The organism is Lysinibacillus sp. CTST325 (assembly GCF_054665055.1).
The window spans coordinates 115,343-173,013 of the sequence record NZ_BAAFHO010000003.1 but is presented as its reverse complement, the minus strand read 5'-3'; the positions used below and the strand labels follow the sequence as shown (position 1 = coordinate 173,013).

General features: G+C 35.8%; 55 protein-coding genes and 4 pseudogenes (2 of these 59 running past the window's edge). 42 read left to right on the top strand and 17 right to left on the bottom strand.

What is annotated here, in order from left to right:
• A protein-coding gene (gene rpsT, locus ACYQ73_RS10605; protein WP_049667760.1) for a 30S ribosomal protein S20 crosses the window boundary here: on the bottom strand, positions 1–111 show its start. 138 nt of this gene lie to the left of the window's left edge; 111 of the gene's 249 nt are visible here — the first part of the coding sequence; its start codon is at positions 109–111; its stop codon lies off the left edge, out of view.
• Positions 112–273: 162 nt separating this feature from the next.
• Between rpsT and gpr the strand changes: the two genes are divergently transcribed.
• The 8 genes from gpr to lepA all read left to right on the top strand — a co-directional run bounded on the left by gpr (position 274) and on the right by lepA (position 9,837).
• Complete coding sequence (gpr, locus tag ACYQ73_RS10600) at positions 274–1,290, top strand: GPR endopeptidase (RefSeq protein ID WP_460012469.1); 1,017 nt, start codon at positions 274–276, stop codon at positions 1,288–1,290.
• Between the two features lie 52 nt (positions 1,291–1,342).
• Positions 1,343–2,257: a stage II sporulation protein P gene (gene spoIIP / locus ACYQ73_RS10595; RefSeq protein ID WP_460012468.1), complete on the top strand. Its 915-nt coding sequence runs from the start codon at positions 1,343–1,345 to the stop codon at positions 2,255–2,257.
• 330 nt (positions 2,258–2,587) lie between these two features.
• Positions 2,588–2,821, top strand: a complete 234-nt coding sequence (locus ACYQ73_RS10590) for a hypothetical protein (RefSeq protein ID WP_460012467.1) — start codon at positions 2,588–2,590, stop codon at positions 2,819–2,821.
• A 157-nt stretch (positions 2,822–2,978) separates the two neighbouring features.
• The gene (locus ACYQ73_RS10585) at positions 2,979–4,874 is read left to right on the top strand and encodes an acyltransferase family protein (protein ID WP_460012466.1); all 1,896 of its coding nucleotides are present in this window, start codon (positions 2,979–2,981) and stop codon (positions 4,872–4,874) included.
• A gap of 545 nt (positions 4,875–5,419) precedes the next feature.
• Positions 5,420–6,598, top strand: coding sequence for a formamidase (fmdA, locus tag ACYQ73_RS10580; protein WP_460012465.1), 1,179 nt, complete (start codon positions 5,420–5,422; stop codon positions 6,596–6,598).
• Positions 6,599–6,618: 20 nt separating this feature from the next.
• Positions 6,619–6,888, top strand: coding sequence for an FmdB family zinc ribbon protein (locus ACYQ73_RS10575; protein WP_460012464.1), 270 nt, complete (start codon positions 6,619–6,621; stop codon positions 6,886–6,888).
• 453 nt (positions 6,889–7,341) lie between these two features.
• Positions 7,342–7,680: a hypothetical protein gene (locus ACYQ73_RS10570; RefSeq protein WP_415731196.1), complete on the top strand. Its 339-nt coding sequence runs from the start codon at positions 7,342–7,344 to the stop codon at positions 7,678–7,680.
• A gap of 330 nt (positions 7,681–8,010) precedes the next feature.
• Entirely contained in the window at positions 8,011–9,837 is a 1,827-nt protein-coding gene (gene lepA, locus ACYQ73_RS10565; RefSeq protein WP_460012463.1) for a translation elongation factor 4, read from the top strand.
• A gap of 96 nt (positions 9,838–9,933) precedes the next feature.
• Here lepA and ACYQ73_RS10560 read toward each other — a convergent pair.
• A pseudogene (locus tag ACYQ73_RS10560) lies at positions 9,934–10,224 on the bottom strand (tyrosine-type recombinase/integrase); the annotation flags it as partial.
• Positions 10,225–10,386: 162 nt separating this feature from the next.
• Between ACYQ73_RS10560 and ACYQ73_RS10555 the strand changes: the two are divergent.
• Together ACYQ73_RS10555 and ACYQ73_RS10550 are read left to right on the top strand one after the other, a co-directional pair.
• A pseudogene (locus tag ACYQ73_RS10555) lies at positions 10,387–10,440 on the top strand (hypothetical protein); the annotation flags it as partial.
• A 27-nt stretch (positions 10,441–10,467) separates the two neighbouring features.
• A complete protein-coding gene (locus tag ACYQ73_RS10550; protein WP_460012462.1) occupies positions 10,468–11,049 on the top strand; it encodes a peptidoglycan recognition protein family protein in 582 nt (193 codons plus the stop codon).
• A gap of 165 nt (positions 11,050–11,214) precedes the next feature.
• On the opposite strand, the gene ACYQ73_RS10545 is transcribed toward ACYQ73_RS10550, so the two are convergent.
• Positions 11,215–11,817 carry a hypothetical protein gene (locus ACYQ73_RS10545; protein WP_460012461.1) on the bottom strand — a complete coding sequence of 201 codons (603 nt, stop codon included), beginning with the start codon at positions 11,815–11,817 and terminating at the stop codon, positions 11,215–11,217.
• A gap of 81 nt (positions 11,818–11,898) precedes the next feature.
• On the opposite strand from ACYQ73_RS10545, the gene ACYQ73_RS10540 reads away from it, so the two are divergent.
• Both ACYQ73_RS10540 and ACYQ73_RS10535 read left to right on the top strand, forming a co-directional pair.
• Positions 11,899–12,171: a hypothetical protein gene (locus ACYQ73_RS10540; RefSeq protein WP_460012460.1), complete on the top strand. Its 273-nt coding sequence runs from the start codon at positions 11,899–11,901 to the stop codon at positions 12,169–12,171.
• 199 nt (positions 12,172–12,370) lie between these two features.
• Positions 12,371–12,655, top strand: coding sequence for a helix-turn-helix domain-containing protein (locus ACYQ73_RS10535; RefSeq protein WP_460012459.1), 285 nt, complete (start codon positions 12,371–12,373; stop codon positions 12,653–12,655).
• A gap of 193 nt (positions 12,656–12,848) precedes the next feature.
• Here the strand turns inward: ACYQ73_RS10535 and ACYQ73_RS10530 are convergent, their stop codons facing one another.
• A complete protein-coding gene (locus tag ACYQ73_RS10530) occupies positions 12,849–14,033 on the bottom strand; it encodes a hypothetical protein (RefSeq protein WP_460012458.1) in 1,185 nt (394 codons plus the stop codon).
• Positions 14,034–14,154: 121 nt separating this feature from the next.
• Between ACYQ73_RS10530 and ACYQ73_RS10525 the strand changes: the two genes are divergently transcribed.
• Entirely contained in the window at positions 14,155–14,439 is a 285-nt protein-coding gene (locus ACYQ73_RS10525) for a hypothetical protein (RefSeq protein WP_460012457.1), read from the top strand.
• Positions 14,440–14,530: 91 nt separating this feature from the next.
• Here the strand turns inward: ACYQ73_RS10525 and ACYQ73_RS10520 are convergent, their stop codons facing one another.
• Entirely contained in the window at positions 14,531–15,127 is a 597-nt protein-coding gene (locus ACYQ73_RS10520) for an exosporium glycoprotein BclB-related protein (protein WP_460012456.1), read from the bottom strand.
• Positions 15,128–15,323: 196 nt separating this feature from the next.
• Positions 15,324–15,941, bottom strand: coding sequence for a hypothetical protein (locus ACYQ73_RS10515; protein ID WP_460012455.1), 618 nt, complete (start codon positions 15,939–15,941; stop codon positions 15,324–15,326).
• Positions 15,942–16,867: 926 nt separating this feature from the next.
• On the opposite strand from ACYQ73_RS10515, the gene ACYQ73_RS10510 reads away from it, so the two are divergent.
• Positions 16,868–17,644 (top strand): CsxC family protein, encoded by a 777-nt coding sequence (locus ACYQ73_RS10510; RefSeq protein WP_460012454.1) that lies wholly within the window; start codon positions 16,868–16,870, stop codon positions 17,642–17,644.
• A gap of 1,428 nt (positions 17,645–19,072) precedes the next feature.
• Here ACYQ73_RS10510 and ACYQ73_RS10505 read toward each other — a convergent pair.
• The gene (locus ACYQ73_RS10505) at positions 19,073–19,978 is read right to left on the bottom strand and encodes a LysR family transcriptional regulator (protein WP_460012453.1); all 906 of its coding nucleotides are present in this window, start codon (positions 19,976–19,978) and stop codon (positions 19,073–19,075) included.
• Between the two features lie 131 nt (positions 19,979–20,109).
• Between ACYQ73_RS10505 and hpaI the strand changes: the two genes are divergently transcribed.
• The 17 genes from hpaI to ACYQ73_RS10420 all read left to right on the top strand — a co-directional run bounded on the left by hpaI (position 20,110) and on the right by ACYQ73_RS10420 (position 38,702).
• On the top strand, positions 20,110–21,036 hold the full coding sequence (gene hpaI, locus ACYQ73_RS10500) for a 2,4-dihydroxyhept-2-ene-1,7-dioic acid aldolase (protein WP_460012452.1): 927 nt from the start codon (positions 20,110–20,112) through the stop codon (positions 21,034–21,036).
• Between the two features lie 69 nt (positions 21,037–21,105).
• Positions 21,106–22,623, top strand: a complete 1,518-nt coding sequence (gene hpaE / locus ACYQ73_RS10495) for a 5-carboxymethyl-2-hydroxymuconate semialdehyde dehydrogenase (protein ID WP_460012451.1) — start codon at positions 21,106–21,108, stop codon at positions 22,621–22,623.
• A 27-nt stretch (positions 22,624–22,650) separates the two neighbouring features.
• Positions 22,651–24,123: a 4-hydroxyphenylacetate 3-monooxygenase, oxygenase component gene (gene hpaB, locus ACYQ73_RS10490; RefSeq protein ID WP_460012450.1), complete on the top strand. Its 1,473-nt coding sequence runs from the start codon at positions 22,651–22,653 to the stop codon at positions 24,121–24,123.
• A gap of 26 nt (positions 24,124–24,149) precedes the next feature.
• Complete coding sequence (gene hpaD, locus ACYQ73_RS10485; RefSeq protein ID WP_460012449.1) at positions 24,150–25,133, top strand: 3,4-dihydroxyphenylacetate 2,3-dioxygenase; 984 nt, start codon at positions 24,150–24,152, stop codon at positions 25,131–25,133.
• A 23-nt stretch (positions 25,134–25,156) separates the two neighbouring features.
• Positions 25,157–25,630: a flavin reductase family protein gene (locus tag ACYQ73_RS10480; protein ID WP_460012448.1), complete on the top strand. Its 474-nt coding sequence runs from the start codon at positions 25,157–25,159 to the stop codon at positions 25,628–25,630.
• A gap of 21 nt (positions 25,631–25,651) precedes the next feature.
• A complete protein-coding gene (locus ACYQ73_RS10475) occupies positions 25,652–26,548 on the top strand; it encodes a cytidyltransferase (RefSeq protein ID WP_460012447.1) in 897 nt (298 codons plus the stop codon).
• A gap of 33 nt (positions 26,549–26,581) precedes the next feature.
• Positions 26,582–28,024, top strand: coding sequence for an aldehyde dehydrogenase family protein (locus ACYQ73_RS10470; RefSeq protein ID WP_460012446.1), 1,443 nt, complete (start codon positions 26,582–26,584; stop codon positions 28,022–28,024).
• Between the two features lie 63 nt (positions 28,025–28,087).
• A complete protein-coding gene (locus ACYQ73_RS10465; protein ID WP_460012445.1) occupies positions 28,088–28,441 on the top strand; it encodes a DUF485 domain-containing protein in 354 nt (117 codons plus the stop codon).
• A 4-nt stretch (positions 28,442–28,445) separates the two neighbouring features.
• Positions 28,446–30,002, top strand: a complete 1,557-nt coding sequence (locus ACYQ73_RS10460; RefSeq protein ID WP_460012444.1) for a solute symporter family protein — start codon at positions 28,446–28,448, stop codon at positions 30,000–30,002.
• Between the two features lie 65 nt (positions 30,003–30,067).
• Positions 30,068–30,826 (top strand): fumarylacetoacetate hydrolase family protein, encoded by a 759-nt coding sequence (locus ACYQ73_RS10455; RefSeq protein WP_460012443.1) that lies wholly within the window; start codon positions 30,068–30,070, stop codon positions 30,824–30,826.
• A gap of 34 nt (positions 30,827–30,860) precedes the next feature.
• Positions 30,861–31,649 (top strand): fumarylacetoacetate hydrolase family protein, encoded by a 789-nt coding sequence (locus tag ACYQ73_RS10450; RefSeq protein ID WP_460012442.1) that lies wholly within the window; start codon positions 30,861–30,863, stop codon positions 31,647–31,649.
• A gap of 13 nt (positions 31,650–31,662) precedes the next feature.
• On the top strand, positions 31,663–32,049 hold the full coding sequence (locus ACYQ73_RS10445; RefSeq protein WP_460012441.1) for a 5-carboxymethyl-2-hydroxymuconate Delta-isomerase: 387 nt from the start codon (positions 31,663–31,665) through the stop codon (positions 32,047–32,049).
• Between the two features lie 180 nt (positions 32,050–32,229).
• Positions 32,230–33,723, top strand: coding sequence for an aldehyde dehydrogenase family protein (locus ACYQ73_RS10440; RefSeq protein WP_460012440.1), 1,494 nt, complete (start codon positions 32,230–32,232; stop codon positions 33,721–33,723).
• Between the two features lie 666 nt (positions 33,724–34,389).
• A complete protein-coding gene (locus ACYQ73_RS10435; protein ID WP_460012439.1) occupies positions 34,390–35,208 on the top strand; it encodes a helix-turn-helix domain-containing protein in 819 nt (272 codons plus the stop codon).
• Positions 35,209–35,659: 451 nt separating this feature from the next.
• A complete protein-coding gene (locus ACYQ73_RS10430; protein ID WP_460012438.1) occupies positions 35,660–37,051 on the top strand; it encodes an APC family permease in 1,392 nt (463 codons plus the stop codon).
• Positions 37,052–37,083: 32 nt separating this feature from the next.
• Complete coding sequence (locus ACYQ73_RS10425) at positions 37,084–37,254, top strand: hypothetical protein (protein WP_460012437.1); 171 nt, start codon at positions 37,084–37,086, stop codon at positions 37,252–37,254.
• Positions 37,255–37,322: 68 nt separating this feature from the next.
• On the top strand, positions 37,323–38,702 hold the full coding sequence (locus ACYQ73_RS10420) for an aminotransferase family protein (RefSeq protein WP_460012436.1): 1,380 nt from the start codon (positions 37,323–37,325) through the stop codon (positions 38,700–38,702).
• Positions 38,703–39,044: 342 nt separating this feature from the next.
• On the opposite strand, the gene ACYQ73_RS10415 is transcribed toward ACYQ73_RS10420, so the two are convergent.
• Positions 39,045–39,194 carry a YjcZ family sporulation protein gene (locus ACYQ73_RS10415; protein WP_370079481.1) on the bottom strand — a complete coding sequence of 50 codons (150 nt, stop codon included), beginning with the start codon at positions 39,192–39,194 and terminating at the stop codon, positions 39,045–39,047.
• A gap of 417 nt (positions 39,195–39,611) precedes the next feature.
• Positions 39,612–40,256, bottom strand: a complete 645-nt coding sequence (locus ACYQ73_RS10410; RefSeq protein ID WP_460012435.1) for an exosporium glycoprotein BclB-related protein — start codon at positions 40,254–40,256, stop codon at positions 39,612–39,614.
• A 636-nt stretch (positions 40,257–40,892) separates the two neighbouring features.
• Here ACYQ73_RS10410 and ACYQ73_RS10405 point away from each other — a divergent pair.
• Positions 40,893–41,078 (top strand): transposase, encoded by a 186-nt coding sequence (locus ACYQ73_RS10405; RefSeq protein ID WP_460012653.1) that lies wholly within the window; start codon positions 40,893–40,895, stop codon positions 41,076–41,078.
• 214 nt (positions 41,079–41,292) lie between these two features.
• Here ACYQ73_RS10405 and ACYQ73_RS10400 read toward each other — a convergent pair whose 3' ends face one another.
• Together ACYQ73_RS10400 and ACYQ73_RS10395 are read right to left on the bottom strand one after the other, a co-directional pair.
• Complete coding sequence (locus ACYQ73_RS10400; protein WP_460012434.1) at positions 41,293–41,823, bottom strand: SpoIIIAH-like family protein; 531 nt, start codon at positions 41,821–41,823, stop codon at positions 41,293–41,295.
• Positions 41,824–42,137: 314 nt separating this feature from the next.
• Complete coding sequence (locus ACYQ73_RS10395; RefSeq protein ID WP_460012433.1) at positions 42,138–43,172, bottom strand: YdcF family protein; 1,035 nt, start codon at positions 43,170–43,172, stop codon at positions 42,138–42,140.
• Between the two features lie 676 nt (positions 43,173–43,848).
• Here ACYQ73_RS10395 and ACYQ73_RS10390 point away from each other — a divergent pair.
• Together ACYQ73_RS10390 and ACYQ73_RS10385 are read left to right on the top strand one after the other, a co-directional pair.
• Positions 43,849–44,004, top strand: a complete 156-nt coding sequence (locus ACYQ73_RS10390) for a GNAT family N-acetyltransferase (protein WP_460012432.1) — start codon at positions 43,849–43,851, stop codon at positions 44,002–44,004.
• A gap of 205 nt (positions 44,005–44,209) precedes the next feature.
• Positions 44,210–44,589 (top strand): annotated as a pseudogene (locus ACYQ73_RS10385) (GNAT family N-acetyltransferase); the annotation flags it as partial.
• 143 nt (positions 44,590–44,732) lie between these two features.
• On the opposite strand, the gene ACYQ73_RS10380 reads toward ACYQ73_RS10385, so the two are convergent.
• Together ACYQ73_RS10380 and ACYQ73_RS10375 are read right to left on the bottom strand one after the other, a co-directional pair.
• A complete protein-coding gene (locus ACYQ73_RS10380) occupies positions 44,733–45,158 on the bottom strand; it encodes a GNAT family N-acetyltransferase (RefSeq protein WP_460012431.1) in 426 nt (141 codons plus the stop codon).
• 308 nt (positions 45,159–45,466) lie between these two features.
• Positions 45,467–46,336 carry a cation diffusion facilitator family transporter gene (locus ACYQ73_RS10375; protein WP_460012430.1) on the bottom strand — a complete coding sequence of 290 codons (870 nt, stop codon included), beginning with the start codon at positions 46,334–46,336 and terminating at the stop codon, positions 45,467–45,469.
• A gap of 435 nt (positions 46,337–46,771) precedes the next feature.
• Between ACYQ73_RS10375 and ACYQ73_RS10370 the strand changes: the two genes are divergently transcribed.
• Positions 46,772–47,524 (top strand): GNAT family N-acetyltransferase, encoded by a 753-nt coding sequence (locus tag ACYQ73_RS10370; RefSeq protein WP_460012652.1) that lies wholly within the window; start codon positions 46,772–46,774, stop codon positions 47,522–47,524.
• 9 nt (positions 47,525–47,533) lie between these two features.
• Here the strand turns inward: ACYQ73_RS10370 and ACYQ73_RS10365 are convergent, their stop codons facing one another.
• On the bottom strand, positions 47,534–47,695 hold the full coding sequence (locus ACYQ73_RS10365) for a hypothetical protein (RefSeq protein ID WP_460012429.1): 162 nt from the start codon (positions 47,693–47,695) through the stop codon (positions 47,534–47,536).
• Between the two features lie 106 nt (positions 47,696–47,801).
• On the opposite strand from ACYQ73_RS10365, the pseudogene ACYQ73_RS10360 reads away from it, so the two are divergent.
• Together ACYQ73_RS10360 and ACYQ73_RS10355 are read left to right on the top strand one after the other, a co-directional pair.
• A pseudogene (locus ACYQ73_RS10360) lies at positions 47,802–48,129 on the top strand (cupin domain-containing protein).
• Positions 48,130–48,176: 47 nt separating this feature from the next.
• Positions 48,177–49,169: a zinc-dependent alcohol dehydrogenase family protein gene (locus ACYQ73_RS10355; protein WP_460012428.1), complete on the top strand. Its 993-nt coding sequence runs from the start codon at positions 48,177–48,179 to the stop codon at positions 49,167–49,169.
• A 213-nt stretch (positions 49,170–49,382) separates the two neighbouring features.
• Here the strand turns inward: ACYQ73_RS10355 and ACYQ73_RS10350 are convergent, their stop codons facing one another.
• Positions 49,383–50,378 carry a PLP-dependent cysteine synthase family protein gene (locus ACYQ73_RS10350; RefSeq protein ID WP_460012427.1) on the bottom strand — a complete coding sequence of 332 codons (996 nt, stop codon included), beginning with the start codon at positions 50,376–50,378 and terminating at the stop codon, positions 49,383–49,385.
• Positions 50,379–50,833: 455 nt separating this feature from the next.
• Between ACYQ73_RS10350 and ACYQ73_RS10345 the strand changes: the two genes are divergently transcribed.
• From ACYQ73_RS10345 to ACYQ73_RS10325, 5 genes are all read left to right on the top strand, one after another.
• Positions 50,834–51,592 carry a formate/nitrite transporter family protein gene (locus tag ACYQ73_RS10345; protein WP_460012426.1) on the top strand — a complete coding sequence of 253 codons (759 nt, stop codon included), beginning with the start codon at positions 50,834–50,836 and terminating at the stop codon, positions 51,590–51,592.
• Between the two features lie 277 nt (positions 51,593–51,869).
• Positions 51,870–52,205: a hypothetical protein gene (locus ACYQ73_RS10340; protein WP_460012425.1), complete on the top strand. Its 336-nt coding sequence runs from the start codon at positions 51,870–51,872 to the stop codon at positions 52,203–52,205.
• Between the two features lie 226 nt (positions 52,206–52,431).
• Entirely contained in the window at positions 52,432–52,857 is a 426-nt protein-coding gene (locus tag ACYQ73_RS10335) for a GatB/YqeY domain-containing protein (RefSeq protein WP_460012424.1), read from the top strand.
• A gap of 148 nt (positions 52,858–53,005) precedes the next feature.
• A complete protein-coding gene (locus ACYQ73_RS10330) occupies positions 53,006–53,596 on the top strand; it encodes a TetR/AcrR family transcriptional regulator (protein WP_460012423.1) in 591 nt (196 codons plus the stop codon).
• Positions 53,597–53,662: 66 nt separating this feature from the next.
• The gene (locus ACYQ73_RS10325; RefSeq protein WP_460012422.1) at positions 53,663–54,610 is read left to right on the top strand and encodes an SDR family NAD(P)-dependent oxidoreductase; all 948 of its coding nucleotides are present in this window, start codon (positions 53,663–53,665) and stop codon (positions 54,608–54,610) included.
• Between the two features lie 83 nt (positions 54,611–54,693).
• On the opposite strand, the gene ACYQ73_RS10320 is transcribed toward ACYQ73_RS10325, so the two are convergent.
• A complete protein-coding gene (locus ACYQ73_RS10320; protein WP_460012421.1) occupies positions 54,694–56,400 on the bottom strand; it encodes a methyl-accepting chemotaxis protein in 1,707 nt (568 codons plus the stop codon).
• Positions 56,369–57,671: the 3' portion of a pyridoxal phosphate-dependent decarboxylase family protein gene (locus tag ACYQ73_RS10315; protein ID WP_460012420.1), read on the bottom strand. 347 nt of this gene lie beyond the right edge of the window; the window shows 1,303 of its 1,650 coding nt (coding positions 348–1,650); the start codon falls outside the window, past its right edge; its stop codon occupies positions 56,369–56,371. The genes ACYQ73_RS10320 and ACYQ73_RS10315 overlap by 32 nt, the downstream gene beginning before the upstream one ends.

Sequence of the window (57,671 nt, the reverse complement as noted above, 5' to 3'; positions counted from 1 at the left end):
GTTCTCAGCTTTTTTCACTGTAGTACGCATTGCAGATTTAGCTTGAGTGTTAGCAGCGTTAGCTTTTTCGTTAACTTTTACGCGTTTAATCGCAGATTTAATGTTTGGCATATGTTTCACCTCCTAAAATAGGTACGAGATGATATCTTCTCATTGATTTCTTGTGTCAATACAACAAAAATCATTTTAACAAACGCTTGGACAAATTGCAATAGATAAATGCAAAGAATATTTACTTGACAGTTTGAACAAACTACAGTTGAGGTGAACTGTATGCAAAATTTTAATTGGCAACGTACGGATTTGATTGATGAGTCTGAAGAGGTTGTTTTACATCAAACGAAAGAGCAAAAAGATACACTTAAAGAGTCGAGTGGTATTCAAATTGAAGATATCAATGCTGGTCGGGTAAAAATCACTGATGTGCTCGTTGATGCAGAAGGTGAGAAGCAAATTGGAAAGAAGAAAGGGAAGTACATTACTCTTTCTGTGCCTACTTTGACGTTAGAAGATCAGGACGGGTTTGAACAGCTTGAGAAAGAATTGCTTGCAAATTTTAAAAAAATGCATGAATCCATGTCATGGAAAGAAGATGACAAAATTTTAATTATTGGTTTAGGGAATCGGACAATTACACCAGATGCTATAGGACCGTATCTTATTGATCATTTGCATAGTTTAGATGTAATAGATGAAAAATTCGTCATGTATGCGCCTGGTGTAACGGGACAAACAGGATACGAGACTGGTGAATTTGTAGCGGCGTTGGCAGAGCGTCTTAAACCTAAATTAATTATTGTTGTAGACGCACTTGCAACGAGAGCTAGTAATCGCTTATGTAAAACAATTCAATTAACGGATACAGGGATACATCCTGGATCAGGTGTAGGAAATCAGCGTAAGGAAATTTCATATGAGATGCTTGGTATTCCTGTTACCGCAATTGGTATCCCAACAGTAGTTGATGCACCTGTATTAATTGCGGATGCTGTAGAGGTAATGCTACGTTCTATTGCTGCACGGGTGGCAGAGCGGAGTAAACCTTCATCAAAACTGTCATTGTCGTCTTGGCAACCAGATATAAATAAAGAACTAGATATGTCTTTAGTACAGCCGATTTTTGGTGAATGGGCTACATGGTCTAAAGAAGAGCGGCAGCAATTATTTGCAGAGACTTTCGCAGGCTCGCATACACAGCTGATGGTCACGCCAAAGGAAGCCGATTATTGGGTAGATAAGTATGCAAGACTCGTGTCATCTATGCTTATGAAATGGGCAAATAATCTATAATTTTTTTCGTTCTAAAAGACACATCCCCTCCATACTTTAAGGGGAGGAGGGTGTGACTTTGCTAAAAAAACTACAGTGGTCATTTGGTTTATTATTGTTCTTCTTCGTATTACCTGTCATTGCTGGGCAACTTCCGTTCAACAAGCAAGCATCGACTCCGATTAAAGAACCAGAGGATAAACAAGTCGTGTATGCCGCTACTAATTATGCTGAACAAAGTGCACTGGAGCAGACAAAAGAGGAAACAAAAGATCAAACAAAAGAGGAAACACAAAATCAAACAAAAGATCAACCTCAAGATCAACCACAAAATCAACCACAAGATCAAACAAAAAACCCATTTAAAGTATTGTTGTTATTTACGCATTCACAGGAATCATATCAACCAATGGTGAAAGCGGCTAGCGGGAAAGCAGCCGTTTATGATGAAAAAACAAATATTTATCAATTAAAAGATACTATTTCTAAGCATTTTAGCAAGAATGGTATACAAACCGACGTTTTAGATGTTGATGTTATGAAGGAACTAAAACTTAAGGGGAAAACTTTTCCCTATTCTTACAGCTTTGTACGTCCTTATTTAGCAAAACGTCTACAAGAGCAAACCTACGATTTAGTTATTGATTTGCATCGAGATTCTGCCAAGAGAGATGCGACAACTTTAACATATAACAACGAGTCCTATGCACGGATTGCGATTGTTATTGGTGCAGAGCATAAGAATTATAGATGGAATACTGCTTATGCAGAAAGTCTATCTGCTGCTATGAATGAAATCGTGCCAAAGGTTTCTAGAGGTGTTATATCAAAAAGTGGGGACAATGTAGATGGGCGTTATAATCAAGATTTAACAAAAGAAATGATATTAATCGAACTAGGTGGAATTGACAATACAGAAGAAGAATTGAATCGTACAATTGCGGTAATAGGAAAAGCTATATCAAAATCCTTCAATACAGGAAAATGAGAATAAAAAAATAATTTTAATTTGGAATTGGCGAAAAGCTGGACTTTTTTTAGTCTTCTTTTTGCCAATTTTTTGTTGAGAATGTAGCACTTAATAATTTTTTGGACAAAGTATGAAAATTGAATGATTGTTAGCAAAAATACCAGGAATTTTTTTTAGAAAAAATAGTTGTTAAGCCTTTTCATTATTCATTTCTTGCCTTATAATTTTCGAGTCAGCACATAAAGATTTGACGATGAGTTGTAAAAGTTTTGAAACGGCATATGCAATAGGCGAAATACGCTTTTAAAGCATCTACCATTATGGAGATGCTTTTTTGATGGATAAAATATGAATAAGATTAACTTTGATTTTAAAAAAATGAAGGAAAACATACATAAGAGAAGTTATTTCCAAGTTGTTTATGTGATCAAAAGAATATTAAATCTCTATCAGCAAGTATTTTTTGTAGCGAAAGCAAAACGTCAGCGGCAAATGTTTTCTGCGCGAAAGCGAAGCGACAGCAGCAAATGTTTTCTGCGCGAAAGTGAAGCGGCAGCATTAATTATGCCGATGCATAATTGATAAATATCATTTTATGTAAACTTTTTTTTATACTCATCCGTCATTTATATAAGTGAATGCACCGAATCATTAGTTAGAAGGGGACGATATTGGCTTAATACTAAAATTCACACTATAAAAAGGTTTGTAGATTATCGGAAGAAGAGGAAGGAATATTATGTCAGGCAAGACAGTCAATCATCGTTATATCCCTGGATTAGATGGGATTCGAGCTTTAGCAGTATTAGCTGTGATAGCTTATCATTTTAACTCCAAATGGGCCAGTGGAGGGTTCCTAGGAGTTGATATCTTTTTTGTTTTATCGGGTTACTTAATAACCTCTACTATTTTACCTTTAAAAGGAAATCAATTAAAAGTAGGGTTACGAGAATTTTGGATTGGGCGATTCCGACGCCTACTACCTGCTGCGTACGTAATGATTATTACTTCATTCGCTTGGGCTACCTTATTTCATAAGGAACTTCTTCATACATTGCGTGGAGATGCAATATCCTCTATTTTTTATTCAAGTAATTGGTGGTTCATTTTTCATAAGCTCTCTTATTTTGATAGTTTTGGATCCCCTTCACCAATAAAAAATTTATGGTCTTTAGCAATTGAGGAACAATTTTATCTTATTTGGCCAATTCTGTTAATGCTAGGGCTTTATCTTGTAAAAAAACAGAGTAAATTTGCCATATTTATCTTTATCGGTGCGTTATGTTCAGCTTTGTTAATGGGCTTACTGTATGAGCCAGGAGCTGATCCAAGTCGTATATATTACGGGACAGATACACGTTCCTTTGAATTACTTATAGGCTGCTGGCTAGCTCTCGTTTGGCCGATGAAAAGACTATCTTCTCAAAAACTATCTACTGACCATATCAATAAACTAAATGCTATAAGTTTGGTCGCTTTTAGTATTTTTATATTAAGTATTATTTTTGTAGATGAATATCAAACTTTCTTATATAGAGGAGGCATGTTCCTATTTTGTTTGAATGCAGCTATATTAATAGCGTGTGTTTGTCATCCAATTAGCATGTTAGGAAAATTACTTTCTTTGAAGCCTCTACGTTGGATCGGTTCAAGATCATATGGAATCTATCTATGGCATTATCCGATTATGGTGTTGGGTACTCCAGTCCACGAAATAGGTAATCCTGCATACTGGCGGGTTGCTTTACAGCTAGTTCTTATTTTGATTATTGCAGAATTATCTTATCGTTTTGTTGAAATGCCAATAAGAAAAGAAGGATTCCGCTCCTATTATCGACAATATCTTGTAGTTAATAAAGATAAATGGGGCAGCTTTTCGTTTACTAGAAAAATTTCTACAGTGCTAGTTCCACTATTCCTTCTAGTCTTTTTTACTGGAATGACAGGCGTTGTAGGAGACGAACAAACGGAATCGAAAGAATCTAAGCCAACAGAAATTAAAATAAACGGTGGAGAACAACCTTCGAAGCAAGATGATTCTGTAGCGGAAAAAGAAACTACAAAAAGCGATTCTTCGAATGTTGAGAATGACAAAACTGAAACTAGCTCTCAATCGGACAAAGAAGAACCAAAGCAAGGAGAAAATGATACAACGGCTAACCCTAATGAATCCTATAATGGTATTTTAGCAATTGGAGATTCTTTAATGATAGATATTGCTACAAGCTTACATAATATCTATCCTAACATTACAATTGATGCAAAAATTGGTCGTCAAGTTTCACAAGCTGTCCAACTGGCACCAAATTATGCTAGTTTTAATGAGCCAAATAAAGCAGTTATTATTCAACTTGGCACAAATGGTTACTTTACGAATGATCAGATCGATACACTACTTGAAGCTTTCTCCAATGCCGATATTTATTTAGTGAATACTCGAGTACCGCGCTCATGGGAAAGCAATGTAAACTCTTCATTACAACAAAAAGCTCAAGAGCATGATAATATTACATTGATTGATTGGCATTCGGCTGCTATCAACCATCCAGAATTTTTTGCTCCAGATGGCGTACATTTAGAACAAAAAGGTGTTAATACGTTAACAAACCTTATTCAACAAACATTAAATATTTAACTTCTTTCAGTGGGTGTCCAAACATCTGCAGGCCAAAGTATATAGCCGATTCCAGACGGGTTGTTTATCTGTAGGGAAAGCAAAGCTACAGCGGCAATCTTTTCTGCGCGAAAGCGAAGCGTCAGCGGCAATTATGCCGATGCATAATTGATTTTAGTAATAAAATAGCCAGCGTGCACCATCTCTAGGTGCAGCTGGCTATTTTTTATGTAGGGTATAGGATTTCTCTTAGCAACTCTTTATCGTCTTTGCGTTGTTTTGCAGAGGAAACAGCACTCTATTTAACAGCATTTATTCCGTTCTATTGTTGTGGTTTGTTTAGTGAAAAATTAGAATATTTTAGGAATTGTGATGAGTTAAAGGGGATACTGAATGTGTGAGTTCTTTAAATAAGAAATAATCCGTTTGACTGCCCTCAATTCATTCTAGTTTTTGGTTGTTTAACTGAAAGATAGAATTTTCGAAATAGTTTGACATTATTATTTATCCTTGATAATATGAAATCGCATACATCATTTACATAGAAACTGGGGGGAGTAAACCAAATGGTGAAAACTCTGTACAAACTAGATTTAAGCAAATCAATGGAAGAACAGGCACATCCTGGTCACAATCGATGGCACCCAGACATACCAGCAGCATTTTCAGTAGATCCAGGCACTTCTTTTAGAATGGAATGTAAAGACTGGACAGATGGACAAATTAAAAATGACGATAGTCCAAATGATATTCGTGATGTGAATCTTGCACGTGTTCATGTGTTGAGTGGACCGGTCTATGTGAACGGCGTTGAACCTGGAGATTTACTTGTCGTAGATATTTTAGATATTGGTACTTTTCAAGATTCGGCGTGGGGGTTTAACGGCATTTTCGCAAGAGAGAATGGGGGAAGTTTCTTAGTTGACGAATTTCCAGAAGCAGCTAAATCAATCTGGGATTTTGAAGGCATTTATACGACTTCGAGACATGTACCTGGTGTGAAGTTTGCTGGGATTATCCATCCTGGCTTAATAGGCGTAGCTCCCTCTATGGAACTTTTGCAAAAATGGAATGAACGAGAAAAAGAACTTATCATGACCAACCCGGACCGGGTTCCAGCGTTGGCCAATGCACCGACTCCGGAGAGGGCAGTGCTCGGCACATTAAAAGGGGCTGAGTTTGATCGAGTAGCTAAGGAAGGAGCTCGAACAGTACCACCAAGGGAAAATGGCGGGAACTGTGATATTAAAAATCTATCTAAAGGGTCGAAAATCTTCTTCCCAGTATTTGTGGAGGGAGCGAAGTTATCGGTAGGAGATCTTCATTTTTCACAAGGGGATGGAGAAATCACATTTTGTGGTGGTATTGAGATGGCAGGCTGGATTGATCTAAAGGTGGATGTCATTAAAGGTGGCATGGAAACCTATAAAATTTACGAAAATCCTGTATTCCAACCGGGCCCAGTAGATCCAAACTATAATGATTTCCTCGTTTTTCAAGGGATTTCAGTAGATAATAAGGATGGGAAACAACATTATTTAGATGCTACTCTTGCGTTTCGTCGGGCATGCTTGAATGCCATTGAGTATTTAAAAACGCTGGGTTATACAGGTGAACAAGCATATATGTTGCTGAGTACAGCACCAGTTGAAAGTCGAATCAATGGCATAGTCGATGTTCCAAATGCTTGTTGTACCATTGCAATCCCTACAAAAATATTCGATAAAAATATTATGCCAAAATGATAGGATAAGGAGGTTTATTCTTGCCTAGTTACACATTTCGTTGCAATGATTGTGGAGATTTTACGTTATTTTTTAAATCAATGGGAGGGAATAAAGACAAATCAACTTGTCCTATTTGCCAATTAGAGTCAAATCGGGTCTATTTTGCACCGAATGTGTATTCACTTTCGAGAGCACTTAGTTCGCAAATCGAAAAGGGAATGGAACCGCAAATTATGAGTCGAGAAGAATTAGGGACCAATAAGCCAAGGAAAAAGGCGGGCGCAAATCGTCCGTGGCAATTCGGGTAAGCACCTGTTGCTTTACTGAATATATTGGATAAAGATGCTATTCTATCATTCAGCGAAGGCACCTACTGTGGTAGGCGAAAATAATAAGACTGATAGTAGTTTTCTGTTTAGTTTATCGCGGGTGGTATCCCAAAGCGCCGAGCGTTGTGGGTAGAATTTTTTATTAGATCCCGACAGAAGACTCCCACTTCAAGCGTTAGCTAAGTGGCGAGTAGTTCAATTCAACGTATATTAAACATCTCTAAACGACAAAAAAGCTGATTGCCAGTTGTAAAATGGCCAATCAGCTTTTTGTGTAGTCTTGAAGTGTATTATCGAAGCGCCAAGCGGTTTAACAGCTAGCCTGGACATAAAAACGACACTTAAGTATAATCCTGCATTATTTATTGTCTAACTTAGAAGGAAATCATCCCCTTTTGTCGAATTGAAGTAGATGGAAAAAGGAGAGGTTTTATGCAAGGAGAACAGCTTAAACAAAGAATATTAAGAGAACCATCTAAATTTATTTCATATTTGAAAGAACTAATAAGCGAGAATAGATTTGACGATGGTGAAGCGTTAGAAATATCATTGCTCCTCATAAAAAATGGATCTGAAAGTTTATCGGATAAACAATGGCATGTCTTTTTAGAGAATGGTATTTTACGTGATAAATATGTAGATAAATGCGAAAGATGTTCTGAACATATTCCTTGGACAAATATGTACAGTGCTATATTTATAAATAAAGATTACCTTTGTTCTAACTGTAGTTATTTAGAAAATAAAGTTACCTTCCACAATTATCTGTGAAGAGTTTTCGAATGTACCTAGAAATGCACTGTACCAAGCGGTGCTATTTTTTATGTAAGTGAGCTATTCTTATAATTTACCAACAAAAAAAGACCGAAGCAATTAGCCTCAATCTTTCTTACTCACGCATTCCTGTACACACGCTCGCCATATTTTTATTAGCCCCATTTAGCCCCAAATCCATGCATTTATATGTCTTATCTTGCAAAATCTAATAACCGTAAAAACAGTTATAAGTATTGATGTAATAGGCTTTTGAGTCTAGTTGTTGTTGTACTTTGCATATCTTTCATAGTATAATTCATTATAGTTTAATTAGGAGTGGAAAAGATGAACCGAGAAGCACGTTTAAAAAGACAAGAGAATATACGAAATTTCTCTATTATTGCACATATTGACCACGGGAAATCAACGCTAGCTGACCGTATTTTAGAGCAAACGAAATCACTAACATCTCGTGAAATGAAAGCACAGCTCCTTGACTCAATGGATTTAGAGCGTGAGCGAGGCATTACGATTAAATTAAATGCAGTCCAATTAAAGTATGAAGCTAAAGATGGTGAAGTGTATATATTCCATTTAATCGACACACCAGGACACGTCGATTTCACATATGAAGTATCACGTAGTTTAGCTGCTTGTGAGGGTGCAATTTTAGTTGTCGATGCAGCACAAGGTATTGAAGCACAAACACTAGCAAATGTATACTTAGCGCTTGATAACGACCTAGAAATTTTACCTGTTATCAATAAAATTGATTTACCAGCAGCGGATCCAGAACGTGTACGTCAAGAAGTAGAAGACGTAATTGGGTTAGATGCTTCTGAAGCGGTTTTAGCTTCTGCTAAAGCCGGTATCGGGATTGAAGACATTTTAGAACAAATTGTAGAGAAAGTGCCTGCACCAACTGGTGACCCGGATGCACCGTTACAAGCCCTTATTTTTGACTCTGTTTACGATGCTTACAAAGGTGTTATTATTTCCATTCGAATCATGAATGGTACAGTAAAACCTGGTGATAAAATTCGTATGATGGCTACTGGAGCAGAATTTGAAGTTATCGAAGTTGGTATACACACACCGAAAGTTGTACCACAAGCAGAATTAACAGTCGGTGACGTAGGTTATTTAACAGCATCTATTAAAAATGTAGGTGATACTCGTGTAGGGGATACAGTTACATTTGCGAATCGCCCTGCAGATGGGCCATTAGCAGGCTATCGTCGTTTAAATCCAATGGTATACTGCGGATTATATCCAATCGATACAGCGAAATATAATGACTTACGTGAAGCGTTAGAAAAGTTAGAACTTAATGACTCTGCACTTCAATATGAGCCAGAGACATCACAAGCACTAGGATTTGGTTTCCGTTGTGGCTTCTTAGGGCTTTTACACATGGAAATCATTCAAGAGCGTATTGAGCGTGAGTTTAATATTGATCTAATCACAACAGCGCCTTCTGTAATTTACAATGTTCAAATGACGGATGGTACTACAGTTAAAGTTGACAACCCATCATTTATGCCGGATCCTCAAAAAATTGATCATGTGGAAGAACCATATGTAAAAGCTACAATTATGGTACCAAACGATTATGTAGGAGCTGTTATGGAGCTTTGTCAATTAAAGCGTGGTAATTTTATGACAATGGATTATATTGATACAACACGTGTCAGCATTGTTTATGAAATGCCGTTATCAGAAATCGTTTATGATTTCTTTGATTATTTAAAGTCTAATACGAAGGGCTATGCATCATTCGACTACGAACTCATTGGTTACCAGACTTCAAAACTAGTGAAGATGGATATCTTATTAAATGGTGAGCAAGTCGATGCACTAAGCTTTATCGTACACCGTGACTTTGCATACGAGCGCGGTAAAGTCATCGTTGAAAAATTGAAAGAATTAATCCCACGTCAACAATTTGAAGTGCCAATTCAAGCAGCAGTTGGCCAAAAAATTGTGGCACGCTCAACAATTAAAGCTATGCGTAAAAACGTATTAGCGAAATGTTACGGTGGGGATATTTCTCGTAAACGAAAACTTCTTGATAAACAAAAAGAAGGTAAAAAACGTATGAAACAAGTAGGTTCAGTTGAAGTACCACAAGAAGCATTCATGGCTGTTCTGAAGATGGACGATTCGAAGTAATCAGAGGTATCAAGGGTTGGCTGGCATTTGCCTATTGAAATAAATATGTGCTTTGAGGCATTTGCCACCCATTTAGAATTTATACTCATATTACACCTAAAGATTTTGAGCAAATGAATCAAAGATGTCTACAGCATTTCGAGACATTTTCTCCGTAAGATGGACATAGCGGTTTTCAGTAATAGCTGATCTGCTGTGTCCTAATATTTTTTGTACAGTTTTAATAGGTGTACCATTCTCTATTAATGTTGTTGCGTGTGTGTGACGTAAGGAATGATAATTAAAACTGATATTTAATTTTTCACTAATTTTTCTAGTGTTATATTTGATAACACGTGGTGTACAATGTTCACCACTTTCTTTTTTACATACATAATCATGTTCTGGATCTTGTTTATAAAACTCATCGAACTTTAAACGATTTTCAAGTTGTCTTTTTAATGTCGATTTTACGGTTTACAACGATCAAGTCACAGCCATTTCTGAGACGGTTCTGAGCATTTTAGGCTTGCTTGGTATTATCTCGACCCAACAACAAAAGGCGTTTCAGATAGCCAACTAGCAATGGATTATGACAAACCAAAGGACGGTGGACAATTATGATTACAGTTCGTAAAAAGTTAGTACCTGATGTACAAGCAAACAAGGTTACTTATGGTAAAGCCAACACAAGAAAAATTTATCGTTGTTCATGAAACAGATAATACACGTTCAGGGGCCGATGCAGACGCACATGCACGATTACAATACAACGGGAATAGCCGTTCAGCTTCCTGGCATTATACAGTTGATGATAAAGAGGCAGTGCAATCATTTGAACATGCTTGGAGATGCTGGGCTGCAGGAAGTAACACGGGTAATAATGAGGGGATTCAAGTAGATGTATGCGTAAACGGTGATGGTAACTATCAAAAGGAAATGCAAAATGCTGCAGAGTTAGTTGCTAAAATCATGAAAGACGAAAACATACCAATTAGTAATGTGGTTCAGCACAACCACTTTAGTGGTAAAAATTGTCCTCGAAATATGCGTGAAGGCAAAATTTCATGGTCACAATTTATTACAATGATTAAAAACGTAAGTGGCAATGTACAGCCACAACAGCCAGCTATCGACAATAATAAATACCGTGTACTTACTGGAACATACGGCACACAACAAGCAGCCGAAAATGTACTTGATGTGTTAAAACAGGAACATTTACCGGAATGACTGCAGCACAAGCAGGAGCAAATAAAATTAAAACAGCTAAGTTAGCCCAGGTAATAAATATAGTAGCTGAATAATATTAAAGACCAAGATAGCTTTATTGCCGTCTTGGTCATTTTTAAATAGTACTATCAAGCGTATCTAATCAAACGGCTCGATGTATGACTACTATTTCATATTAACCCAGTCGTAATCCCAGTCATCAAATACATCAACGTAAGCCTTTTTGTATTTGTCCGTAGCTATTCCATTTGCGTACATTCTTTGTGTTACTTCATAGGTTACATATCTGGGCTGAAATATTATTCTTTTCTTCTCGCCCTTTGCAAGAGTAATTGTATATGTAGTCCCGTAAGTTTTTGCTTTACCAATTGTTACACCTAGTGATGTTCCAATTGTAGACGCTCCTATTGGGTACTCTCCTGATATTGTATTTGTAAATTCGCGATTAAGAGTTTTTGCATGATTGATACTTAATGATCCTGGTCCTGTACCTGTAGGTCCATTTCTCCAATCACCCCAACCTCTGCCTACAATTTCCTTTTTAGTAATTTTGTATTTAATATCTGTTGGACCAAATCTAGGCGTAATCGTTATTTCATCATTCAACTCTGCTTCGTACATTGTATCATCTTCAGATAAATCTACTACAGGGGTATTGCCAACTTCATAATCTACATCTTGAAATACCTCGGATGCTTCTGCTAAACTAGGAACATAAACCAATAATGTAAATATTATTCCAAAAAGCAACAAAGAAATTTTTCTCATTTTTACTAACTCCTCCTATTATTTACTTTTTCTTCCAAAATTTAGTGTATCATAATAATTTAAAAATAAAAGGGTGTTTTTATGAATAAAATAAATTTAAAAGAGTTTTTTATGTTAATTTGCAGTGTTTTATCTTTTTTCATGTTTTGTTTTCTAGTTTTATTAAATAGAATTGCTTTTATATTAGAAAATCCAGATTTTGTTTTTGCACAAGAGAGACCTATTCAAAAATGGTTTGAGATGAATAATGCATTAATTAATTTTGTGACATTTGCTCCGTTAGGACTCTCTATTATTTTTTTAGTTATTTTTATATTGTTAAAATCAAATAGTACAAGTCAAAATGTTAGTTAACAAAAAAGCCCAGGCGCTCATAAATAGGTGAGTACCTGGGCTTTTTGTGTTTATTCATCGTACGGTCTAAACTTTTTACGTAGTGATTCAAGTTCATCTTTTTTCTCTATTAGCATACTTTTTAAAAACATTTTAGGCTGCTCTTTAGCTGCTATTAACTTTCCGTCTGCATTTGAATACTTAGCAACTTACAAAACATTTGAAACAATTGCAGATATGGACACAGCTGTTGAGGAGCACATGGGGCACACTACTATCAGAACGTGCCATTATTTTCAAGCTTGCTAGACACGCTTTGGAACATCCAGGAGCTTGTCATTTGATAGCCGCCACAATTGCTACATCATTGGAGATCAGCACAAAAACAGTTTATCGTTCAATGAAAAAATTAGTTGAGTTAGGCATTATCGAAAAGTTACCTGGAACTAAATTAAACGGTATTAAAGGGGCTAGTATTTATCGCATTTTACCTTATGTCCCATAGAGCGTGTCCCAACGAGAGACAGTCGATGAAGATAGTAATGACGCGGTTTGCCATCCACAACCGTTAATAAAGTTGTTGATAAGAAGAAGTATAAAGGTGCAAGTAAAAGAGGATATATTGTGCGTGGATAAGAAAGGGGTTAATCCCTAATCATTGTTTAATGACTTTTAGGATAACCCCAAATTTTTACTGGTTAATGCTGTGGAAGATAGTCTTGGCCGTTTATCGTTACTTTAGAAGCTGATATAAGAATTTCTTTATTTGCTTCAAAATATGGGTCTAAAATATTGTAAAAAGCTTCCCATTTTGCTTCAGTTTTTTCTTGTTCTTTTTCATCAAGAGCTAAGATTTCTTCATAAAGCTGTTTTAATTGCTTGCTATCTGCTTCACTCACTTCAAATTCAAAGTCAGCCATGTATTCTTCAAATGTTTGAGGCTTTTCGAATTGATTTAAAAGTCCATAGAATTCTTCGTGTAGTTTATCATACATCTCATCATTTTCATCTTTTAATGCTTTTTGTAAATCCTCATGAAGAGTTTTTAGTTTGGCTAAAGTTTCAGCGGGGATATCTAATAATTCCGTGACTTCCATATAGCTATCCATAAATTCTTCAAATGTTTCTGGCGGATTTAGTTCGTCTAAATATGGTTGAAGGATTTTATAAAATTCATCAAATTTTTCATTGGCTTTTTCTTCATCACCACTTTTTTCAAGCTTTACCCATTCGGTATAAATAGCTTTAAGCTGTGTAGTATCGTTTTCTTTAATAACGATATTTTTCTCATTAAATCCGTAATCCTGTATAAATTCTTCGAAAGATTGTGGTTGCCAAGCAGCTAAATAATATGGCTTTGTAATTTTATTCATTTCTTCGTGAATTTTTTCTATTTCTTCATATTTCTTTTCAATCTCTTCTTCAGTCGCTTCTTTTTCTATTTCAGCTGACACCTCTTTTTTTAGCTTTTTGATTTCATTAAACATTTTTTCTAATTTTGTTAAATCTTCTTGTGTTACCTCTTTAGGTAAGCCTCTTTTAAATCCGTCAAACGTGTAAAAGTCTGAATAATTCTCTACTAAGCTACCTTCTATAGAAATTTCTTGTCCTTCTACTAAATTCATTTTTTCTAATTGCTCATCTGAAAATTTAAATAAACTGATGTAGTAATTTTTACCATCTCTTCCCTTAAGGATCATCCCATCGCTCTCGCTGTAGATGTCTTTAATAGTTCCTGTAATTTTTTGTTCAAGTTGAACGGTAATACTGCTATTATCTGTTGTTTCTACTGATGCAGCTCCTGCTTGAAGTGGTGTCAGAACAGCCATTCCTATTGTAAGTGCAGAGGCAACCATCCAAGTTTTTTTAATCGGTTTTTTCATATGTATTTCTCCTTTTATTTTAAAAATTAGTTTTTACTAATAATTGGACGATTTACCATCTAAAAAGTTCGTTGTTTTATAAATAAAATTAGTTTTTTTAATTGATGATTTGTCAAATTAAGTGCAACAGGCTTTGCAAGCTGAAAAGAAAAATGAACACATGAATGAGTACCAGGTGATGTTATTCGATTTCATGAATAGTTTGCCATTAGCAGATAACTTAAAAGATGAATTGCACAAGGTTGTATTAGCTACTCAGGTTCAAAGTGCATCTGACTTCATAAAAGCTAAGAATGTGCTATTTAAGATAGCGATGGACATTATTGAAGGTGTACTGACAGTTGTAAGTACATTAAGAGCTGTATTTGTAGGGGTTATAGGAAGGCTATGGAGCGTTCTAATTTGAAGCCTGATAAATCTACCATCTATAGAAAAAATTCCATCTAAAGAACGTCCTCTGCCTTTCTATAATTGGTTAGAGGAAAGGGATATTGTTTTTAAACAATATTAATTCCTGCGCTTGCGTAGCCAGCAATAGCGACTTCTGTTTCCAATACATGAAATACCATTAATAAACTATCACCGCCAACTACTGGTACAGGCGGGATATTAGCTGATGCAAAAGATATTTGTCCTATTCCTGAAAGTGCTGTTATTGACGGAGCCAAATCAACACTTGCACTTGTAGCGGTGAAACTATTACTACCTACAGGTGCACGGAATATCTGAGCTCGAACTGTCGCAGTTTCTAAGTCCACTACTCCTACTAAATAGGTGAATGACGCTGAAATAGCTGTAATATTACCATCACGTGGAACGGTAAAGGCTTCATTAGGAATTCCATTTAAATTAATTGTATTACCAATAAGAGTCACAGGAAATACAAAACTACCGAAACCTATAGGAGCAACATTGTTAGTGCCATTGCCAAAGTTGTTTCCTATTAAAATAAATTGTAATCCAGAGGCAAATGGAATTATTGAGCCTTCAGGAGGAATGGAAGGGTTTATACAGTTTACATCATTAGTCGTAAATGTCCCGAACCTATCGCATTTAAATGTTGCTGATTCATTATTACGTTCACAATTATTCATATAAGGTTATCTCCTTTTTTGTCTCTATCCTATGTAGTAAAGGGGAGGGGAACAAAGGCTATAAACCACGTTTATTGATATTAAACCTAATCAGAGTAATCGAATTTAGAACGATTGGTAAAGCTATTTAATTGTACAGTTAAACGACATACAAGCTGACACCCACACGATAGAGTCAGCCTGTAAATTATTATTTTCAATCAGCAATTTTATTAACGACCAATGATGGGAGTCTATAATAGACGTTTTGTAAGCCAGCTGCCAATATGACCCTGATACTAAGTCTATCATCTTTTTTTAAACGTAATTGTATTGTATTTCCTATAGTGTTAGACATAAATAAGCTTAAAAGTGGATCGCCTGAAATATCATTTAAGGATTCAAATTCGCTGCCACTAGCAAAGATTGTATCATTGATGAACAATCCAAACCGCACATTTGTTGCAGGAGAGTAGGTAGCGTTCCCAAGTTCGACTAAGATATTCATATTGATTTCATATACACCACTAGTGGCAATCTGAAGATCAGTAGTATTATTAGGAACAGGAGCGGGATATACACCAAATGACGGACCAGGAGTCGAGAAAATAACTTTCTGCCCTAAAGTAGGTGGTGTAACTAGAGTTACCTCGACAAAGTTTTCAGAGGAATTGTAAAATGATCCATATGCTTCTTTTGATGGTTCGGGAATAGGCTGTATACAGGCAGCGTCAATAGCCCTGAACGGTCTAGTTTCAGTACAATTGAATTTTCCATTACTGCATCGTTGACAATCGCAATTTGATCGATTGCATCCATTATTATTTGATTTCATATTAATACCTCCTTTATTTAATATTTTATTCAAGCATCTAATTAAACGGATGTGTCACCTAACTATCTAAAGCTTGATAGAAGTGTTTAATTCAATATCCAATAAAAAGACCACTCAGATGGGTGGTCTTAATGTTTTTTGCCACCTTCCTGCCACTATGTTTAGCAAATAAATATGATATATTAACAGTTAAAGGAAAATGAAATAAGGTAAAAATAAACCGGCAATCCATTAATGTTAAAAGGATTGTCGGATATAAGAAGATACAAAAAAGTACTGTAATATAGTAAGACTTCAAGAAGCATTCATGGCTGTTCTGAAGATGGATGATTCGAAGTAATATAGTAATGATAAGGGTCTGTGACGTATTTATTTAATTAGTATAAGGGTTAAATGGTGGAGTTCCTCACCAATTCCATCATAAAAATTACATTAGCAATTCTTAAATATCTTGAGCGAATGAATCAAAGATGTCTGCGGCATCTCTTGCCATTTTCTCAGTGAGGTGGACATAGCGGATCTTCTATGAAGGTTCTATGCTATGTCCCAATCTTTTTTTGTACAGTTTTAACAGGTGTACATGTCGTTATATGTGTGTGACGCAATGAGTGATAGTTAAAACTAATAATTTTTTGTGGTATAAATACTGTTCCAGCATTTTCGTACACTAATATCTTTCTCCGTAATATTGCTTCCGCTTTTGACTATTATTTTCTTGAAATTCTTCAGTTAAAAAGGTAACTAAACAATTAAAACTAGGTGCTAACATTGGTGAGTATTTAGCATTTTGATATTCATCCTAAAAGATCCCTTTTTAAAAATCAGAAAAAACTAGTATACACGTCTATACATAGAATTAAACGCTACATATTCTAGCAATATAGAGAGCGCTCTCTAATACTAAAAAAATGAAAAGAGGGAATTTTTTGAGTGATCAATTAGATATTCAAGTTAATCAAGTCGAACCTTGTCCAGTAACATCAACAGAACAAATACCATTAACTACTGAGGCTACTCCAGTAGTTGCCACACCGTTAGTGACTCCAACTATTAAGGTTCCAGTTGTACTTGCAGAACCAACACTTCAAATTGTTGTGGAGTCGGATATTACACTTAGTCCTGCGGCAACTGAAATCAAAAGAGTGAAAAAAAATGTATTCCTGAATCAAGTGAAACTAGTACCGGTTGCTTTTGCACGTATTGCCGGCACTGACTTTTTTAGGGTAACAAGAGCTAAATTATTTGTAGCGGGACATATTCGCAAAAATATAGAATATGCTTCAGCAGCATGTAACGCGGCACTCCAAGATAGAATTGCCGATGTTCCGTTTTCTGGTTTTACAGATCTTACTTTCCCACAAACAACAGGAGGCCCTACACCGATTTTAGGAATTTCCGAGTTTGCCGAAGCGAACTTCCTTAATGAAACTACGCAAATGGATGCTAGATTGGATAAAGCATTCTTCCAAAATCTGGTTAAATACAATGAACAACCATTTGGCGAGTTAGTAGCTGCAAACTTCTTTGAACTTGATTTTTCACCGGTTATGACAGCACCAGAAGGCACTTTCGACACATTACGTGAAAAAATCGTGCTAGAGCTTACTGTAAAAGTACTGCAAGTTCAACAAATTCGCCTTGGAGCTGGCACTAATGTTATAACGCCTGTTCTTACAGGGCTTACTCCTCCAGTTAGTCCTTAATAATCTCTAGTTTTTAGAGCAGCAGAACAAATAAAAAACGCAGTTCACTGCAACAAAATGTAATCGAAAAAACAACCCTGTAATATTTAATGTGTATTAATAAAAATCAAATATTTGAGTGGGCAGTTGAAAGTGCGGCTGAATCTGATTTTCAACTGCCCTTTTGCAATTTAATAACCAAGATGTAATAGATGGTGTGTAATTTAGCGAAGGCTAGAGGCTTGCAAAAGGGCATATTTCAACAGTTCCCGAAAAATATATTGAACCAATTAAATTTACAAAACGCACAAGTAAAAAGGTTTATTCATCAATTATTAGAACAATCAATTTATAAGCCTTACATAGATGTTAATAAGACTGTTTATATTGACAGAGAAAGACCACTCTAGTGTGTGAAGTGATGAAGTGACGGGTGGTCTTATTTTTGCACATCATATCCCCACCATATGTAGAAAATAAAGCACGATAAAAGTAAAATATCCATGAATAAAATTAATCAACTGAAAAATCTTATATCAAAGGATCGTCGGTTAAATAGAAAAATAAAAAGATAAACTTGAAAATACATTTCCACAGGTAGCATTCATGGCTGTTCTGAAGATGGATGATTCGAAGTAACGTTGATATACAACGTTTATAAGGATTTGAATTGTGCGTTTTTATATTAGTATGGTGGTGATTGCCACCGCTTTAAAAATATACAAGTAAAATTTTAAATGGTACCCGTCTAAGAGGAATCTTAGGCGGGTATTTTTTACTTTGGTAGAAATGTACCCAATATTAAACGATTAACCCATATCCGTATATAAGAACTTAGGAACATTTGATTTTCCGAAAGAGGAAATACGGATAACGGACTAACTTATTTACTATTGAAGTCAAAGCTATGGTTATTTACCTATTATTGGACTTTTCATATTAGTCCATCTTACATAATCGGGCTGGAGCTTATATTACTTAAACAAGTACTTACCCATAAGTGCTATTTTTATGAAAAGTAGGATGAGCAGTAATGCTTTACAATTTCATGAAAAATTTAAAGCAAACTAAACTAAGATATTAAATCCGTCTTATTTTGTGGAAGGCAGTCAAGGCAAGAAGTTTGATGATAAAAATGAATTAGAATTAAATTGACAAATTTTAAGCTTACAAAGAAGATTTAAATTTCTTGTAAGCTGTTTACTTAAATAATGATATTAAGTTTTATTATCTACCGTTAGGGTTACTATAATATCCATTTTACGTGACGGTTCTAAATAGTTACAGTAACTGTTGTAAATGAACGAAGTCAAATGAGTTCATTGTGTTTATTTTTTGACTTCTCAATATATTTAATATAACTATAAAGGCTCAAGTAACGGAAGTGTAATAAATATCTTTAAAACAGATTCAACATACATGATTTATAGAATCATGAAATTATTTGAGTCATTCTACTTGTGAAATATTTAAATTGTATTCCCTCTTAAAAGTTTCAATAAATTTAATAGCACTTTTTGAAAGGTAACGGTCTTTCAACCAGATAACGGCGGAATCTGATTGAATACTAAGTTCTTCAAGCTCCAATATTTTTAGGCCATTCATAGAAAATGAACGTAAGACAGACCTTGGAAGTAAGGAAGCACCGACACCTTCTCTAACTAGGGACATGATCATATCAGCGTCTGAACATTGACAGACAATATTTGGTTCATAGTGATGTTTTCTACAAGCTTCTATAACCAGTTCGTATTGACCAACACCTTTAAAACGTTGTAGCAACATTAGTGGCATACTTGAAAGTTCTTCTAGTCTTATTGTATTTTCATAATTCCATGTCTCAGGGATAATCGCTACAAAATGGTCCGGAGGTAATGGCAGTGAGGATAAGTCATCTGATTCTGATTCTAAAGGTAACCGGACTATAGCAACCTCAATATGCCTATTTCTTAAATCTTGTAATAATCGATAGGTATCCCCTTCGTATAAACGAAATGTAACGTTTGAATATTTTTCTCTGAAAAAACGAATGCGTTCAGGTAGGTGAGAAAAGCATGTTTTTACAGATCCAATTGATAAGGTACCCTTAAGACCTTCTCCTACTTCTTTCACTTCCATAATGGTTTCATCAATCTGACTTAACAGATTGATAGCTCTCTTATACAAAACTTTTCCTGCTGCTGTTAGTTCTATATTCTTTCCATTGCGTACTACCAAAAGAGTACTAAGTTCTTCCTCCAGCGCTTTTAGCTGTTGACTAAGAGGGGGTTGGGCCATATGTAATTTTTTTGCTGCTCTAGTGATTTGGCCTTCTTCAACAATAGTGGCAAAGTATCGCAATTGTCTTATATCCATGAAATTCCTCCTTAGAAGTATATTTATTTTGTATGCATCACGAATATTTTAAATATTTTAAATATTTTATACTTAATGATACATTAATCTTGTAAACGATTCCATAAAAAGGTATAGAAGGAGAAGATAAAATGTCTAGAATTCTAAAAGCTAAAGAAAGTTTAAAAGGTTCGATTGCACCAGTTATTACACCATTCAAGGAGGATGAAAGCTTAGACTTACAGACATTTAAAAGTTTAATTAACTGGCAAATAGAAAGTGGGAGCCATGGTATTTCGGTAACCGGGACTTCTGGGGAACCTAGTTCTCTAACGATTGAAGAGAGAGAGCTTGTGATGGAAACAGCAATTAAAACGATTAACGGACGAGTTCCATTTGTTCCAGCAACGGGATCAGTTAATCATAATGAAGCGCTTCGGCTAACAAAGGCTGCTCAAGAAATGGGAGCAGATGCTGCGATGGTCATTGTTCCATACTATAACAAGCCTTCCCAGCAAGCATTATATAAACACTATAAAGCTATTGCCGATGCCGTGGATATTCCAATTATTATATATAACATCCCTGGAAGAACAGGGGTAAATCTGGAAGTTACAACAATGGCTCGACTTGTTGAAGATTGCCCGAACATTATTGGTGCCAAAGAGTCAAATAAAGATTTTGAACATGTCAATCGGGTGCTGTTAAATTGTGGAAGAGACTTTAGTCTGTTCTCGGGAATTGAACTTCTTTGCTACCCAATGTTAACAATTGGTGGAAAAGGTTCTATTAGCGCCACAGCAAACGTTGCACCAGCAAAAGTAGCAGAAATGCACAATGCTTGGGAGGAAGGTGACGCTGAAAAAGCTTTAGATCTTCATTATGAATTAATGACATTAAATGATGTGTTATTCAAAGAAACTAACCCTGGACCAGTAAAAGCAGCGCTGGGCATGATGGGTAAAATTACGCCAGTTTTACGCAAGCCAATGGATTTACCATCTGAGGCACTTCAAAATGAAATTCGTGAAGTTTTAAATCAATATGGTATTTTATCAAATGAGATCGTCACTAAATAAATTCAAAATCTAAAAAAATTCTCTTACTCCTTGTTACAGGAGTAAGAGAAGAATGAGGAGTGTAATAACATGCAAGTTCAAGCAACTGAGACTCAAAAAAATCACGTACACATGCAAGTAGAAAATGTAAAGCTCTATATTAATGGACAGTTTGTCGACAGTGAATCAAGTGCTACTTTTGAAAATAAAAATCCATTTACCAATGAAATAAACAACTATATCGCTGAGGGGCGTGAAGCGGATATAAATCAAGCTGTTCTTTCAGCAAAAGAAGCGTTTGAGAATGGTCCGTGGGGCAAGATGAAATTGAAAGAAAGAATGAAATATATTAATAGAATTGCAGATATCATCGATGAGGAGATTGAAGAAATTGCTTTCTTAGAATCATTAGATACAGGTCTGCCAATTAGCCAAACAAGAAATCAAACCGCACGTGCTGCAGAAAATTTCCGTTTCTACGCACGAATGGTTGAGACAAAATTGCATGGCGAATCTTACCCAATGGATGATGAATTCATTAATTATACAGTTTATAAACCATTAGGAGTTATAGGGTTAATTACTCCATGGAATGCCCCATTCATGTTAGAGACTTGGAAAGTAGCACCTGCATTAGCAACTGGCAATACTGTTGTTCTAAAACCAGCGGAACTTTCACCATTAACTGCAAATAAATTAGCTGAAATTATTCATAAAGCTCAAGTTCCGGATGGAGTCTTTAATGTCGTTCATGGCTTTGGAGAAACAGCAGGGGCTACTCTTGTTGCTCACCCAGATGTGAAAGCGATTTCATTTACAGGTGAAACGACTACAGGTTCCACTATTATTAAAAACTCTGCGGATACTTTAAAGAAAACATCGATGGAGCTTGGTGGGAAATCACCTTTAATTGTATTTGATGATGCAGATCTTGAACGAGCTCTAGATGCAGCAATATGGGGGATTTTCTCTTTTAATGGGGAACGTTGCACATCCAATTCTCGAGTATTCTTGCATAAAAATATTAAAGAACAATTTGTTGAAAAATTAAAAGCACGTGTCGCTAATATTAAAATCGGTGACCCAATGGATTCATCAACTCAGCTTGGTCCGCTAATTGAAAAAGATCACTACAACAAAGTAAAAAAATATATAGAAATCGCTAAACAAGAAGGTTGCGAAGTAGTTCAGGGAGTGGTTCCGGAGAAGGTAAAGGCAGGTAATTTTGTACCACCGACACTTTTATTAAATGCAAGAAATGACATGAGAGTATGTCAGGAAGAAATTTTTGGTCCCGTTATGGCCGTAATCGAATTTGAAACAGATGAAGAAGTACTTCAAATGGCAAACGACGTATCTTACGGACTAGCTGGTTTTGTATGGACAAAAGATTTAAAACGAGCACATCGTATGGCAGATGCTATTGAAGCAGGTATGCTTTGGATTAACGCTCAAAACGTACGAGATCTTCGAATTCCATTTGGCGGTACGAAAGATAGTGGCATTGGAAGAGAGGGTGGCCATTACGCAATTTTTGAATTCTATACAGAACCAAAGGTAATCCATGTTGCTATAGGTGATCATCATATTCCGCAATTTGGGAAGTAAAAACTATTTTTCGAGGGGGAAACAATAATGCCAGCAAAAACAGGAAAGCAATATATTGAAAGAGTTGATAATGCACAGGCAAATATATGGATTGATGGAAAACGAGTAGAAGGCAAGATTTCTGAACATCCAGCTTTTAAAGGAGTTATGAAAACTCAGGCAGAACTTTACGATTTGCAACATGATCCAGACAAAAAGGATTACATGACATATGAATCTCCAACAACTGGTGAACGGGTAGGTACATCTTTTATTCAGCCAAAAACAAAAGAAGATTTGGTGACACGTCGCAAAATGATGCAAGAATGGGCGAAATATAATGGTGGCATGATGGGACGTTCCCCTGATTACATTAATGTCGGGATGATGGCGTATGGTTCAGCTTCAGAAATGTTTGGAAAACAGGACTCCATCTATGCCGAAAACATGGCCAACTACTACGAGTATTGCCGTGAAAATGATTTATCTTTAACACATACGTTGATTCAGCCTCAAGTCAATAGGGGAGTAAATTCAGCACAGCTGCCAGATCCGTTTATTGCAGCACGGATTAAAGAGAAAACATCTGAAGGGGTCGTTATTAAAGGGGCAAGATTACTTGCTACTCAAGGTGGTATTACCGACGAAATCATGGTATTCCCATCTACTTTATTAAAACAATCAGCTGAAGAAAATCCATATGCATTTGCATTTTCTATTCCTAATAACACACCGGGCTTAAAATTTATTTGTCGAGAATCTTTTGATTATGGTAAGTCTCATTTCGACCATCCGCTAGGATCTCGCTTTGAAGAAATGGATACCATTGTTGTGTTTGATGATGTTGTCGTTCCGTGGAATCGAGTTTTTGCCCTTGGTGATGTTAATGTGTGCAACCAGGCCTACAATGAAAGTAATGCAGTTGTTCATATGACACATCAAGTTGTATCGAAAAATATCGCGAAAACAGAGTTTGTACTTGGTATTCTTCAATTAATGGCAGAGACAATTAATATTGGCCAATACCAACATATACAGGAGAAAATCTCTGAGGTAATTATTGCACTTGAAACGATGAAAGCATATGTCGTTGCTGCCGAAGCAAATGCAAAGGTGGATAGATGGGGAACTATGACACCAGAATTTGCACCGTTAAATGCAGCACGTCATTACTTCCCGAAAATTTACCCTCGCTTTACAGAAATTATGCAATTAATGGGTGCAAGTGGCTTAATGGCGATTCCATCAGAATCAGACTTCAATTCTGATATTCGTCCGGATCTTGATAAGTATTTACAATCAGCCACTGGTGATGCTTATAATCGTGTGAAACTTTATCGTTTGGCATGGGATGTATGTATAAGTTCATTCGGTTCTCGACAAACACTTTACGAACGCTTCTTCTTCGGTGATCCAATTAGAATGGCAAGTACGCTTTATAACGGGTATGACAAACAGGAATATGTTGATCGTGTAAAAGAATTTTTGAATCGATCAGAAGAGTTTGCTAAAAATAGCTAATTAAACGACTAAGGGAGATGAGGAATTTGGATTTCAATATCATTCGTATTGCCAGAACTGTTATTAATGTGAAGGATTTGGACCGTTCAAAAGATTTTTATGTAAAAGCGCTCGGCATGATTGAAACGGAAACAAAGGACGACTGTGTTTATTTGAGAGGGCTTGAAGAACACACACACCACAGCTTAGTTCTTAAAAAGTCCGATGCGTTAGGGGTACATGCACTCGGTTACAAAGTAGAGAAAGAAGAAGATCTAGATCGTCTGGCTGAATTGTTTCAATCAAAAGGCTTAAAAACAAAGTGGCTTAAGGAAGGAACTCAGCATGCTCTTGGGCGTGCACTGCATGTACATGATATTTCAGGGATGCCTCTTGAATTTTTCTGCAAGATTGAAAAAGCAGAGCGCTTACTTCAGCGCTATGACTTATACAGCGGTGCCCGAATTCAGCGGATTGACCACGTAAACTGTGCTGTACCGGATGTGGAAAAAGCATATAACTTCTTTATCAATGAGCTAGGCTTTGCATGTTCTGAATATACAACTATAGAAGATGGAAGTATCTGGGCTGCATGGCTCCATCGCAAACAGACCGTGCATGATCAAGCCTTTATGAACGGAGATGGTCCACGTCTTCATCACTTTGCTTACTGGCTACCGGATCCACTTGCTCTAATTCACTGTTGTGATGTTTTAGCTTCTCTTGGCTATTCAGAGAACATTGAAAGAGGTCCAGCACGCCACGGCTTATCCAATGCGTTCTTCTTGTATTTAAGAGATCCAGATGGATACCGCATTGAGCTGTATAACGGAGATTACTTAACAAGTGACAATGACTTTGAGCCAATTCGATGGGATTTAAATGACCCACGTCGTCAAACATTATGGGGTGCAAAAGCACCAGATAGCTGGTTTAATGAAACATCTCCGTTTTTAGATATTGAAACCAATGAACAAATTCAATCTAAGTCACCAAACCTTGCGCAGCGCAAACCAGAATTAGTTATATAAATAAAAAGAATGGAGGAATCTCAATGGATGATCGTACATTTCGAGATGCTATGGGTAAATTTGCAACCGGCGTAACAGTTATTACAACGGACATTGATGGAGAGCCTCATGGCATGACAGCAAATGCCTTCATGTCAGTGTCGTTAAACCCGAAACTCGTACTAATATCGATTAAAGAAAATGCAAAAATGTTGGATAAAATTAACCGCTCCGGTAAATTTGCAGTGAATATTTTATCGGAAGACCAGCAAGAAGTTTCTATGTTATTCGCTGGCCAGATCAAAGAAAAGCGTGAACCAGAATTTGACCGCCTAAATGAAATCTCGGTAGTAAAGGATGCGCTGGCAAATATTACATGCAATGTATATGGAAAGCAAGTAGCTGGTGACCATACGCTGTTCCTTGGAGAAGTAGAAGATATTGTCCTTCGTGAAGGAAATCCTCTGACATTCTTTGCAGGGAAATATGGCCAGCTCGCTGCACCGCAGTTAACTTAACATATAAGGAGAGGGCCAACGATGGAGACAATTTATATCAAAAGTTCAATAGATAAATCAAAGTTCACTGAATTAGAAGCTTGTGTTTTGGCCCTTGGTTTTTTTGATGGAGTTCACATCGGTCATCAAAAAATTCTTGAAACAGCAAAACAAATTGCTGTGCAAAAACAATGCGCCTTTGGTGTTATGACGTTTTATCCGCACCCAAAAGATATACTCTTTCCTCATATGGAGCCAATGACTTATTTAACTCCGCTTCCTTTGAAAGAAGATCGATTTGAAAAGCTGGGTGTTGAGAAGTTATTTGTTGTTGAGTTTAGCCCTGAGTTTGCCCGTCTTTCTCCTATCGATTTTGTTGAACAATACATTATAGGACTTGGCTGTATACATGTTGTAGCAGGCTTTGATTATCATTATGGCTATAAAGGACTCGGTAATATGAAAACGTTATCAGAGTATAATCCCGGAAGTTTGGAAGTAACGACTGTTCCGAAGATCCAACATTGTGATGAAAAAATTAGTTCAACAGCAATCCGAAAATTGCTTGATGAAGGTCATGTGCAAAAGATTCCTATGTATCTTGGCAATTTTTATGAAATTAATGGAGAAGTGAATCAAAGTTCCCTTTTTTATAAAAAACATCAGTTTCTTAAATTAATAGTTAAACAGACATGCCGAATGCCTAAACCTGGTATTTACCATATTCAAGTTGAAATAGATGGTAATTATTATGATGGAATTTGCCATCAAATATCTATAAATGAGCAACACCCTTCGTTATTAATACAATTAAAAGATTGTCCTGTAAACCCATACAAGAAGCGGATTAAGGTAAAGTGGCTAGATTATAAATATGGTAAGCAAAATGAGTCATACGGAATGAATGAGTACATGCAAAAAGATGAGCTAGTGATCTAATTAACAGTAGGCTATAACGGAAAGGAGTAGACTATGAATTTAAAAGTGCAAGCAAGAAAGAAAAACTTATACATTGATGGTCAATGGCAAGAAGCCACTGAACATGCATCTCTAACATCTCCATACTCTGGAGATGTTATTGCATATATTCCTAAGGCTAATGAAAAAGAAGTGAATGAGGCAATTGAAGCTGCAGTTCGTGCAAAAACAGTAATGGCGAAAATGCCAGCTCACGAACGTGCAGCTATTTTGGAACGTTTGGTGGCTTTGTTTGAGAAGCGTTTAGATGAAGCTGCAGAAATTATCGCTTTAGAGGCAGCTAAACCAATTGCTACTGCAATCGATGAAGTGAAACGGACAATACAAACGTATAAGTTTGCAGCTGAAGAAGCAAAGCGAATTCATGGAGAAACGATTCCATTGGATGCTGCACCAGGTGGAGAAAAACGAGTAGCATATACGGTGCGTGAACCTATTGGGGTTATTGGAGCGATTACGCCATTTAATTTCCCGATGAATTTAGTTGCCCATAAAGTAGGCCCTGCCATTGCCGCAGGAAATACAATTGTATTAAAACCAGCAAGTCAAACTCCACTATCTTCTTTCTTTTTAGCAGAGTTGTTACAGGAGGCCGGTTTACCTAATGGAGCTCTAAATGTTATTACTGGAAGCGGAAGAGTCGTGGGGGATAAAATCGTGACCGATGATAGAATTGCAGCTATTACATTTACGGGCAGCCCAGCTGTTGGGATTGGTATTCGAAACAAAGCAGGACTGAAGCGCGTGACATTAGAACTGGGTTCAAATGCAGCCGTTATTATTGATAAAGGGATCGATATTGATTCAATTATTAATCGTTGTGTGAAGGGAGCCTTTTCTTTCCAAGGTCAAGTATGTATATCATTACAAAGAATTTATATTCATGAAAGTTTGTACGAAACATTTGTGCAAAAATTCGTTGAAGCAACTCAACAACTCAAAATTGGTGACCCTTTAGATCCACGTACGGATGTTTCAGCACTTATTTCAAAAGGAGATGTGGAACGTACTTTAGATTGGATTCATGAGGCGAAACAACATGGAGCAGAAGTAGCAACTGGGGGAATCGCAGAAGGGAATATTTTATTGCCAACGGTATTATTAAATGCAGAGTCTTCTTTAAAAGTTTCGTGTCAAGAAGTGTTTGCTCCAATTGTGATCATCAATAAAGTTCAAGCAGTAGAGGAAGCAATTGAGCAAGTAAATGATTCGCGATATGGTCTCCAAGCGGGAGTCTACACGGATAATGTTCATACAGCGTTAACTGCAGCTGAAAACCTTCATGTTGGAGGCGTTATGATTAATGACATTCCAACGTTTCGTGTAGATAACATGCCTTATGGAGGTGTGAAGGAAAGTGGAGTTGGAAGAGAAGGAATAAAATATGCTGTAGAGGAAATGACAGAGCTAAAACTAGTGGTTTTTAATAGAAATTAAAAATCAAAGAATTAGAAGCATTTAAGAACCCTATTAAATGATTAGGAAAGAGGTGCTATCAATTTGGAGCTAGTAAAAGAACAAAGCAGTGTAAAAAAAGACATCGAACAACAAGACAACAAACAAATAGATTATGACAAAATTTCCACCTCGGAGGATTTTAAACAACTACTTGTAGATAAGAAAAAGTTTATTATTCCTTACACAATTTTTTATTTGGCTTATTCACTAGCTTTACCATTCCTAGCCTTGTTTACAAATATATTAAACGTCCAAGTAATAGGAGACATTACGTTGGCGTGGATTTACGGTATTTCAATTATCTTTATGTCATTTGGGGTATGCGGTGTTTATGTAAAAAAGGCCGCTGAATTTGACGAAAAGGTAAAGCAAATCTTAGTAAAGGAGGGGCTGTAGACATATGGGATGGGATATTATTCTTCTTTTTGTACTCATGTCAATAGGGGTACTTTTCATTACGTACTATGCTTCCAAAAAAACAAAAACGGCAGGTTCTTTTTATACAGCTGGAGGTGGTCTGACTGCTAGGCAAAATGGTCTTGCTTTAGCTGGAGACTTTATGTCTGCATCTACCTTTTTGGGGTTAATTGGTGCCTTTTCTTTAATGGGATATGACGGATTTTTCCTCATGTACGGTGCCCTTGTTTCTTTTCTTGTCATTTTATTTTTAGTTGCAGAACCATTAAGGAACCTTGGGAAATATACGTTAGGTGATATGATTACTGCTCGATTTAGGTTTAAACAAGTACGAGGCGTAACTGCCTTCAATACAATAATCATCTCAGTTTTTTATATGCTTGCACAGCTTGTTGCTGCAGGAGCTTTATTCAAATTATTATTAGGTATTCCGTATAATATTTCAGTCCTTATTGTTGGTGTTGGTATGTTAGCTTTTGTTTTGTTTGGAGGAATGACCGCAACAAGCTGGGTTCAAATTATTAAAGCCGTTCTTTTAGTAGGTGGAACCTTTATTCTGTTTGTCATGGTTATGTGGAAATTTAATTTTAATTTTATTGGCATTTTTACTGATATGAAAACAGCCACTCCTTTTGGAATTGATTTCTTAAATCCTGGTTTAAAATATAAAAACGGTTGGGATGCAGCTTCTTTAACACTTGGGCTCATTCTTGGGACAGCGGGTCTACCCCATGTATTAGTTCGCTTTTTAACTGTACCTAATGCTCAGGTTGCCAGAAAGTCAGTCGTTTGGCTTATGTGGATCATGGGGCTATTCCATATAATGGTCATTTTCCTTGGGTTTGGAGCAGCAAAACTAGTTGGAACTTCGAATATTATAGAGGCTAACCCTGCAGGGAATATGGCAGCGCCATTATTAGCAAAGTTTATTGGCGGAGATTTTATGTTTGCTTTCATTTCTGCGGTTTCTTTTGCTACTATTCTCGCAGTTGTTGCTGGAATTGTAGTTACGGGAGCAACAGCATTTTCCCATGACTTTTATAACGAAATTTTAAAAGACGGGAAAGCAACCGAAAAACAGCAAATGTTTATGGTACGTCTTGCATCGATTCTTATCACTGCTATCGCCATTACCTTATCACTATTTCTTCAAAATTTTAATGTTGCCTTTTTATCATCACTCGCACTAACATTAGCAGCGAGTTCGAATTTACCAGTTATTTTATTAACTATTTTTTGGAGAAAATTCAACAAAACTGGAGCAATCTTTGGCATGCTTATAGGATTAATTGGCACGATTGGTCTGGTTATGTTAAGTCCAAATGTTTGGAATCCAGAACCAGGCGTAGCCTTATTTACTGGTAATCCGATTTTTCCTCTTGCATCACCGGGAATTATTTCTATACCGTTAGGTTTCTTAGGCTGCTACATTGGTACATTTATAGGGAACCGTAAGTCAAAAAATGTAGAGGATAATTTTTCAGAAATTATCGTTAAGTCAAATATAGGTAATGATGTTAAAGGTGTAGTTAACCATTAGTGATAGTTTTGCAAGTTAAGTAACCATTAGAAGAATTTACGAGTTTATGAGAGGAGTGAATAGTTATGAGTAAGGCAATTATTAAATTTAGTGAAACCCTTCACACAAAAGAAGTGGAAGTAGATCCTCAAAACAATACAATTATTCTCGGTGATAGAAATTTAACAGTAGAGCAGTCCTCTTTGGAGGCGCCAATTTCGGGTACAGTATATGGGACTTTATTAAATTATAGTGGCGAGCTAAAGGCATTAGGTTCATCGTTAACTAAGGAACCTTATAAACAGCCTCCCAAAGCGCCTGTCTTATATATAAAACCGGTGAACACCATTACTGGATTTAAAACTTCAATTCCATTACCCGAGGATACATCCCATCTGCAAGTAGGTGCCTCATTAGGCATTGTCATTGGGAAAAATGCTACACGTGTAACAGAAGAAAAAGCTTTAGATCATGTATTAGGATACACCATTGTAAATGATGTGAGTATTCCGCATGAGAATTTTTATCGACCAGCTGTTAAACAAAAAGCAAGAGATAATTTTTGCCCTGTAGGTCCATGGATTATTGAACGCGATGCAATCTCTGACCCTAATAAGTTGACGATTACTGTATTCGTTAACGATGAGTTAAAACAAAAGAATACAACGGCCAATTTAATTCGTCCTGTATCACAGTTGATTTCTGAAATTTCGGAATTTATGACGCTATATGAGGGAGATGTTTTACTGGCTGGAGTACCTGAAAATCCTCCGCTTGTTAAAGAGGGTGATCGAGTACGAATAGAAATCGATGGAATCGGTTATTTAGAAAATACAGTTAAATGAGAATCTCATTGTTTTGTAAAGGAGCGCGATTAATATGAAACATGCACGTGTAGTATTTCAGGATGTCATTCATCATGCAATTGAGACAAATGATGGTCACCTGAAACTAGATAATGGACAAATTGTTTCTGAGGAGGAAGTGGTCTGGCTACCGCCTGTCCAACCTAAAACCGTTTTTGCTTTAGGACTAAATTATGCAGATCATGCAAAGGAACTTGCTTTTCAAGCACCAACAGAACCTTTAGTTTTTCTAAAAGGTCCTAATACTTTTATTGGTCATCGAGGTCAGACTTACCGACCAGCAGAGGCTACTAATATGCATTATGAATGTGAACTTGCAGTTGTCATTGGTCGTTCCGGGACTAACATTAAACGAGAAGATGCTTATGATTATGTAGCGGGCTATACCGTTGCAAATGACTATGCCATCCGTGATTATTTAGAAAACTATTATCGTCCGAACTTAAAAGTAAAGAATAGAGATACTTGTACACCAATAGGTCCATGGCTAGTCGATGCAAAAGATATTGAAGATCCTATGAATCTTACATTGCGTACTTATGTAAATGGAAAAGTTACTCAGGAAGGCACAACGAAAGATATGATTTTTAGTATTCCACATTTAATTGAGTATTTAAGTAGCTTTATGACATTAAATAAAAACGACATTATCCTTACTGGTACGCCTGAGGGCTTAGTTGATACAAAAGAAGGAGATGAAGTCATTACTGAAATTGAAGGAGTGGGACGACTAGTAAATACCATTATTAGTGAAAAACATTTCTTGAAAACTGAAAGAGATAAAGCCATTTTTAGTCAGTGAAAGGGATGAAAACATGCCGCATTTTATTGTTGAGTATACCGATAACATAAAGAAAGAAGCAGACATTCCGAATTTGCTTAAAAAAGTGAATGATGTTTTGATTAGCCGTAGTAATCTTTTTCCGACTGGAGGAATTCGATCAAGAGCAGTTGAACTTCAAGATTACCGAGTAGCAGATGGAGTAGAAGATGATGCATTTGTTCATGCTATATTAAAAATTGGGGCGGGAAGATCTGCTGAAAATAAGAAAGAAACTTGTGACGAACTATTCGAAGTAATCAAGGATCATTTTGCTGATCTATTTACTAGGCGATATCTGGCATTATCTATGGAATTGATTGAATTCAGTGAGGAAGGTACTTACAAGTATAACAATATTCATAAGCGTTTTAAAAAGTAAGAAGGCTATGTTAGCCCTATCTGTCATTCATTCCTATTCTTTTAATTTTTGGCTTCTATTAGCAATTATCATCCTGATAAGGGTAGTTCCGCTTTTTACAATAAAAAACAATTAATACCGCTTACAATTTAGGTTACATCGCGTTAAGTATAGAGTTTCATTTCAGGAAGGGGACTTTAAATGACAAAGAATCAGGCTTTAGATGTGAACTGCATTGAATGGGCAAGTGAAATAAACAAAAGTTATATCGGAGGTCAATGGGTAGAGGGTGGTAGTAAAAGAACTTATTCAATAAAGGATCCATATGATCAGTCAACTATTACATCTGTAGAATTAGCGAATGTAGAGCAAATAAAAGATGCTTATCACAAAGCAAAAGCAGCACAAAAGGAATGGGCTAAATCTACTCCAGAACAAAGAAGAGAGGTTTTAACGAAAGCATTAGACTTTTTAGAGAAAAATAAAGAGCATATTTTGGAATTAATTACACGAGAAACAGGTGGAACACTACTTAAAGCTCATATTGAGTTTGGCTTTGGGGTTAGTGACATAAAAAATTCAATTAATATGGTTGATGAAATATACACACCCAAAAATTATGCATCTACTACACCAGGAAAGGTTAGCCGTGTATATCGATTACCTTTAGGTGTTATTACGTCCATCACACCTTTTAACTTTCCATTTAACATGGCAACAAGAACAATTTTCCCTGCCATTGCTCTCGGGAACAGTGTTGTTCATAAACCAGATCTCCAAGTTGGAATAGTTGGTGGACAAGTTTTTGCAAAGGCTTTCGAAGAAGCAGGACTTCCTGCTGGGGTGTTTAATTCTATTTTAACCGATCTTCAAGAATCAGGAGATGAATTCCTGTTAAATACGAATTCTTCGTTTATCAGTTTTACAGGATCAACTGCAGTAGGAAAACATATTAATAAGGTAACAGGCGGAACATTAAAACAAATGGCATTAGAACTTGGAGGCAATAATCCTTTAGTAGTTTTAAGAGATGCCGACGTTGAACAAGCTGTGAGAGCCGCCATCTTCGGGAAATTTTTGCATAGTGGCCAAATCTGCGCGATTACAAACCGAATTATTGTTAATAGAGATATTTATGATGAATTTGTTGCTAGATACGTAGAAAAAGTAAAGGGATTAACAGTAGGAGACCCCAAGGATCCTAACACAATTATTGGACCTGTTATAAATGAAAAACAAGCTGATAAAATCATGGATTTAGTTAATAAAGCAAAGGAAAGTGGTTTAAAAGTTGCCGTAGAAGGTGACCGTACAGGGAATGTTATTTCACCATTTGTATTTGTTGATGTACCTAATGATTCAAGTCTTGCATCTTGTGAAATATTCGGTCCTGTTGCACAAATTATTCCGGCTGAAAGTGATGAAGAGGCCATTCGTTTTGCTAATGACACGGAATATGGATTATCCTCTGCCATTATAACTAGTGACTTAGAAAGAGGGGAAAGATTAGCCCTTGAAATCGAATCTGGTACAACACATATAAATGATATGCCTGCAGTGCTAGAAGGAAATGTTCCATTTGGTGGAGTGAAACAAAGTGGAATTGGGCGTTTTGGATATGAATGGATTGTAGATGAGTTTACTGTTGCGAAATGGGTATCTGTACAGACGAGTAAATTAGATTATCCGTTTTAGGATTGCAGCGATTTCAAATGACTTACAGTTCGATACTAGTAAGAGGATATTAATAGATTTGAAGTATTTCTTAAAAAAGCATTGAACCGTTAATAAACCTGTTGTTAGAAAAGCCTGTAACCTTGAGTTGACAAGGGATACAGGCTTTTAACTTACCATGAATGTGAAAGCGCTCTTAATAGCTGTGCCCTATTCGTTTTTGGTAATTCGTCTACTTTTTCAAAGAATTTAGGGGGTATATATGGAGTCAAATGTAATTTACAATAGTTTCTTAATTCTTCATCAATAGGATCTATTCTTCGCCCATGATTGGATCAAGAACTCCAATGACACTTGCTTTCAAATACTTTGAGGTATGAATAAAGAACTTCTAAATATGGAGTCTACCTCTAATAACTACATCTTTTTTTCTATCTACAATAAAGAAATAACCATCTTCATCAAATAAGAGTAACACTGAGGGAAGAAGGTTAATTATCTAAATTTTCTAAAAGTTTTATTGATTATTTTTCCTTTTTTTATTACACTTATTTACGAACGTTCGTAAACAACATTAGCAACTTTCAAACCGTTGATTTAGCTGTTATTCGATTAACCGAGGAAATGATCACGTATTAAACATTGATTTGTAAGCGTTTACTAATTTGTCTTAAAGGTGGTATAAAGTTGATTAATCTTTTAAATTCGAAAATAATTAGTTACTTGCCGTCTCAGCCTGACTTTGAATTTCAGACAGATTACTATACTGAACAAAAAGTTAGAATTAAACCAAATCAACCATCTATTCTGTTTTATCAATTTAAAATGGGAGGGGTAAGTAATCAAATTTCAGTTATCCCGGATGGGTGTATCGATATTCTCATTAATTGTGATCAGCATTACGGCAATATTTGTGGAAGCGTTACTAAAAGTAGGGTGATTAACCTTCTCCCAAACAGTACATACTTTGGTATTCGTTTTCTGCCATGCCTAGATATTAAGAAAATAAAATTCGGTATTAAAGACCTTACCGATAAAGAAATTTCCTTAAATGAAATGTTTCCTGTAAATACGAATATATTAGAAAGGGTAGTAACCGACGAAAGTTTTATGGAGAGAGTCAATATATTCATTGAAACATTGGGAAGTCAAATTTTTGAGATTGATAAATCAACAAAACTAATAAAACAAGCATTATATAATATATACGTGACAAGAGGTAATATTACCATAGCTCAACTTGCAGAAGAAGTAGGATATTCAACTAGATATTTAAGAAAACAATTTGAAGACCATATTGGAATTTCCCCCAAATTATTTAGCCAAATAGTAAGATTTCAATCATCACTAAATATGCTTCTGAGGACAACCCACTTTACGTTAAATGATGTTATTTATGAGAATGGTTATTATGACCAAGCTCATTTGATTCATGAGTTTCGGAATTTTGGATGCATGACACCTTATCAATTAACTGGGAAAAAAAGTTGCCTGAAAACCAGCTAAATAATGTTTGTATAGCTAAAGCAATTACTTATTTAAGTAATTGCTTTTTTTAGTGCGCCCGGCATGCGCATACTTGAAGAATTCTTGGGTGAAAATTTAGAATGTTCCGATTTTTACAATATCAAATTATCTTAATCTGATAATCTGTAATTAATATAAAGAATGCTTATTTTCCTACTACAGTTTTAAGGAAAAATGGGCAAGCAACAAAACAAAAGAGGGGAGTCAGATGAATGACGAAATGCCAACTGTTTATTAGTTGTAACTGGGTTGAGGCTGTGTCAGGCGAAACATTTTAGTTAATCCTAGAACTGGAAAGTGAATGCCGTATTATCCGAGGCCTGAAGTACAGTTAGACAAAGCCTGCCTAAGTTGACTTGAATGAAAAAGTTTTGAATTGGTATGGAGGGTAGTAACGTTTTGTATAAATAACAAAATTATAATAACGCCAATGGGGGTAGGGATTATAGAAACACAAAAATCAATAGAGAACATCCAAATTTTATCAGATGGGCAAAGTCTAAAAAGAAGTTTAAAGATGCGAGATTTAGTTATATTTGGTCTTGGCTTTATGGCACCAGTTGCAGCGATGTCAATGTTCGGAATTATCACATTGGTATCTCAGGGCCATTCTGTCCTCTCATATGTTCTTGGTTTTGTTGCAATGTTATTTACGGCGTACAGTTTCGGTAAAATGGTTGAAGCTTACCCAGTTGCGGGTTCAACCTATACCTACGCCCATAAAGCGCTACACCCTAAAATAGGATTTATAGCTGGATGGGGAATGCTCCTTGATTATCTGTTGATACCCATGCTAACTTTTTTGATCAGTGCAAGTTTTGCAAACGCCCTTGTACCAAGCATTCCAGTTTGGGGATGGGTTCTCATTTTCGCTATCCCAATCACGATTATAAATATAATTGGAATTGATATAGCGGCTAAGTTGAATTCAGTTTTAGTGCTCCTCATGATTATCGCGGTGATTGCCTTCGTTTCCAGCGCAAGCCACTATATTATTACGGGTGATTTAACGTTAATAAACTATAAGGCAATTTATGATGGTGATTCATTTTCAATAGGAGCAGTTATTGGCGGGGCAGCTATTGTTATTGTCGCTTACCTAGGTTTTGATGCTATTACAACCTTGGCTGAGGAGACGAACGTAGGGGGGAATAAAATTGGTTTGGCCATTTTGTTTACCTGTGTCATTCAAACGGTATTTTATGTTTCCGTAACTTATTTAGCAGTGATTCTTGTAGGAAACTATTTAGCTATTGATAATCCAGACACAGCCTTCTTCAAGGTTTTAGAGACTATAGGAGGCGGGTTTCTTCAGACTTATATTACACTTACGATTATCGCATCTGGAATTGCAAGCGCCTTAGCGAGCCAAGCAGCTTCAAGTCGTTTGCTCTTGGGGATGGGACGTGACAATGTCATCCCTCAAAAATTTTTTAGCTATATCCATCCAAAGTATAAAACACCGATTAATAATATTTTATTAATGTCAATAATCGGAATTATTGGTGCAATAACTTTGAATTTGCAAATTGTATCCGACTTAGTTGCATTTGGTGGATTATTAGGATTTGCTTTCGTGAATATTTGTGTAATTAATCATTACTATTTAAAAAATAAGCAAAAAAATATCGTTAAATATTTGATTGTTCCATTAATTGGAATGTCGGTTTGTCTTTATATATTGTGGGGGCTTTCAACAGTCGGAAAAATAGTTGGATTTACCTGGATGGGAATTGGTGTTTGTTATTTAGCTATTCGATCCATGTATTCAAAAGAATCCAAGAAACTCTTAACAGATATAGAAGGGCAGAATGTTAGTTAAATGCGCTAACGAATGTGACAATCCCATATGGTGTGAAACTTGCAAATCTAGGATTTAGACAAGCCGCTCTGAAAAGCCAAGCATTAGCTAAAGGAATTAACGTTATTGGAGGATTTGTGACATATAAAGCTGTAGCAGAAGCTCATGGCTATTTATATACTCCTATTGAAAGCATGATAGAGTGTGAAAGGGTAATTTCATAAATCGATAATTAATTATTAAATAGCTAGGAATGCTTAATTATATTTGTCTATTAAAGGAGGAATAAAATATGCAATACGTTGCAAAGCGAAATAATCTAAGCAAATTGGAATTATCAGAACTGGATAAAAAACATTATTTGCATCCAACGACACCACCAAGAGCTCATTATTTATCAGGGCCTTCAACAATCTTTACAGAAGGCAAAGGAATTTATCTGAAAGACATAGAGGGGAAAGAGCGTATTGATGGGGTTTCGATGCTTTGGAATGTAAACCTTGGCTATGGGAATGAAGAGCTTGCTGAGGTAGCAAAACAGCAGATGTTAAAACTTTCTTACAGCTCTTCATTCAGCGGACAATCCAATGAGCCCGCTATCCTTTTAGCACAGAAAGTGGCCTCATTAGCACCTGGTGATTTGAATGTTTGCTTCTTCACATCGGGAGGCTCGGAATCTAATGATACTGCATTTAAACTAGCCCGTTTTTATTGGAAAGTAAAAGGTCAGCCAGAGAAAACTAAAATTATTTCTCTTGAACAATCATTCCATGGGGTTACAGTAGGAGCCACGAGTGCTACTGGAATCGAGGGATTCAATAAATTTACGACTTCCAATGCTCCGAACTTCCTTACCGCTGCAGCGCATGTTTTGAATGCAGAACTTGGTGATAAAAGTGATCCAAATTACTCGCGTTCTATTCGTGGGATAATTGAATCAGAAGGATCCGACACTATAGCCGCTGTCATTCTGGAGCCAATCCAAGGCGCAGGCGGGGTAAGATTCCCTCCTGACGGATACCTTCAAGCTGTTCGCAAACTTTGCGACGAACACAACATTTTGCTTATTGCAGATGAGGTGATTTGTGGGTTTGGAAGAACCGGAAAGACCTTTGGTGTTGATAATTGGAACATTGTTCCGGACCTTCTATGTGTTGCAAAAGGAGTCTCAAGTGGCTACGCTCACCTGGGTGCCGTAATTATGAGAGAGCATGTAAGAGAAGCATTTATTCAATCAGATGAAATGATGTTCCATGGATTCACATATAGTGGACATCCAATGGCTTGTGCGGTTGGCTTGAAGACACTTGAGATATTAGAAAGAGATCAAATTGTTGAGAATAGTAGACTTCGTGGTGAAGAATTATTAAAAGGACTTAAGTATCTCGAAAGCAATCATAAGCATATAACGAATGTAAGAGGTCTCGGTCTACTTGCCGGTATTGAGCTAGTTAAAGATCCTGAAAACGGCATTCCATTTGATCCATCAGTACACGCCGCAGCTCTGTATACAGATATATGCATGGACTTAGGACTGCAATTGCGTTACTTCGATTGGAAGGGAACAAATACGGTTGCTCTTGCTCCACCGCTTATTATTACAAGCCAACAGGTTGAAGAGATTATTTACAGAATGTCTGAGGCTCTTAAAAGGTTTGAAAAACAGATTTAATTCAAGCTAGCAAAATCTATTAATGTTATTAACTGACAGATAATGGAAGTTAATCGTTATTCAATTATAGGACGCTTTTCCTAAGTATAGGAAGTGTCCTTTTTCATGTATTTTAATCCCTTGAATATCTGCGTATGAAAAAGACCCTCCACGAACAGAATAGATTCTTAACGGAATTCGACAGCCGAACGCCAGCAATGGTCATGTAAACATCGACTAAGTTAATGCAATAGATGATAAAAAGTAACTGCACAATATGAGGAAAGAAACGATGAAAGGGTCACTAGGCAAGAAGCGACCCTTTAAAGAGGTGAAAAAGACTGATAGTTTTGTATTGATATGCTAACAGTTTTCATTATTTAAGAAAGTAGCGCCGATAATAATTAGAAGAATGAATAGAACAACAATCAGCGTAAATGATGAACCGTGGCCACGGCTATAGCCACCATAACAGCCACAATTAAAATTACCTGCGTTTCCATAGTATCCCATAAAAAAATCCTCCTTCCTACAATATATAATATGTAGGCTGCTGAGAAGGAGTGGGGTATTCATCCATTCAACAATAGGCATTAAAAATTAATCAAGTTAGTAATATTTTTGTGGGATAAGACAATAAAAAAGGTCACTTGAGATTGAAGTGACCCTTAATACAAAAGGAGGATAATTGCTTTACATTACTATTACTATGAAGTAAAAGTTATTTTGCTTAAGTGAATAGCCTGTGAAATATATTAAAAATAAAAACTGTAATGAAATAAGATACTGTAGCTTAGCTTCTACTGAAAGAAGTTAAATTTCTTGTCTATATTATCTGAAATCGCAGCACCCCAGCTACTAATATAGGAGTGAGGATAGAGTTCATTTGTAAAACTTCCACTTCATTCAGTAGCACCGTCACTAGAATCTTTAAACAATATTAATTCCTGCACTTGCAGTACCAAGAATAAGGTCAACTGTAGTATCTCCTGGTATCGATGAAATATAAAATACCATTAATAATTGGTCACCTGGAGCTACTGGTACCGGTGGAATATTAGCGGATGCAAATACTAAAAGACCTACAGGTATAGGTTCTGTAATAGTTGGAGCTAAATCAACGCTAGCACTTGTACCAGTAAAACTATTACTTCCTATAGGTGCACGAAAAATTTGAGCACGGATTGTTATAGATCCTGATTCAACCTGTCCCCCTAATGCAGTATATGAAGCTGAAATAGCAGTAATATTTCCTTCACGTGGGACGGTAAAGGCTTCATTTAAAAGTCCAGTTAAATTAATTGTATTATTTGCAATAGGTACAAGGTCTACAGCAGAACCAAAACCTATAAGACTAGCAAGGTTATTGCCGAGTATATTTTCAACTACAGTTTGTGTATCTCCAGAGGAAAAGGGAATTATTGAACCGCCGTTGTTTTCTTCGCCGTTCTCGATTTCTGAATTTATACAATTTATATCTTTAGCCACAAAAGGTCCAAAGTTATCACATTCTTTTCTCGTTGATAAACAATTACAATTATCTTTATTAATGCACATAAATTTTTCTCCTTTCATCGCTATGATATGTTCGAGAAAGTAAGTGAGAAGGGCTATTAACTTGATAATAATATTCTTGTAATGCATCTCTTTCGGTAGGCAGTTTATACCGAAGCAAATGAACAAGAAGATTCCTCTGTAGTTGTATTCCCCGTTTATAGAAATAGTTAAAGCATCTACTTTTTCTCCTGGGGCTGGGACAAATGTGTTTCAGCCAACAAAAATACCGAACTATCCAATGAAACTCTCATGAAGTGTTTCGGAATAGTTCGGTTTTTCTATTTATCGTGTTTTGTTAATTTATAGATTATTCGGCTTTATGAAGGAACCATTTAGTTATGCCCCAGCCTCTTTGTTATTTGTAGGGGCATAGGAATGTTGAGCGATTCTGTGGAGAATAAACGCAACAGTGAACGTCCAGTACGGTTTTAAACTGGCTGAATGAGCGAAATACACAGACATATAAAACCCCTTATAGGATTTTCATTAACTAGTTCCATATATTAAAAACGTTTTGTGCCATTTTACAGATTTTCGAACGGGAAAGTCCAATCCTTCAGGTGTGGGATGAGAGTGAGGTCGGATACGGAGTGCTACTAAAAAACTGAAAGGTTTGTGGTACTTCAAGTATCCGAAAATTCCGCACTTTTTTGTATGTATGTTGCATTTATAAATAAAGCTGATACATTTAAGTTGAGAGAGGAATTTCCTCATCTTCAACATTTGCCAAGCCAATGGACACGTTCCTATTTTGTATCTACCGCAGGAAACGTATCGAGTGAAATCATCAAGCATTATGTGGAACAACAAAAAACAAGGGGGGAATACTATGCAAGTTAAATGTAGTAATTGTGGTTTTGCGCAATTTTCTAAAGACTGAAAATTCAATAAATTATGCAACTCAGTTCATGGTCAATAATTAGAGAAGCAATTATAGAAGAGTAAAAAGCATTGTTTAAGAGGGAGGGGGCTACAGCGTCTTAGAAATCGGTATTTCCACTAAAAAAACTCAGTGACGCTGTGTAAATAAAATGAAGACCCCTTTTTCTATTTTTCAATAATTATTTGCACCGAATTTTACTTGCACATTTGCATCTTCGCATTCTTTTTTTACCAGATAAATAATTTCATTTGCTCGAGATTTTGATAATTTATTTGCCATCACAGTTACGGAAATGTTTTCTCCTTCTATTTGTACTAAAGCATCGGGAAATCCTAATGATTTAATTTGCATCTCAAGTATTGCCTCTGTAGATTCTTCCTTATTGAGAGTATCGATTTCAATAGACGCTGTATTTTGGTCGTCAACAAAATACTCATCTGACGTTAATTTTTGCGTTAACTTTTGGCGAAGTTGATTTCTTTCGTTACTAACTTGTAGGCGTGTTTCTTCAAATAAAGGGCTAGAAGAAGATACTTCCTTCGTCACAGTCTGTATTGCGGCTTTTTGATCTGCATCTGCAGACAAGGCAATATCCTTATCCTCTTTTGATTGTTTTGGTGATTCCATCAAATAAAACACTGAAATTACTGCTACTAGAGTTAATAATGCAAGTAACCAAGACGATTTTTTTTGTAGGTGCATTCACTTTCCCTCCATTTCGATAAATTTGGTGAAATACCACTAAGCATCTTTTAAATGTCTGTTTTATGAGAATTTATTTATAAATATGCTAACAGTTAAACGAAAACAACTCATTTTGTCTGTCCGATTTGTCGAAGCCGCTTTAAATTATCGGAAATAAGTTTTGTCTTCGCATTTAAAGTAGGTGCTATGTACGAAAGTATTGACATGTCCCGTTGGTGGTTACAGAGGGAAAATGTTTATTGTAAAAAACTAACAAAAGGGTACTAGATTTATGAATCAGTACCCTTTTGTTGATTATTTTTTTCATCTAACTATAAGAATAATAAGCCAAATAAAGAAAGGAGTAGAGAAATTCCGAGGATTGTCCCAACAACTTTCATATGTCTTTTCCGTCCCATTACAACAATTGCAACATATTCACGAACCATTGCGTTGGGCCAATAATAAAATGCTGTTTTTGAGCCGATACCTTGGCTATTCAGGCCAGCTTGTCTAGCGTATAGACCAGCACGGAAAAGATGGAAATTATTTGTTGTAAAGATGCTGTTGTATTTACCATCTGGTTTTAACGTATCCATAACCTGTTTCGAAAATAACATATTTTGATAGGTGTTTACAGAACGATTTTCTTGCACAGTATGCTCAAGAGGAATGCCTTTTTCAACAGCGTATTTTTGCATCGCTTCTGCTTCAGGCAGATTTTCATCGGGACCTTGTCCTCCAGAGAAAATAATTGTTGGTGGTGCGGTAACTGCTGCTTGTTTCTGATAAAAATCAATAGCTTTATTAATTCTACTTGCAAGAAGTGGTGGTACTTTATCGTTAATTAAGCCACTGCCTAGTACAATGATAAAATCTTGGTTATACTTTGGTTTATTAAACTGATAGAGGAAATATGCAGATAAAAAGTTTGATAAATGAATCAAGAAATAAAAAGTAATAAGCGATATTCCACCAAAAATAGGCTGAAATATAGTAGATAAGAAACTAGATGGACTAATAATAGGCATGACAATAAATAATAAAATAATAATAGCTACAATTAAAGTTAAGGAATTTGCTAAGCGTCTTCCTTCTCTTTTCATTAAAATTCTTGCATTAAGAAATAGGCCGAACATTAAAGCTACAATTCCAAAAGGTATAATAAAGAAAAGTGCTATTAAAGGAATAATAACTAAAAGCTTTATAGTATTGTTTTCATTTGCTAAAGAAACAATCGTACAAAATAAAAGAAATGAACAGAAAAAAATATTAAATAAAAAGCCATTTACTATCTTTCTGGGATCTTTCAAGTAAGAATACAAAAAAATAATAAATAGGATAAGTGGAATAATCCCAAAATACATAAAAAACCTACACCTCATCTATATAGTATTGATCGTTTTATTTTTAAACTCCTATATATTAGCATAGATTTTTGAAATTACATCCTTTTTACGTAATCCTTACATAAACCTTAAAAAATATTGTTAATTGTACAAGATAATTATTGCCTCATCATCAAAAGTTGTGGATGACATTTGTTAAAACGTATGCTATTTATCTTCATTCAGTAGAAAACTCCTATTTCTAAAGGGGGTGAGATGAATTCGTCTTTGCAATAGGTGTTCAAATAAATAGAGGAACTCAGTCTAAGAACGCCGCGTTCTGTGGCAATGTATCTATGCGAAAGCAAAGTGATAGCAGCAATTACGCTATTGCGAAATTGAAAAGAGTTGATTGGAATGGAGACTGGGCGACTCCTTAGGGATTAGCGATATAGAGGAACGAAGGCTAAAACCATCACTTCCTGTGTGATAACACCTTCGTGACCAACATCGTGTTGGCCCGAGACCCTGCAGCGAAGCGGCTCATCGGACGCCCCCAGGAAGCTTTGCTCTGTGCGAAAGCGAAGCGTCAGCAACAACAAAGCGCCCAGTCGGAACGGAAATCAACCACACGTTAAGGTGATGAGCTGATTTTTTGTTTTTGGTAAAATTACGAAATTTTAAAAAGGAAAAACAATTCGAGGAGAGAACTATATTGATTATTATGGAAACAGAAAGGTTAGAATTACGAGAACTAAACGATGATGATATTTCTGTCCTGTATTCAATTTTTTCAGATACTGAAATAATGAAATATTATCCATCACCATTTAACTCCTTTCAGCAAATGTCTTTTGTACCGAAAGCGTAGCGGCAGGTACAGAAGTCTCCTACCTCTATAGATGGTGAGATGAATTCGTAAGTTACTTTCCAACCACCTGTAACTAGTCGCTACAGAAAATAATTGCTGAAAGAAGTTAAAGCCTCCGGCGGATGTCACGGAATCGGAAAGGAGTGCTTTGTGCAAGCACAAAGCCGATTCCAGACGCAATTATGCCAAGGCATAATTGATTACAGAACAAACTAAAAACTGGGTTGAGAAAAATAAACAAAGATATCGAGAAGATGGTATGGTTTATGGGCTGTATGTTTAAAAGAGTCGAATGAATTAATTGGAGATTGTGGCCTCGTTAATCAAATAGTTGATGGAAAAACTGAAGTGGAAGTGGGCTACCATATTCATAAAAAATATTGGTCTAAAGGTTATGGAACTGAGGCAGCTAAAGGTTGTGTGGAATATGGATTTTCACAGATAGGACAAGAAAAATTAATAAGTATTATTGACCCTAAAAATGGATCATCAATTCGTGTAGCTGAAAAAAATAGTTTTATGAAGGAGAAGGAGTCGTTTATCTTTAATAAAATTCATCATATATATTCAGTACAAAATTATTAGAATACTAATTTATATTTAGTATAAAAGAATAAGTTGTAATTGTAAGACATAATGAGGATTAAGTGATTACAATTACAACTTTTTTTAGATGGAAGTTCCTAACTATTTTTCTTTTAAAATAGTTAGAAGGAAACTTGGTAGTCCTATGAAAGATCCTTTTTTAAATAGTAGTGTTTATAATCCCTTCCGACATTGTCCAATGTACCGTAGATTTGATATCCGTGATTTTGATAAAAATCTAAAGCCTGAAAACTTAAAGTATCGACCTTTATGAAATCACATTTGTTATTTAAAGCAATTTGTTCGATTTCTAATAACAATTTAGATCCATGGCCAAATCCACGAATATCCTCATCGATCATAAGTGTATGTATCTCTAACCAATTCCAACAAACTTCTCCCAATATGCCACCGCGGATTTGATCATTTTCATCTGTAAGAAAGAGGTCGATTTCTTGATATCTGCCTCTTAAATCTTTTGGGAAATGCTTTAAATTGTATTCGTAAAGCTTATTATTAATTAAAGATTTTTTACGTTCATTTTTCTCTTGTGAGATGTTGTATTGCATTCATTTTTTCCTCCTCTTTTATAATGGGAAATTTCGTTTCTAAACCATGTGGTAGCTATTTTCATTCCAATAATGCTCCAGTAAAAAGTTTGGCTTCCCAATTTTTTTGCCAAAAAGGTTGAGTCTGTTTGTATCCACTATCTAAGAAAAAACCTTTTTGGCTGGGGACGTCTTTCAGTAATTTTCTCCAAATAGCATCCCCTTTTCGAATGAATGTAATATTATTGTAAATTATAAAATAAGTTAAGTGTATTTAGCGATTAAATAAATAACCAGGTACTTTTAAAAAAGACCTGGTTATTTGCGAATCATTCATTTATTTTTTCATTCTCCGGTTCTAGGTGAATAAGAATATTGGCTTGATGAAAGTGGGTATTAATCTTTTCTTCAATACGATCACATAAATTATGAACGGTTTCAATGCTTTCGTTTGATGCTACGACTAAATGGAAATCGATGTATTCTTCCGCCCCAGAACGTCTAGTTCGAAAATCGTGGTACTCAATGTATTCATCTTTAAAAGATTCAATAATTCGAATAATTTGTTCTTCCTCTTCCTTTGATAATCGGGCATCCATTAATGGAGGAAATGTTTCTTTCATCAGTTTAAAAGCTTCCATCATAATATAACATGCTAATACTATCCCGATGATTGGGTCCAAAATGTACCAGCCAGTTAAATGGACAATCAATAAACTCAAGGCAACACCTAAAGATGTATAGACATCTGTAAGTAAGTGTAGTGCATTTGATTTCATGGCAACGGAGTTGGTATTCTTTGCCGTTCTATAAACAATCCTTGATACAAAAAAATTAATTAAGGCGCCTAGTAACATGACCAGTATTCCTAGAACTGGAAGTTTGATTGGTGTAGGAGTGATAATTTTATGAATACATTCATAAATAATCCAAATTCCAGCAACAAAAATTAAAAGTGTTTCAATTGTCCCTGATATATTTTCAACCTTTCCATGTCCGTAGGGGTGCTCTTTATCCGCTGGTTTACTGGAAATTCGTACGGAGAGAAAGGCAATAAAAGAGGCGAGTAAGTCTAGAAGTGAATGGATTGCCTCCGATAAAATTGCAACTGATCCTGTGAACAATCCAACGATAATTTTTAATATGACCACAGTAGAATTACTTAAAACTGATAAAAATGCAATTTTTGATGAATTCACCTAAAATCACCTCCTGATAAATATAGACCTATGATACCAAGTAAACTTTGAGTGGGTCTATAGCAACGTTTTTTCCTAACTCCGATTAAATAATTAGTGTGAAAAAAAGTTGTATAAAGGAAAGATATATAACTATCTTTTTTAATAAATCATACAACCCTAGCTAAGGTGTTTGGGTTAAAATTGTACGCTAATAAAGCGGGAGAAGAATAATGACTATATTATGTGTAGATGCGATAAGGTTTACTTAAGAAATTAAAGTGGTAAATTTAATTCCAAAGATTAAATATCAATATAGTTTTCAATTGTTCGCTTTTTTGTCGTGAACTCCAGATAATAGATAATAAAAAAGAAAAGGAATTGCTATCCATTTTCTACCTTCGATATAATAAAATAGTGGTACCAAATTGGATTAGTAAAGAGGCGGATAGTAAAGTGGATTATATTCAAATTACTAGGAACAATATTGAACAGGAGCATATATGTTGTGCACTCGGTTCGAAGCAATACGAGGAAGCGGTAAAGGAAAAGAAAGAATGGTTGATGAACCGTATGGATGAGGGGCTAGTTTTTTTTCGTTTAAACGACCGGGCAAAAGTGTTTATTGAATATTTACCGGCAAATCAAGCTTGGGTTCCTATCGATGCACCGAATTATATGTATATTAATTGCCTATGGGTTTCAGGTAAATTTAAAAATCAAAATCATGCTAGACAACTGTTTGAAAAGTGTAAGGAAGATGCATTAGCGCAAGGGATGGATGGCATCGTACATATAGTAGGGGAGAAAAAGCTTCCATTTCTAAGTGATAAGCGTTTTTTCGAACATTTGGGATTTGAAATTGTAGATCAAGCAGCGCCTTATTTTCAGCTAGCTGTCTATAAATTTAACGATTGTGCCGACGATCCTTCCTTTAAACTGCAGGTGAAAAATCCTTTATCTAATCACAATGGTATTGTGATATACTTCACTGCCCAATGTCCTTTTGCAGTAGGCGTTATAAATGATTTTAAAAAATTGGCAGAGGAAAGGGGCATTCCTTTTCATGCATATCAACTAATGACGAAAGATGAAGCACAGAATGCACCTATCATATGGACTACCTTTGGACTGTTTTACAATGGTCATTTTATGACACATGAAATACTGAGTGCAAACAAATTCGAAAAATTATTAAATACATTATGAAAAGGGGATTTATCTCCTTTTCATGAACATTAAAATTAGAGCAAATAAACAAATACCTACAGTAGAACCAAGAGTAAACGACCAGGAAAAATAATCGAAAAAGATGTATGCAATTAATAATGCTAGCATATATCCGAGAGCAGTGCCCAGCAATTGTTTTTTGATATTCAACGATCCCACTCCTTACTGCGTGATAGTTAATATACTTATTTATATTTTATAGAAATATTAGGTAAATATCCATAACAATCAAGATAAAAGGAAGGTGATATCAGTTTTGAAAATAAGCAAACAGTATGCAGAACATTATATATGGGGAGAACAATGTGATGGCTGGCATTTAGAATGATCTCAGTATTATTCATGAGCGTATGCCTGCTAAAACAGTAGAGGTAAATCATTATCACCATCATGCACAACAATTTTTCTTTGTGCTATCTGGAACAGCAACAATCGATATCGACGGAGAACGAATTGTGTGACAAAAAAATGAAGGAATTGAAGTGCCACCCCTTAAACCGCACCAGATGCGTAAGATTCAGGAGAAGAGATAGTTTTTAGTCATTTCAGAACCAAATAGTAGAGGAAATCGTATCCAACTATAAATATATCATCAGTTCATTATTACTCAATCATAAAGGAGTTACAATTTTTGAAAGCAAAAAGCATTAAATTATATGAATTTGGAAGCCCTCGGGAGGTTTTGAAGTTTGAAAATAAGACGATTAAACCTCCTCAAGAACAAGAAATTCTTGTTCGGATGCTAGCACGACCTATTAATCCTTCCGATTTAATACCAATCTGGGGGAACTACGCTCATCGAATTTCTTTACCAACTATTCCTGGCTATGAAGGAGTAGGAATTGTAGAGGATGTAGGTCCGTATGTTTCTCAAAATCTAATCGGAAAGCGTGTACTACCTTTGCGAGGGGAAGGAACTTGGCAGGAAATTGTAAAAACAAGTGCAGAATTCGCAGTACCCATCCCCGATTCAATTGATGATTTTACCGCAGCGCAAATGTATATCAACCCAATGACAGCTCGGGTAACTTGTACTGACATATTACAATTGCAGCCAAATGATGTTTTATTAGTGAATGCCTGCGGTTCCGCAATTGGACACATTTTTGCTCAGCTAGCAAAATTGTTAGGGTTTCAGTTAATCGCGGTTACGAGAAATAATAGACATACTGACGATTTAATTCAGCTTGGCGCTTCCTATGTAATAGATACTTCAGTAGCACCGCTCTATGAGACAGTAATGGAACTAACAAATGGTAGGGGGGCTGATGCTGCTATTGATTCTATTGGGGGGACAGCAGGTAATGATCTCGCTTTCTGTTTGAAATCTGAAGGGGATTTTTTAGCTATTGGTCTTTTATCAGGTGTGCAAGTGAATTGGCAAAGAATCGTTAGAGAGGCAAATGTAAAGGCAAATATGTTCCATTTACGTCATTGGAACAAGCAAGTCTCGATAGAAAGATGGCAAGGTACATTTCATCACTTAATCAATCTAGTTAATAGTGATAAGTTAAAAATGATGGCAGTGGATTCTCATTATGACTTGTTAGACATTAAAAATGCGATAACGGCCGTTGAATCGTCTAAAACCTCAAAAGGAAAGATCTTTTTAACAAGTTATTGAAATGAAGAGGCTGGGACAAATGTGTTTCAGCCAACAAAAATACCGAACTATCCAATGAAACTCTCATGAAGTGTTTCGGAATAGTTCGGTTTTTCTATTTATCGTGTTTTGTTAATTTAGAGATTATTCGGTTTTATGAAGGAACCATTTAGTTATGTCCCAGCCCCTTTTAATAGGGTGTCTAGGCTACTGCGTATTCTTCGTGCGCATATTCTAAAATAAATCTGTTGATAAATATCGTAGACCAGTATCGGGTAGGATAACGACAATCCGTTTCCCTTTGTTCTCTGGGCGTTTGGCAAGGGCTGTGGCGGCAAATAAAGCAGCGCCTGATGAAGTACCTACTAATAGACCATCTGACTTCGCAACAGCACGTGCGGCCTCATAAGCTTGTGCAGTTTCCACCTCGAGTACCTCATCAATTATTTCTAAATGAACATTCGATGGCACACGAGCCTCGTCTGCATCGGAGAAGCGGTGAACACCTGTGATTTCAATAATATCTGGATTTTCGACTGTTGCTATGGAATTCACAGCAGGCTCTACACCAATGATCTGAATATCTGGATTTTTAGATTTTAAGTATGCACCAGCACCACTTATCGTACCACCTGTGCCAATGGCTGCTACAAAAATATCAATTTGTCCGTCTGTATCCTCCCATACTTCAGGACCAGTTGTTAACTTATGAATATTTGGGTTGGCATCATTATCAAGCTGATTTAAAAATACAACATTTTCTTCTTGTTCAACGACTGTTTCTCGAAATACTTTAATCGTTTCAACAAAGTCACCATCTGTTTCCTCAAAGGCAGCTACCATTTCTGGGACATCTGAAAATGGTACAACCTCCGCTCCGTATGCCTTAACTACCTTTGTACGCTCTTCACTTACACCATCCTGCATGTAAATTCGAAGCTTATAGCCTTTTGCAGCTGCAATTGCTGCTAGACCAATACCAGTATTGCCACTAGTTGTTTCAATTATTGTTTTATCCTTTGTCAACACACCACGAGCTTCAGCATCCTCAATCATCGCTTTAGCAACACGGTCCTTCACACTATTAGCAGGATTAAAATACTCTAACTTTACGATAATTTCGGTTTCTAGCTGGTGCTCTTCTACATACTGATTTAATGCTAAAAGTGGTGTATGACCGATTAATTCTGTAATAGATTGTTTAATCTTATTAGTTACAATTTGACCCATCCCAATCAACCCCTTTTATTTAACCTACTTAACAAACTTGTTTTGTAGGGATTGGTGGAATCATATCAATATAAATCCATAAAAGCAATAAAATCACTAATAGAAGTATTAAATGTAGCAATAGAAAAAAATAATTAATCAAATCTACAAAATAATTTTTTCTTGGTTTAGTAATGCGAGAAATACGGATTATTATTGACAATGCTTTTATGCAAAAGCGAGTAGCCCGAAACATAAATTGATGTCTTCTCAGAAAGTAATAGTGCATGAAAATATGTATATTTGGAGGAATTTACTTTAAATTTGTTAATTAACGATATTTTGGAATAATATTTGTTAAAATGTAAGCCTTGTATAAAAGTTGGTTAGAGTGGAAACTGGATGACTACTTGAGATCAACGTTAAAAATGAAATGAGTTATTAATTTAGCTTGATGTTGTTTGGGAGATGAAAGTATGAAAGAGACAATTTCTTCTGTTTGTATAACAGCTGAAACAAAAATTAACATGATGAAGCAAAAGCCTGCTAATTATTTATTGTTAGCTATTTTTGGCGGACTTTTTATCGGATTTGGAATTTTGCTCATCACTACTATTGGCGGCTTATTAAGTCCAGCTGGGGTACCGAGTATGAAGATCCTACAAGGATTATCATTTGGTGTGGCACTTAGTATGGTCATGATGGCTGGGGCCAATTTATTTACCGGTGATAATCTAGTGTTAACGGTGAGTACACTATCAAAAAAATCTTCACCATTAGAGATGTTGGGCATTTGGACGTTTAGTTACATAGGAAACTTCTTTGGTTCTCTTTTAGCAGCCGCATTATTTTTTTACTCGGGGCTAGCAGGTGGAGACATAGCAGCTTACATTGAAAAGCTGGCTACAGCTAAAATGAGTGGTAGCTTCGTTGAACTTTTATGTCGAGGTATTTTATGTAATTTGCTTGTATGCTTGGCTGTATGGTGTACCTATAAATTAAAAACAGAGACTGGAAAATTAGTGATGATTTTCTGCTGTATTTTCCCTTTTGTCACAATTGGATTTGAGCATTGTATAGCAAATATGACATTGTTTTCCCTTGCTCTTTTAGTACCTCATGGTGAACTCGTATCGTTTACTGGAGCCATTTCAAATTTATTACCTGTAACATTAGGTAATATTATCGGGGGAGCCGTTATTGGTTTTGTTTATTGGGTAAATGGTAGAGACTAATAAATCACTGGATATTGCTATTGCTGTCAGTATTATTTCCTCGGTTGAAAGTAATGGCAATTTGAAAAGTGATTGTAAGGTTTCCTGCAATCAAATTAACGGATGAATACTTGACAAACTTCATCTATTAATATTTTGACTTTGGAATAAATGATAGATAGAATGACAGGTAGAGTTGCTAATGTAACTCTACCTTTTTTATTTATGTCAATGTAATTAATGCTGTGAAATTAATAGATTATGTAATGAATATAAAAGAGAGCGGAGGTATTCAAAAATGGAACAAGAAGTAAACCAACACACGATCCTTCAAGCAATTTTAGAGCTTTCGAAGCAGATGCAAGACATGAAATCAGATCTTCAGCAACAGATTGAAGCGGTTGAAAAGAGACTAGAAGCAAAAATCGAAGCAGTCGAAAAGAGACTAGAAGCAAAGATTGAAGCGGTCGAAAAGAGATTAGATGAAAAAATTGAAGAAGTGGAAACAAGATTAGAAAAAGTTGAACAAAATTTAAGTCGAAAAATTGATCTTGTAGATGCAAAATTTGAAATATTATCACTGGATTTATTAACGACAAAAGCTGAAGTATCAATGTTAAAACAGGTAAGATAGTAGCAAGTATACCTTAGCATAATTGTAGCTGTCGCTTTGCTTTCGCTACAGAAAACATTTGCCGCTTTCGCGCAAATAAACAATGCTTCCAGGCTTGGCTGTGCTAGCACAAAGACTAACTATGCCTACATTCAACCCACCACATAACTTCCTAAATTGGCTTACCGTATCCCTTAAGGTTACGGTATTTTTTTGTTATAATAAATGTAACGAAGGAGTGAAAACATTGTTAAAAACTGAGGTATTTGAACAATTAAAACAAGCAATGAGAGAAAAGGATGTATTAGCAAAAGGCGTATTATCGCTTTTAAAATCTGCTCTAGACTTAGCTGAGAAGGAAAAGGGAGAAGCTTTATCATCGGAAGAGGAAATGGCTATTATAAATCGTGAAGTCAAGCAAACAAATCAGGCGTTAGAAGGTGCTCAAAATGCAGGGCGAGCTGATTTAATTGAAAAAGAGGAAGCGAAATTAGCACTTCTCAAATCATTTTTACCGAAGCAATTAACGGAAGAAGAAATTGCAGAAAAACTTGTGGGAGCTGGCGTTGTAAAAGGGATGAACATGGGGGATGCTATGAAAATTGCAAAACCTTTGTTAACTGGTCAGGCTGAAGGCGCTGTTATTTCAAAAGTTGTGAAGGGTCTCATTTAATGTTGTTAGAAACACCCTCCTACTCTAAGTAGTAAGGGGTTGTTTTTTAAGCTCCTGCATTTTTTGTTCCAGGCTAGTATCACTATTTGCCAAAAAATGAAAATACCTATATACTAGTTATTAACCACTGGTCAATAAGGAGGATAAAATGTCGCCACGTAAGCCGTCAACAAAAGATTTGACGAAAGAAATGATTATAAATGAGGCTCATAAGCAATTTATCACGAAGGATTTTCACCAAGTATCAATGCGTAGTATTGCTAAAGAGCTTGGTTGTAGTCATGGGGCTATTTACTATCATTTTAAAAATAAAGCAGAAATATTTTATGCAATATTAAGTGACTATTTTTCTGAACTAAATAATACTTTAGATGAAAATATGAACGGTCCCGAAGATCATAACACTAAACTACTGAATATTTTTGTAGGCTATATGGCGTTTGGTTTAAATCATCAAAGCCAGTATGAATTAATGTTTATCATGAGGGATAGTGAAATTGATGGGCTTTCGCAAGAGGCAGCGAACCTTAGTTATGAAAAATTTGCACAAGCTGTACAGTCCTTATCAATGACAGAACTGCTGATTTCAGATATACATTCTACATTCATTGCTCTTCATGGATTTGTTACACATTATCGTCATTATGTAAAAAATTATGAGGAAGCGAAAGAAGCAGTGGATATACATGCAAAATTTCTAACCAAGGCTTTAACACATATAGAAAGTAGCTCTAGTTAAAAAATCTAGAGCTTTCATTTAATAGTTATTTGACCAGTGGTTAATTAATGAAGGGGGTAATTAATTTTGCAAACAGCATTAGTTATTGGGGCATCTGGTGGTATGGGTTATGCTCTAGTAAATGAACTAGTACGTCGCAATATACAGGTGAAGGCATTTGCTAGAAATAAAGAAAATTTAGTAGCACTTTTTCAGCATCACAAAAATGTAGAAACCATTTCGGGTGATGTATTTAATGAACAGGATTTGATGAAAGCTTCAAATGGTGTGGATATTATTTTTCATGCTGTTAGTTTTCCGTATCAAGATTGGGAAAAACTCCATATGCGATGCGTAGACATGGTGATTAACATAGCAGAAAGGCGAGGGGCGAAGATAGCACTAGTAGATAACATTTATGCATATGGAAGACAATCAACAAATCCTGTAATAGAGCAAGCTAGAAAGGAACCACAGACGAAAAAAGGGAAAATTCGTTTAATGATGGAAAATAAATTAAAAAACAGTAATGTACCCTCGTTAATTGTACATTTCCCGGATTTATACGGACCAAATGCAGAGAATACAATACTCTATGAAACGTTAAAAAATGTAGCACAAGGTAAAAAAGCTAATTTTGTAGGAAATATGCAGGTGAAAAGGGAATTCCTTTATACAGTTGATGGCGCAAAGGCTATGGTTGAGCTTGCTTTACGAAACGACACATATAATCAAAATTGGAACGTGCCAGCTGCTCATCCAATTGCAGGGGAAGAACTGGTAAAAATTTTACGTGAAATTACAGGCTACAAAAAAAGCATTCGTACAGTTTCTAAAGGCATGATCCGATTAATTGGACTATTTAATCCATCTATGAAAGAAGTAGTTGAAATATTGTATTTAACCGAAGAACCGGTCATTTTAAGTGGGGAGAAATACGAAAAGGAAATAGACGCTTTACCACGTACTTCATATCGAGTAGGGCTAGAAGAAACGATTGCTTGGATGAACAAGAGAGCGCAAAAAAACTTTTAAGAGTTAATGAAAAAATCCGCATAAACTTCTATAGGTAAAACTTACCCATAGGGAGTATAGCGGATTTTTGTTATTAGTTTTTCTTATAGCTGAAATTTTTGTATGATATTACGAAGTTGTTGTGCCATCTCAGCTAAATTATTTGAAGACGCCGTAATTTCCTCAATACTAGCTGATTGCTCCTCGGAAGCAGCAGCCACATTTTGAATGTTTCCAGATGATTGAACGGCTACTACCCCAACTTCCTCAACGGAAATTGCAATGCTGCCAACACCTTCATTAATATTAGAAATGATATTATTGACATGATCCATTTCCTGAGTTAACGAAGTAATATGCGAATAGATTTCTCCAAAGGCTTCACCTGATGCATTAAAAGTAGTTGAGCTTTCTGCAAGGTTACTACTACTAATTTCCATAGATTTAACAGCTTGCGCAGACTCTTCCTTAATTGTTTCAATACGTGTTCGAATACTATTCGTCGCTGCTAATGATTGGTCAGCAAGTTTACGTACTTCTTCTGCTACAACCGCGAAGCCTTTACCATGCTCACCAGCACGTGCTGCTTCAATAGATGCATTTAAAGCGAGTAAATTTGTTTGATCTGTAATCTCATTTATTAAGGTTACAATGTCGCCAATCTCATTTGAGTATGTGCTTAAACGTTTCACAACCTCTGAAGTCTCTTGAATAGCATTAGATGTAACAACCATTTTTTCTGTAGCACTTTGAATCGTCGTGTTGCCTTTTTCTGAAATAGAAGATGCACTAAATGCCTTAGAAGTGACATCATTCACGCTCGATACAACTTCTGACATTTTAGTAGAGATTGTCGTAATATGACTTTCTACTTCTTCAATAGAAGAAGTTTGTTTATCTGATCCTGCAGCTACTTCTTGCATTGAAGATGTAATTTGTTGAATTGAGGCACTTGTTTGCTCAGAACCTGCCGATAATTCTTCAGACATAGCAGCCACTTGCTCAGCATTTTCAGCAATTTGCTGAATAAGTGAGCGTAGGTCTCCAGTCATATTTTCAATGCCATCAGAAAGCTGAGCAATTTCATTAGAGCCTTTTATTTGAAGTGGTTCAACAGCTAAGTCTCCTTGTGCCACCTTACCAACATAGTTTGTCATATTTTTAATTGGTTTTATAATGCCTTTACTAATGAAATAAGCCACAATAATACCGAAAATCAAAAACATCACGGTCATAATAATACAAGTCCAAAGAGTCTTAGTTTGAAGTTTAGAAATGAAGGAAGCGTCCATATCTAAACCAAAAAGAATATCAGTATCTTTAAATGGTATAAAAATCGATTTATGAATACCGTATTCATCTGTATAAATATCACTAGATTGAACGGTTCCAGTACTTAGCGCTTCATTCATATCCTTACTAAAAGCATAGGCCTCTTGATAATCATCTTTTTTACTTAATGCCACAATATGTTCATTGTTATTTGCACGTGAAAGAACGTAAGCATTTTGAATATCGTACTCGTTCATTGTTTTATTTAATGCATTTAATAATTCTTTATATTTATCCTTATCGCCGTTATCAGCAGCTTCGACGTCGTTTTTGTCTAGATCATCAAAAATTGTTTGAGATATTACCTCTAATGATGACTCAAATTGTGTAATAACAAAATTATCGATAATCTGATAAGACGAAATAAATAATACGATACTAAATATTACTGAAATAATCGCAATTGGAATAGTGAAACTTGCAATATATTTATAGAGTAAAGAGCTTTTAAATTTTTTGACTATACTCAACTTTAACATCCTCCAATACTTTCACCTTTTGTTGTAAGAAATGGATCATATCACCAATATGCTCTTTCTCTGTATAAGGAGAAATTGAAAAGAATTTTGCAGCAGCGACTGGAATTTGTTGTTTTGTATCGCTAGTGTTGACAGTGCAAACACGTGTCGTATCACCGAAAAATACTTCGTCGCGACCTTCTCCTATAATTTCAAATAAAGAAGCGTTAAGGCCATTAATATATTCAATCTGATCTTGTGTATAGCTACCTGATTGTTCAGATTTCCAATTAAAGCCTTCAGGATACAAACGAAAGGCTGTAACTGGTCCAATATTAGATTCATTGACTACTTGTAACATTGGAGTTTTCTCAGCTAACTGAGCACGGAACGCTAAGTTTACACGCACATAATTAGCTAATATTTGTTGGTAGCCTTCTTTACCAAACGCCTGTAATGCAGCATAAATAGCAATTGAACTACCCATACGAGAGCATTCTAATGTATAGCCTGTATGATAAGAACCATAACCTCGATTACCAACATAAGGTGTGTCGAAGTCCTCGATATCTAATAGCTGTAGATGTTTTCCTTCTTTTATTAAGAATAAGCTTGTTAAATAAGGAGTTTGACCAAGCTTTTGGAAGTCGAAGCAGAGGCTATCTGCAATAGGTAGATATTGCATACGTTCTTTAATTTGTTCTAGTGCTTGTAAAACATCAGTCTCTAATTGAAGTGGATTTGCCTTAAAATCATAATCGTTGAAAAATGCGTAAAACCCACCTAAAGCTGAATCAGCGTGAATATGTATAGGTTTTAAGGAATGTTTTTGTTCAAGGTCAGTTGTAACTTTTTTGATTGCTTGTACATCATCAATGGCAAATTGATCTGTAGCGCCTGTTGTAGCAACTACATACACTGGAATACCACCATTTTCGATAACCTCAGTCATACGCATACGTAAGTCTTCGATATCCATTGAATGGTCTTTGCCAGCTTTAATACGAATTAAATGTTTGCTACCGATGCCGACTGCTTCAATTGATTTTAATAAGCTGTAATGAGCATTTTCTGAAGCAAAGCAATATAAATTATTTGGTACGCCATCTTCTTTTGCGTTAGGGAATTGTTTAGCAATCGCAAGACGAAGTCCACTGAAAACAGCCCCTTGTCCACCCCAAGTTGTGTAACCAAAGCTTTGAGTATAGTCGTAGCCAACTAACTTCGACATCATTGCTACTACCTTTACCTCACATTCTGCAGCAGCAGGTCCGTATACATCCCATAAATTG

Bases quoted from the DNA above. Each gene is read 5' to 3' on its own strand.
- gpr (WP_460012469.1), top strand. From the start codon at position 274: ATGCAAAATTTTAATTGGCAACGTACGGATTTGATTGATGAGTCTGAA.
- ACYQ73_RS10590 (WP_460012467.1), top strand. From the start codon at position 2,588: ATGAATAAGATTAACTTTGATTTTAAAAAAATGAAGGAAAACATACAT.
- ACYQ73_RS10585 (WP_460012466.1), top strand. From the start codon at position 2,979: ATGTCAGGCAAGACAGTCAATCATCGTTATATCCCTGGATTAGATGGG.
- fmdA (WP_460012465.1), top strand. From the start codon at position 5,420: ATGGTGAAAACTCTGTACAAACTAGATTTAAGCAAATCAATGGAAGAA.
- ACYQ73_RS10570 (WP_415731196.1), top strand. From the start codon at position 7,342: ATGCAAGGAGAACAGCTTAAACAAAGAATATTAAGAGAACCATCTAAA.
- lepA (WP_460012463.1), top strand. From the start codon at position 8,011: ATGAACCGAGAAGCACGTTTAAAAAGACAAGAGAATATACGAAATTTC.
- ACYQ73_RS10550 (WP_460012462.1), top strand. From the start codon at position 10,468: ATGTACAAGCAAACAAGGTTACTTATGGTAAAGCCAACACAAGAAAAA.
- ACYQ73_RS10545 (WP_460012461.1), bottom strand. From the start codon at position 11,817: ATGAGAAAAATTTCTTTGTTGCTTTTTGGAATAATATTTACATTATTG.
- ACYQ73_RS10540 (WP_460012460.1), top strand. From the start codon at position 11,899: ATGAATAAAATAAATTTAAAAGAGTTTTTTATGTTAATTTGCAGTGTT.
- ACYQ73_RS10530 (WP_460012458.1), bottom strand. From the start codon at position 14,033: ATGAAAAAACCGATTAAAAAAACTTGGATGGTTGCCTCTGCACTTACA.
- ACYQ73_RS10520 (WP_460012456.1), bottom strand. From the start codon at position 15,127: ATGAATAATTGTGAACGTAATAATGAATCAGCAACATTTAAATGCGAT.
- ACYQ73_RS10515 (WP_460012455.1), bottom strand. From the start codon at position 15,941: ATGAAATCAAATAATAATGGATGCAATCGATCAAATTGCGATTGTCAA.
- ACYQ73_RS10505 (WP_460012453.1), bottom strand. From the start codon at position 19,978: ATGGATATAAGACAATTGCGATACTTTGCCACTATTGTTGAAGAAGGC.
- hpaI (WP_460012452.1), top strand. From the start codon at position 20,110: ATGTCTAGAATTCTAAAAGCTAAAGAAAGTTTAAAAGGTTCGATTGCA.
- hpaE (WP_460012451.1), top strand. From the start codon at position 21,106: ATGCAAGTTCAAGCAACTGAGACTCAAAAAAATCACGTACACATGCAA.
- hpaB (WP_460012450.1), top strand. From the start codon at position 22,651: ATGCCAGCAAAAACAGGAAAGCAATATATTGAAAGAGTTGATAATGCA.
- ACYQ73_RS10480 (WP_460012448.1), top strand. From the start codon at position 25,157: ATGGATGATCGTACATTTCGAGATGCTATGGGTAAATTTGCAACCGGC.
- ACYQ73_RS10475 (WP_460012447.1), top strand. From the start codon at position 25,652: ATGGAGACAATTTATATCAAAAGTTCAATAGATAAATCAAAGTTCACT.
- ACYQ73_RS10470 (WP_460012446.1), top strand. From the start codon at position 26,582: ATGAATTTAAAAGTGCAAGCAAGAAAGAAAAACTTATACATTGATGGT.
- ACYQ73_RS10460 (WP_460012444.1), top strand. From the start codon at position 28,446: ATGGGATGGGATATTATTCTTCTTTTTGTACTCATGTCAATAGGGGTA.
- ACYQ73_RS10455 (WP_460012443.1), top strand. From the start codon at position 30,068: ATGAGTAAGGCAATTATTAAATTTAGTGAAACCCTTCACACAAAAGAA.
- ACYQ73_RS10450 (WP_460012442.1), top strand. From the start codon at position 30,861: ATGAAACATGCACGTGTAGTATTTCAGGATGTCATTCATCATGCAATT.
- ACYQ73_RS10445 (WP_460012441.1), top strand. From the start codon at position 31,663: ATGCCGCATTTTATTGTTGAGTATACCGATAACATAAAGAAAGAAGCA.
- ACYQ73_RS10440 (WP_460012440.1), top strand. From the start codon at position 32,230: ATGACAAAGAATCAGGCTTTAGATGTGAACTGCATTGAATGGGCAAGT.
- ACYQ73_RS10430 (WP_460012438.1), top strand. From the start codon at position 35,660: ATGGGGGTAGGGATTATAGAAACACAAAAATCAATAGAGAACATCCAA.
- ACYQ73_RS10420 (WP_460012436.1), top strand. From the start codon at position 37,323: ATGCAATACGTTGCAAAGCGAAATAATCTAAGCAAATTGGAATTATCA.
- ACYQ73_RS10415 (WP_370079481.1), bottom strand. From the start codon at position 39,194: ATGGGATACTATGGAAACGCAGGTAATTTTAATTGTGGCTGTTATGGT.
- ACYQ73_RS10410 (WP_460012435.1), bottom strand. From the start codon at position 40,256: ATGAAAGGAGAAAAATTTATGTGCATTAATAAAGATAATTGTAATTGT.
- ACYQ73_RS10405 (WP_460012653.1), top strand. From the start codon at position 40,893: ATGTATGTTGCATTTATAAATAAAGCTGATACATTTAAGTTGAGAGAG.
- ACYQ73_RS10400 (WP_460012434.1), bottom strand. From the start codon at position 41,823: ATGCACCTACAAAAAAAATCGTCTTGGTTACTTGCATTATTAACTCTA.
- ACYQ73_RS10395 (WP_460012433.1), bottom strand. From the start codon at position 43,172: ATGTATTTTGGGATTATTCCACTTATCCTATTTATTATTTTTTTGTAT.
- ACYQ73_RS10380 (WP_460012431.1), bottom strand. From the start codon at position 45,158: ATGCAATACAACATCTCACAAGAGAAAAATGAACGTAAAAAATCTTTA.
- ACYQ73_RS10350 (WP_460012427.1), bottom strand. From the start codon at position 50,378: ATGGGTCAAATTGTAACTAATAAGATTAAACAATCTATTACAGAATTA.
- ACYQ73_RS10345 (WP_460012426.1), top strand. From the start codon at position 50,834: ATGAAAGAGACAATTTCTTCTGTTTGTATAACAGCTGAAACAAAAATT.
- ACYQ73_RS10340 (WP_460012425.1), top strand. From the start codon at position 51,870: ATGGAACAAGAAGTAAACCAACACACGATCCTTCAAGCAATTTTAGAG.
- ACYQ73_RS10330 (WP_460012423.1), top strand. From the start codon at position 53,006: ATGTCGCCACGTAAGCCGTCAACAAAAGATTTGACGAAAGAAATGATT.
- ACYQ73_RS10320 (WP_460012421.1), bottom strand. From the start codon at position 56,400: ATGTTAAAGTTGAGTATAGTCAAAAAATTTAAAAGCTCTTTACTCTAT.